The organism is Tepidibacter thalassicus DSM 15285, from assembly GCF_900129915.1.
In the GTDB taxonomy this organism is placed as follows: Bacteria; Bacillota; Clostridia; order Peptostreptococcales; family Peptostreptococcaceae; genus Tepidibacter; species Tepidibacter thalassicus.
The window spans coordinates 114,304-171,974 of sequence record NZ_FQXH01000007.1 but is presented as its reverse complement, the minus strand read 5'-3'; the positions used below and the strand labels follow the sequence as shown (position 1 = coordinate 171,974).

Annotated in this window: 62 protein-coding genes and 1 other annotated feature (2 of these 63 only partly in view); of the genes, 61 read left to right on the top strand and 1 reads right to left on the bottom strand. The window is 27.2% G+C overall.

The window, feature by feature from the left end:
• The 47 genes from BUA19_RS03865 to BUA19_RS03635 form a co-directional block, all read left to right on the top strand.
• Positions 1-638, top strand: partial view of a beta-ketoacyl-ACP synthase III gene (locus tag BUA19_RS03865; protein WP_072723863.1) — the 3' portion only. The gene continues 358 nt to the left of window position 1, outside the view; 638 of the gene's 996 nt are visible here — the last part of the coding sequence; its start codon lies off the left edge, out of view; its stop codon occupies positions 636-638.
• Positions 639-649: 11 nt separating this feature from the next.
• Positions 650-1,579: an enoyl-[acyl-carrier-protein] reductase FabK gene (fabK, locus tag BUA19_RS03860; RefSeq protein ID WP_072723861.1), complete on the top strand. Its 930-nt coding sequence runs from the start codon at positions 650-652 to the stop codon at positions 1,577-1,579.
• 10 nt (positions 1,580-1,589) lie between these two features.
• Positions 1,590-2,537, top strand: coding sequence for an ACP S-malonyltransferase (gene fabD, locus BUA19_RS03855; protein ID WP_072723859.1), 948 nt, complete (start codon positions 1,590-1,592; stop codon positions 2,535-2,537).
• Between the two features lie 4 nt (positions 2,538-2,541).
• Entirely contained in the window at positions 2,542-3,288 is a 747-nt protein-coding gene (fabG, locus tag BUA19_RS03850; RefSeq protein ID WP_072723857.1) for a 3-oxoacyl-[acyl-carrier-protein] reductase, read from the top strand.
• A gap of 44 nt (positions 3,289-3,332) precedes the next feature.
• Positions 3,333-4,571, top strand: coding sequence for a beta-ketoacyl-ACP synthase II (gene fabF / locus BUA19_RS03845; RefSeq protein ID WP_072723856.1), 1,239 nt, complete (start codon positions 3,333-3,335; stop codon positions 4,569-4,571).
• 117 nt (positions 4,572-4,688) lie between these two features.
• Entirely contained in the window at positions 4,689-5,660 is a 972-nt protein-coding gene (spoIIIAA, locus tag BUA19_RS03840) for a stage III sporulation protein AA (RefSeq protein WP_072723854.1), read from the top strand.
• Positions 5,650-6,171 (top strand): stage III sporulation protein AB, encoded by a 522-nt coding sequence (locus tag BUA19_RS03835; protein WP_072723852.1) that lies wholly within the window; start codon positions 5,650-5,652, stop codon positions 6,169-6,171. Before spoIIIAA ends, BUA19_RS03835 begins: the two co-directional genes overlap by 11 nt.
• Positions 6,172-6,183: 12 nt before the next feature.
• Positions 6,184-6,387 carry a stage III sporulation protein AC gene (gene spoIIIAC / locus BUA19_RS03830; RefSeq protein ID WP_072723850.1) on the top strand — a complete coding sequence of 68 codons (204 nt, stop codon included), beginning with the start codon at positions 6,184-6,186 and terminating at the stop codon, positions 6,385-6,387.
• Between the two features lie 16 nt (positions 6,388-6,403).
• Positions 6,404-6,790, top strand: coding sequence for a stage III sporulation protein AD (gene spoIIIAD / locus BUA19_RS03825; protein ID WP_072723848.1), 387 nt, complete (start codon positions 6,404-6,406; stop codon positions 6,788-6,790).
• 10 nt (positions 6,791-6,800) lie between these two features.
• Entirely contained in the window at positions 6,801-7,958 is a 1,158-nt protein-coding gene (spoIIIAE, locus tag BUA19_RS03820) for a stage III sporulation protein AE (RefSeq protein ID WP_072723846.1), read from the top strand.
• A 10-nt stretch (positions 7,959-7,968) separates the two neighbouring features.
• Complete coding sequence (locus BUA19_RS03815; protein WP_072723845.1) at positions 7,969-8,529, top strand: stage III sporulation protein AF; 561 nt, start codon at positions 7,969-7,971, stop codon at positions 8,527-8,529.
• Between the two features lie 14 nt (positions 8,530-8,543).
• Positions 8,544-9,107 carry a stage III sporulation protein AG gene (gene spoIIIAG, locus BUA19_RS03810; RefSeq protein ID WP_072723843.1) on the top strand — a complete coding sequence of 188 codons (564 nt, stop codon included), beginning with the start codon at positions 8,544-8,546 and terminating at the stop codon, positions 9,105-9,107.
• 15 nt (positions 9,108-9,122) lie between these two features.
• Positions 9,123-9,812: a SpoIIIAH-like family protein gene (locus tag BUA19_RS03805; protein WP_072723842.1), complete on the top strand. Its 690-nt coding sequence runs from the start codon at positions 9,123-9,125 to the stop codon at positions 9,810-9,812.
• Between the two features lie 67 nt (positions 9,813-9,879).
• Positions 9,880-10,245 carry an Asp23/Gls24 family envelope stress response protein gene (locus BUA19_RS03800; protein WP_072723840.1) on the top strand — a complete coding sequence of 122 codons (366 nt, stop codon included), beginning with the start codon at positions 9,880-9,882 and terminating at the stop codon, positions 10,243-10,245.
• A 75-nt stretch (positions 10,246-10,320) separates the two neighbouring features.
• Positions 10,321-10,725 (top strand): transcription antitermination factor NusB, encoded by a 405-nt coding sequence (gene nusB / locus BUA19_RS03795; RefSeq protein WP_072723838.1) that lies wholly within the window; start codon positions 10,321-10,323, stop codon positions 10,723-10,725.
• Positions 10,709-11,698 carry an O-sialoglycoprotein endopeptidase gene (locus tag BUA19_RS03790; protein WP_072723836.1) on the top strand — a complete coding sequence of 330 codons (990 nt, stop codon included), beginning with the start codon at positions 10,709-10,711 and terminating at the stop codon, positions 11,696-11,698. Before nusB ends, BUA19_RS03790 begins: the two co-directional genes overlap by 17 nt.
• Entirely contained in the window at positions 11,670-12,878 is a 1,209-nt protein-coding gene (gene xseA / locus BUA19_RS03785; RefSeq protein WP_072723834.1) for an exodeoxyribonuclease VII large subunit, read from the top strand. Before BUA19_RS03790 ends, xseA begins: the two co-directional genes overlap by 29 nt.
• Before the next feature lie 2 nt (positions 12,879-12,880).
• A complete protein-coding gene (xseB, locus tag BUA19_RS03780) occupies positions 12,881-13,093 on the top strand; it encodes an exodeoxyribonuclease VII small subunit (protein ID WP_242939231.1) in 213 nt (70 codons plus the stop codon).
• A 1-nt stretch (position 13,094) separates the two neighbouring features.
• Positions 13,095-13,985, top strand: coding sequence for a polyprenyl synthetase family protein (locus tag BUA19_RS03775; RefSeq protein ID WP_072723829.1), 891 nt, complete (start codon positions 13,095-13,097; stop codon positions 13,983-13,985).
• Positions 13,986-13,999: 14 nt separating this feature from the next.
• Positions 14,000-14,449: a divergent PAP2 family protein gene (locus BUA19_RS03770; RefSeq protein ID WP_072723827.1), complete on the top strand. Its 450-nt coding sequence runs from the start codon at positions 14,000-14,002 to the stop codon at positions 14,447-14,449.
• Between the two features lie 123 nt (positions 14,450-14,572).
• Positions 14,573-16,438, top strand: a complete 1,866-nt coding sequence (gene dxs, locus BUA19_RS03765; protein WP_072723825.1) for a 1-deoxy-D-xylulose-5-phosphate synthase — start codon at positions 14,573-14,575, stop codon at positions 16,436-16,438.
• Between the two features lie 8 nt (positions 16,439-16,446).
• Positions 16,447-17,247, top strand: coding sequence for a TlyA family RNA methyltransferase (locus tag BUA19_RS03760; protein WP_072723823.1), 801 nt, complete (start codon positions 16,447-16,449; stop codon positions 17,245-17,247).
• A gap of 15 nt (positions 17,248-17,262) precedes the next feature.
• A complete protein-coding gene (locus tag BUA19_RS03755) occupies positions 17,263-17,709 on the top strand; it encodes an arginine repressor (RefSeq protein ID WP_207645967.1) in 447 nt (148 codons plus the stop codon).
• A 14-nt stretch (positions 17,710-17,723) separates the two neighbouring features.
• Complete coding sequence (recN, locus tag BUA19_RS03750; protein ID WP_072723815.1) at positions 17,724-19,412, top strand: DNA repair protein RecN; 1,689 nt, start codon at positions 17,724-17,726, stop codon at positions 19,410-19,412.
• Positions 19,413-19,528: 116 nt separating this feature from the next.
• Positions 19,529-20,542, top strand: a complete 1,014-nt coding sequence (spoIVB, locus tag BUA19_RS03745; protein ID WP_072723813.1) for a SpoIVB peptidase — start codon at positions 19,529-19,531, stop codon at positions 20,540-20,542.
• Positions 20,543-20,655: 113 nt separating this feature from the next.
• Positions 20,656-21,468: a sporulation transcription factor Spo0A gene (spo0A, locus tag BUA19_RS03740; RefSeq protein WP_072723811.1), complete on the top strand. Its 813-nt coding sequence runs from the start codon at positions 20,656-20,658 to the stop codon at positions 21,466-21,468.
• A 171-nt stretch (positions 21,469-21,639) separates the two neighbouring features.
• Complete coding sequence (steA, locus tag BUA19_RS03735) at positions 21,640-22,761, top strand: putative cytokinetic ring protein SteA (RefSeq protein WP_072723809.1); 1,122 nt, start codon at positions 21,640-21,642, stop codon at positions 22,759-22,761.
• Between the two features lie 12 nt (positions 22,762-22,773).
• Positions 22,774-23,640, top strand: a complete 867-nt coding sequence (locus BUA19_RS03730; RefSeq protein ID WP_072723808.1) for a copper transporter — start codon at positions 22,774-22,776, stop codon at positions 23,638-23,640.
• A 14-nt stretch (positions 23,641-23,654) separates the two neighbouring features.
• Positions 23,655-24,329, top strand: a complete 675-nt coding sequence (locus tag BUA19_RS03725) for a glycosyltransferase family 2 protein (protein ID WP_072723806.1) — start codon at positions 23,655-23,657, stop codon at positions 24,327-24,329.
• Position 24,330: 1 nt separating this feature from the next.
• The gene (locus BUA19_RS03720; RefSeq protein ID WP_072723804.1) at positions 24,331-25,134 is read left to right on the top strand and encodes a glycosyl transferase; all 804 of its coding nucleotides are present in this window, start codon (positions 24,331-24,333) and stop codon (positions 25,132-25,134) included.
• Between the two features lie 14 nt (positions 25,135-25,148).
• Entirely contained in the window at positions 25,149-26,216 is a 1,068-nt protein-coding gene (locus BUA19_RS03715; protein WP_072723803.1) for a DUF3866 family protein, read from the top strand.
• A gap of 2 nt (positions 26,217-26,218) precedes the next feature.
• Complete coding sequence (locus BUA19_RS03710; protein ID WP_072723801.1) at positions 26,219-26,749, top strand: NUDIX hydrolase; 531 nt, start codon at positions 26,219-26,221, stop codon at positions 26,747-26,749.
• A 66-nt stretch (positions 26,750-26,815) separates the two neighbouring features.
• The gene (locus BUA19_RS03705; RefSeq protein ID WP_072723799.1) at positions 26,816-27,433 is read left to right on the top strand and encodes a hypothetical protein; all 618 of its coding nucleotides are present in this window, start codon (positions 26,816-26,818) and stop codon (positions 27,431-27,433) included.
• 15 nt (positions 27,434-27,448) lie between these two features.
• Positions 27,449-28,330: a tyrosine-type recombinase/integrase gene (locus tag BUA19_RS03700; RefSeq protein WP_072723798.1), complete on the top strand. Its 882-nt coding sequence runs from the start codon at positions 27,449-27,451 to the stop codon at positions 28,328-28,330.
• Positions 28,331-28,441: 111 nt separating this feature from the next.
• A complete protein-coding gene (locus tag BUA19_RS03695; protein ID WP_072723796.1) occupies positions 28,442-29,614 on the top strand; it encodes a phosphopentomutase in 1,173 nt (390 codons plus the stop codon).
• A gap of 43 nt (positions 29,615-29,657) precedes the next feature.
• A complete protein-coding gene (locus tag BUA19_RS03690) occupies positions 29,658-30,479 on the top strand; it encodes a purine-nucleoside phosphorylase (RefSeq protein WP_072723794.1) in 822 nt (273 codons plus the stop codon).
• An 11-nt stretch (positions 30,480-30,490) separates the two neighbouring features.
• Entirely contained in the window at positions 30,491-31,318 is an 828-nt protein-coding gene (locus BUA19_RS03685) for a purine-nucleoside phosphorylase (protein ID WP_072723792.1), read from the top strand.
• A 344-nt stretch (positions 31,319-31,662) separates the two neighbouring features.
• Positions 31,663-32,988 carry a pyrimidine-nucleoside phosphorylase gene (locus BUA19_RS03680; protein WP_072723790.1) on the top strand — a complete coding sequence of 442 codons (1,326 nt, stop codon included), beginning with the start codon at positions 31,663-31,665 and terminating at the stop codon, positions 32,986-32,988.
• 255 nt (positions 32,989-33,243) lie between these two features.
• Positions 33,244-34,275, top strand: a complete 1,032-nt coding sequence (locus tag BUA19_RS03675) for an energy-coupling factor ABC transporter permease (RefSeq protein ID WP_072723789.1) — start codon at positions 33,244-33,246, stop codon at positions 34,273-34,275.
• 21 nt (positions 34,276-34,296) lie between these two features.
• Positions 34,297-35,109 carry a cobalt ECF transporter T component CbiQ gene (gene cbiQ, locus BUA19_RS03670; RefSeq protein ID WP_072723787.1) on the top strand — a complete coding sequence of 271 codons (813 nt, stop codon included), beginning with the start codon at positions 34,297-34,299 and terminating at the stop codon, positions 35,107-35,109.
• Positions 35,106-35,885 carry an energy-coupling factor ABC transporter ATP-binding protein gene (locus BUA19_RS03665; RefSeq protein WP_072723786.1) on the top strand — a complete coding sequence of 260 codons (780 nt, stop codon included), beginning with the start codon at positions 35,106-35,108 and terminating at the stop codon, positions 35,883-35,885. Before cbiQ ends, BUA19_RS03665 begins: the two co-directional genes overlap by 4 nt.
• A 123-nt stretch (positions 35,886-36,008) precedes the next feature.
• On the top strand, positions 36,009-37,013 hold the full coding sequence (gene mltG, locus BUA19_RS03660) for an endolytic transglycosylase MltG (RefSeq protein WP_072723784.1): 1,005 nt from the start codon (positions 36,009-36,011) through the stop codon (positions 37,011-37,013).
• Positions 37,014-37,058: 45 nt separating this feature from the next.
• A complete protein-coding gene (locus BUA19_RS03655; RefSeq protein ID WP_084601936.1) occupies positions 37,059-37,703 on the top strand; it encodes an O-methyltransferase in 645 nt (214 codons plus the stop codon).
• Between the two features lie 13 nt (positions 37,704-37,716).
• Complete coding sequence (locus BUA19_RS03650; RefSeq protein ID WP_072723780.1) at positions 37,717-38,952, top strand: peptidase U32 family protein; 1,236 nt, start codon at positions 37,717-37,719, stop codon at positions 38,950-38,952.
• On the top strand, positions 38,942-39,586 hold the full coding sequence (udk, locus tag BUA19_RS03645; protein WP_072723778.1) for a uridine kinase: 645 nt from the start codon (positions 38,942-38,944) through the stop codon (positions 39,584-39,586). The genes BUA19_RS03650 and udk overlap by 11 nt, the downstream gene beginning before the upstream one ends.
• A 57-nt stretch (positions 39,587-39,643) precedes the next feature.
• On the top strand, positions 39,644-41,299 hold the full coding sequence (locus tag BUA19_RS03640) for a peptidoglycan D,D-transpeptidase FtsI family protein (protein WP_072723776.1): 1,656 nt from the start codon (positions 39,644-39,646) through the stop codon (positions 41,297-41,299).
• Positions 41,300-41,357: 58 nt separating this feature from the next.
• Positions 41,358-41,741, top strand: a complete 384-nt coding sequence (locus tag BUA19_RS03635) for a sigma-70 family RNA polymerase sigma factor (protein WP_242939233.1) — start codon at positions 41,358-41,360, stop codon at positions 41,739-41,741.
• Positions 41,742-41,764: 23 nt separating this feature from the next.
• Here the strand turns inward: BUA19_RS03635 and BUA19_RS03630 are convergent, their stop codons facing one another.
• Positions 41,765-43,303, bottom strand: coding sequence for a recombinase family protein (locus BUA19_RS03630; RefSeq protein WP_072723773.1), 1,539 nt, complete (start codon positions 43,301-43,303; stop codon positions 41,765-41,767).
• Positions 43,304-43,480: 177 nt separating this feature from the next.
• On the opposite strand from BUA19_RS03630, the gene BUA19_RS03625 reads away from it, so the two are divergent.
• The 14 genes from BUA19_RS03625 to BUA19_RS03565 form a co-directional block, all read left to right on the top strand.
• Positions 43,481-44,986 carry a YjjI family glycine radical enzyme gene (locus BUA19_RS03625; RefSeq protein WP_072723771.1) on the top strand — a complete coding sequence of 502 codons (1,506 nt, stop codon included), beginning with the start codon at positions 43,481-43,483 and terminating at the stop codon, positions 44,984-44,986.
• Positions 44,967-45,800, top strand: a complete 834-nt coding sequence (locus tag BUA19_RS03620; protein ID WP_330388991.1) for a YjjW family glycine radical enzyme activase — start codon at positions 44,967-44,969, stop codon at positions 45,798-45,800. The genes BUA19_RS03625 and BUA19_RS03620 overlap by 20 nt, the downstream gene beginning before the upstream one ends.
• Before the next feature lie 102 nt (positions 45,801-45,902).
• Entirely contained in the window at positions 45,903-46,073 is a 171-nt protein-coding gene (locus BUA19_RS11690; protein WP_178137447.1) for a hypothetical protein, read from the top strand.
• A 28-nt stretch (positions 46,074-46,101) separates the two neighbouring features.
• Complete coding sequence (locus BUA19_RS03615) at positions 46,102-50,334, top strand: acyl-CoA dehydratase activase-related protein (RefSeq protein WP_084601935.1); 4,233 nt, start codon at positions 46,102-46,104, stop codon at positions 50,332-50,334.
• 45 nt (positions 50,335-50,379) lie between these two features.
• Complete coding sequence (locus BUA19_RS03610; RefSeq protein ID WP_330388990.1) at positions 50,380-50,655, top strand: sigma-70 family RNA polymerase sigma factor; 276 nt, start codon at positions 50,380-50,382, stop codon at positions 50,653-50,655.
• Between the two features lie 127 nt (positions 50,656-50,782).
• Positions 50,783-51,418, top strand: coding sequence for a nitroreductase family protein (locus BUA19_RS03605; protein WP_072723764.1), 636 nt, complete (start codon positions 50,783-50,785; stop codon positions 51,416-51,418).
• Between the two features lie 123 nt (positions 51,419-51,541).
• On the top strand, positions 51,542-53,074 hold the full coding sequence (locus tag BUA19_RS03600) for a spore germination protein (protein WP_330388989.1): 1,533 nt from the start codon (positions 51,542-51,544) through the stop codon (positions 53,072-53,074).
• Between the two features lie 6 nt (positions 53,075-53,080).
• On the top strand, positions 53,081-54,235 hold the full coding sequence (locus tag BUA19_RS03595; RefSeq protein ID WP_072723760.1) for a Ger(x)C family spore germination protein: 1,155 nt from the start codon (positions 53,081-53,083) through the stop codon (positions 54,233-54,235).
• A 2-nt stretch (positions 54,236-54,237) separates the two neighbouring features.
• Positions 54,238-54,447, top strand: coding sequence for a hypothetical protein (locus BUA19_RS03590; RefSeq protein ID WP_072723758.1), 210 nt, complete (start codon positions 54,238-54,240; stop codon positions 54,445-54,447).
• 102 nt (positions 54,448-54,549) lie between these two features.
• Positions 54,550-54,818, top strand: a binding site (T-box leader).
• A gap of 53 nt (positions 54,819-54,871) precedes the next feature.
• Complete coding sequence (locus BUA19_RS03585) at positions 54,872-55,393, top strand: tryptophan transporter (RefSeq protein WP_072723756.1); 522 nt, start codon at positions 54,872-54,874, stop codon at positions 55,391-55,393.
• A gap of 151 nt (positions 55,394-55,544) precedes the next feature.
• A complete protein-coding gene (locus BUA19_RS03580) occupies positions 55,545-56,105 on the top strand; it encodes a VanZ family protein (RefSeq protein ID WP_072723754.1) in 561 nt (186 codons plus the stop codon).
• A 34-nt stretch (positions 56,106-56,139) separates the two neighbouring features.
• Positions 56,140-56,973: a shikimate dehydrogenase gene (gene aroE / locus BUA19_RS03575; protein WP_242939230.1), complete on the top strand. Its 834-nt coding sequence runs from the start codon at positions 56,140-56,142 to the stop codon at positions 56,971-56,973.
• 125 nt (positions 56,974-57,098) lie between these two features.
• Positions 57,099-57,473 carry a type IV pilus modification PilV family protein gene (locus tag BUA19_RS03570; protein ID WP_072723750.1) on the top strand — a complete coding sequence of 125 codons (375 nt, stop codon included), beginning with the start codon at positions 57,099-57,101 and terminating at the stop codon, positions 57,471-57,473.
• 28 nt (positions 57,474-57,501) lie between these two features.
• Positions 57,502-57,671 carry the beginning of a hypothetical protein gene (locus tag BUA19_RS03565; protein ID WP_178137446.1) on the top strand. It continues 478 nt past the right edge of the window, so only the first 170 of its 648 coding nucleotides appear in the window; its start codon is at positions 57,502-57,504; its stop codon lies beyond the right edge, outside the window.

The window sequence follows — 57,671 nt, the reverse complement described above, 5'->3', positions numbered from 1 at the left end:
TATATGCGATGAGTGTTGGAAAAAATTTTATAGAAACAGGAATGTATAAAAAAGTATTAATAATAGGAGCAGAAACTCTTTCTAAGATATTAGATTGGAAAGACAGAAATACATGTGTATTGTTTGGTGATGGAGCAGGAGCAGCAGTATTAGGAGAAGTTAAAGAAAATGAAGGAATATTATCGACAACTTTAGGTGCAGATGGAGCAGGCGGAGAATGTTTAAACATGCCAGCAGGAGGGTCGAGAATGCCTGCTAGTATTGATACTGTAGAAAATAGACTTCACTATATAAAAATGGCTGGAAGTGATGTGTTTAAATTTGCGGTTAGAATTATGCCTAAAGCTTCTAAGGAAGCATTAGAACTTGCTGGTTTAGGTTTAGAAGATATAGATTATTTAGTACCTCATCAAGCTAATATAAGGATAATAGAAGCTGCAGCTAAAAGATTAAAAGTTGATATGGATAAGGTATATGTTAATTTAGATGAGTATGGAAATATGTCAGCGGCTTCTATTCCAGTTGCACTTGATGAAGCTTATAGAAAGGAAAAAATAAAAAAAGGAGATAATGTTGTTTTAGTGGGATTTGGAGCAGGACTTACTTGGGGTTCAGCAGTTATAAAATGGAGTATTTAGGAGGGATTTGTATGAATAGAGTGTGTAATCTTTTAGGTATAAAATATCCAATAATTCAAGGTGGAATGGCATGGGTTGCTACGGCTGAACTTGCATCGGCAGTATCAAATGCAGGGGGGCTTGGACTTATTGCAGCAGGAAATGCCCCAGCAGATATTGTAAGAAATGAAATTAAAAAGGCAAAAGAACTTACCAATAAGCCGTTTGGTGTGAATGTAATGTTGTTATCACCATATGTTGATGAAGTTATGGATGTTATATATGAAGAAAGAGTTTCGGTAATTACAACTGGAGCAGGAAACCCTGCTAAGTATATGAAAAAATTAAAAGAAATTGGAACTAAAATAATTCCAGTAGTTCCATCGGTGGCTTTAGCAAAGAGAATGGAAAAATATGGAGCAGATGCTGTTATAGTAGAAGGAACAGAAGCAGGAGGACACATAGGAGAACTTACAACTATGGTTTTAGTTCCTCAAGTTGTAGATGAAGTTAGTATTCCTGTAATAGCTGCAGGAGGAATTGCTGATGGAAGAGGAATGGCAGCAGTATTTGCACTAGGAGCTGAAGGAGTTCAGATAGGAACTAAATTTATTTGTAGTACAGAATGTACTGTTCATGAAAATTATAAAAAAGCAATAATTAATGCAAAAGATAGAGATGCTGTAGTTAGTGGTAGAAGCACTGGACATCCTGTTAGAGCATTAAAAAATAAATTAATGAAAGAATTAATAAAACTTGAAAAAGAAGGAGCAGATCCGAGTATTATAGATGAAAAAGGGGTAGGCTCTTTAAGAGCAGCAGTAATAGACGGAGATATGGAAAATGGATCTATAATGGCTGGACAAAGTGCTGCTATGGTAAAAGAAATAAAAACTTGTAAAGAAATTGTGGAAGAAATTATAGATGATGCTAAAAAAGTAATATCTAATTTAGATGTTTAGGAGGGGTTTTATGGGTAAAGTGGCTTTTGTATTTCCGGGACAAGGATCTCAATATGTAGGTATGGGTAAAGATGTATACGAAAATTATGAAAGTGCAAGAAAAATATTTGATAAAGCTAATGAAGTTTTACATATGGATTTAAAATCTATAATGTTTGAAGGACCAGATGAAATTCTTACTAAAACTGAAAATACTCAGCCGGCTATTCTTACTTTAAGTATTGCTTTATTTGAAGTTTTAAAAGAAAAATTAGATATAAAATTTGATGCTTGTGCAGGATTGTCTTTAGGTGAATATTCAGCTTTAGTAGCATCTGGTGCAATAACTTTTGAAGAAGCTGTAGTGCTTGTTAAAAAAAGAGGAAAATATATGCAAGAAGCAGTTCCTGAAGGTGTTGGAACAATGGCAGCAATTCTTGGTCTTGAAAGAGATATATTAATAGATGTATTAGATGAGGTTTCAAAAGAAGGGATTGTAGAAGCTGCTAATTTTAATAGTCCAGGGCAAATAGTTATATCAGGAGAAATAAAAGCAGTAGAAAAAGCAGTGCAGTTGTGTAAGGAAAAAGGGGCTAAAAAGGCTGTTATATTAAAAGTGAGTGCTCCTTTTCATTCTTCTATGTTAATTAAAGCTGGAGAAAATCTTAAGAAAGAACTTGATAAAGTAGAATTTAATCATTTGCAAGTTCCGGTAGTTACTAATGTTACAGCTGATTATGTAAAAAAAGAAGATATAAAGGAGTTTTTAGTTAAGCAAGTTAGTTCGTCTGTACTTTGGGAAGATTCAATAGAAAGACTTATAAAAGATGGATTTGATACTTTTGTTGAAATAGGTCCTTCAAAAACATTAAAAGGATTTGTAAATAAAATATCTAAAAAATTGAATACAAAGGTGAATATTTACAATGTAGAAAATACAGCTACTTTAGAAAAATTTATAAATGATATAAGGGGGTAAATTTATGCATTTAAAAGATAAAGTTGCTCTTGTAACAGGAGGTTCAAGAGGAATAGGAAAAGCTATTGCTATAAAACTTGCATCTTTAGGAGCTAATGTTGCTATAAACTATACTTCAAGAGAAGAAGATGCACTTAAAACTAAGGAAGAAATAGAAAAATATGGAGTAAAGTCTTTTGTTATAAAATGCGATGTATCTAATTTTGAAGATGCACAGAATATGGTAGATGAAGTTATAAAGGAATTTGGAAAAATAGATATATTGGTAAATAATGCAGGGATAACTAAAGATACTCTTTTAATGAAAATGAAAGAAGAAGATTTTGATAAAGTAATTTCTGTAAATTTAAAAGGAGTATTTAATTGTACAAAAGCAGTAACTAGACCTATGATGAAGCAAAGATATGGTAAAATAATAAATATGGCTTCTGTAGTTGGTGTTATAGGAAATGCAGGACAAGCAAATTATTGTGCATCTAAAGCTGGAGTTATAGGTTTTACAAAGGCAACAGCAAGAGAACTTGCTGCGAGAAATATAAACATAAATGCTATAGCTCCAGGGTTTATAGAAACTGAAATGACTGAAGTTTTAAAAGAAGATGTGAAAAAATATTATGAGGAAAGTATACCTATGAGAAAATTTGGAAAGCCAGAGGATGTAGCTAATTTAGTAGCATTTTTAGTTAGTGATATGTCTTCTTATATAACAGGTCAAGTTATAAATGTAGACGGTGGTATGGTAATGCAGTAAAATAAATAGTGTTGAAGAAAATAAGTGTTTTTGGAGGGGAATTTATGAAGAGAAGAGTTGTAGTCACAGGAATAGGATGTGTAACGCCCATAGGAGTAGGGAAGGAAAATTTTTGGAATAATTTGAAAAGAGGAGTTTGTGGAATTGATAAAATAACTAGATTTGATGCTACTGATTTTGCAACTCAAATAGCTGCTGAAGTTAAAGATTTTCAAGCTTCGGATTTTATAGATAAAAGAGAAGCTAGAAGAATGGATAGATTTACTCAATTTGCAGTAGCATCGGCTAAAATGGCAATTGAAGATTCAGAACTTGATTTAAAAAATGTTGATGAAAATAAATTTGGTGTAATTATAGGATCGGGAATAGGTGGAATAGAAACTCTAGAAGAACAACATACAAAGCTTTTGGAAAAAGGTCCAAAGAGAGTTAGTCCATTTTTTGTTCCAATGATGATTACAAATATAGCTGCTGGTCAAATTTCTATAATGCTTGGAGCAAAAGGGCCTAATACTAGTGTTGTAACTGCTTGTGCTTCTGGTACTCATGCTATTGGAGATGCTTTTAAGGCAATTCAAAGAGGAGATGCTGATATAATGGTTGCTGGAGGAGCAGAGAGTCCTGTAACTCCGCTTGCTGTGGCAGGATTTTGTACAATGAAAGCAATGTCAACTAGAAATGATGATCCTAAAACAGCTTCAAGACCATTTGATAAAGATAGAGATGGTTTTGTAATGGGAGAAGGAGCCGGAATATTAGTTTTAGAAGAACTTGAACATGCACTTAGTAGAAATGCCACTATTTATGCAGAATTAGTAGGATACGGCTTAACAGCAGATGCATATCATATTACAGCTCCAGCTGAAGGTGGAGAAGGTGCTGCAAGAGCCATGGAGATGGCTCTACTTGATGGAAATATAAAGAAAGAAGAAGTAGACTATATAAATGCTCATGGAACTAGTACTCCTCTTAATGATAAAAATGAAACAATGGCAATTAAATCGGTATTTGGAGGTCATGCATATAATTTAGCTGTATCTTCAACTAAATCTATGACAGGACATCTTTTAGGAGCTGCAGGAGGAGTTGAAGCTATAGTTTGTGCCCTTGCAATAAAAGAAGGATTTATACCACCTACAATTAATATACAAAATCAAGATCCAGAACTTGATTTAGATTATGTTGCAAATGAAGGAAGAGAAAAAGAAATTAAATATGCTCTTTCAAATTCTTTAGGATTTGGTGGACATAATGGAACATTAGCGTTTAAAAAGTATTTATAAAAAAGAAAGAAGCTGTCTTACAATAGAAATTAATTTCTATTGTAGGGCAGCTCTTTTTTATGCATATTTTTAAATTTAAAATAATATTATTTACAAATAGGAAGGAGGACGAGTTTTATGAATAAACTTCCAGAAGAAATTATTAATTCACTTAGTACAAATATAAAAGAGAGTTTATTAAATGTAAGAAGTAATTTTACAGGAGACATAGAAGAAATAAGGCTTAGAATAAATCGGCCTCTTATGGTTTGTGTAAATAATAAAGATTATTTTTTAAATTTAAGAAAAAAATGTTTTGATCTCGATTATAAAGACACTTATATAGTAAAAAAAGAAGACATAGAACATACATTTCAGCTTATATGTAAATATTCTATACATTCGTTTTTAGATGATATAAAAAAGGGATTTATAACTATAAGAGGTGGTCATAGAGTAGGGATTGGGGGCAAAGTTATAATAGAAGAAAATAATATAAAAAATATAAAACATATATCGTCTTTAAATATAAGAATATCTAAGGAAGTATTAAATTGTTCAAAAAAAGTAATAAAGTACATAATAAAACCACCAAGAGAAATATATAACACATTGATTATTTCACCTCCTCAATGCGGAAAAACAACACTTATTAGAGATATAGTAAAAAAAATAAGTAATGGAATTAAAGAATATAATTTTGAAGGTGTAAAGGTTGCTGTAATAGATGAAAGAAATGAAATATCTGGCTCTTATTTAGGGGTGCCTCAAAGAGATATAGGATTTAGAACGGATATTATAGAGTCTTGTCCAAAAGATATAGGGGTGATGATGGTGTTAAGGTCTATGTCTCCAAATGTAATAGTTACAGATGAAATAGGGAATAGCAAAGAAATAAAATCGCTTTATAACGCTTTAAATGGAGGAGTAGGTCTTATAACATCTGTTCATGGATATGGAATAGAAGATATTCAAAATAGAAAAGAGTTAAATAATTTACTTGATAAGGAGCTGTTTAAAAGAGTAATTATTTTATCTTCAAGAAAAGGTCCAGGTACAATAGAAAAAATATATGATTTGGAAGAAAAGAGGTGTATTTTTGTTAATTAAAACAGTACTGACTTTAATAATAATAGTATGCTTTTTTCTGTTAGGAGAAGAAATATGTAAAATATATAAAAAGAAATATAAGGATATATCTGATTTGATTAAAATTTTAGAAACTCTTTATATGCAGCTTGAATTTGGGCTTTATACATTAGGAGAAGTTTTTTCAAAATTAGGTGAGAGAAAGGAATTTGCTGTATCTAAATTTTTTGAAAAGTTGAGCGCCAATTTAGAACAGAATGAGAGTAAAGATTTAGAAAAAATATTAGATGAAACAATTTTTTTAGTTAAAGAAAATACTCTTTTAGAAGAAAAAGAAATTAATGAATTGAGAAATTTGATAATTAATTTGGGAAAAAGTGATTTTTACTCTCAAGAAAGAATTATAAATTTGACAATAGAAAATTTGAAAAAGATGCAACAACAGGCTTTTATAGAAATAACTAGCAAAGGTATTTTGTACAAAAAATTAACTTTAGTAATGGGTTTTTTGTTGGTAATAATATTTTTTTAAGGAGGAGGTTTTATGGGAGTAAATGTAGATCTTATTTTTAAGATTGGCGGTATAGGAATATTATTATCCGTATTGCATTCAGTTTTACAAAAAGCAGGTAAAGAGGAATGGGCATATGCAGCTAATCTTGTGGGAATAGTTCTTGTGCTTACTATGGTAATAAAAGAAGTGAGTAATTTATTTGATGCAGTAAAAACAATGTTTAATCTCTATTAAAAAAGGAAGTGATAGGTTGGAGTTTGTTAAATTAATTTCTGTGGCTTTTGTAGGAACTATTTTATCTTTATTATTTAAAAAAGAAAGACCAGAAATAAGTATGGCAATAGCTTTATTGACTGGTATAGGTATATTTTTAACGTCTATTTACAAGATAAATTACATAATTAGTTGTATAAATGATTTGTCAAATAAAATACATATTAATCATATGTATTTCTCTACAATAATTAAAATTGTAGGAATAGCGTATTTAATGGAATTTGCTATTCATATTTGTAAAGATTGTGGAGAAAGTGCAATAGCTTCTAAACTTGAATTTGGAGGAAAGGTTATAATACTTGCACTTTCTTTTCCTATACTGTTGTCTATATTAAATACAATAATAAATATTATTCCTTAGGAGTTTACTTATGAGAAAAAGAGTATTTATTAGCCTTATATTTATGATGATTTTAATGAGTAGTTTATCTTTTGCAGAAAATGATGAAACTAAAAAAGATATAAATGAATATATAGAAAATCAACTAAAATCTATTCAAATATATAAGTTGGAAGAGTTTTTTGAAAATGAACAAGTGTTAAAAAGTGTAAATTTTAAAAATTTTGTTATGGATGTAATAAAAGGGAAAAAAAATATATTGGAATTGATAGATGGAGAAATGCTTAAACAATATTTTTTTAGAGAATTGAGGGTGAATTTTAAAATATTTATTAGTATTTTAGTGCTTGCTGTATTATCTTCAATACTTAAAAGTTTAGATAATTCTTTTTCATCAGGATCTATAAATAAAATATCTAATTACGCAGTGTTTATTGTAATAATATCTATAAGTTTTTTAGGATTTAAACAGGCTTTAGATATATGTAAAGTTACTATAGATAATATGGTGAGCTTTATGGAAATAGCAATTCCGATTGAGATAGCTCTTTTGGTAACTCTGGGCTTTCCTGTTACATCTGCAGCTTTAAATCCTGTGTTTTTAGGAGGGATTGTATTTATAAATATTATTTTTAAGACATTTTTGATAATTACGATGACTTTATCTTTTTCAATATTGATTGTAAATAGTATATCTAAAAATATAAAACTTAAAAAATTTTTTTCTTTTATAAAGCAGATAAATATATTTACTATTGGATTTTTATTAACTGTATATCTTGGGATAATTTCTATACAAGGTATATATGTTACATCTTTTGATAAGTTTTCAGTTAAGACAATAAAATTTGCAGTAGATTTTATTCCAGTTGTAGGAAATTTTGTGTCTGATTCAATAGAAATTTTATTATCTTCATCTCATTTATTAAAAAGTGTATTAGGAGCAGCATCACTTGTTATATTAATAGGAATATGTTTATTGCCTATTTTAAAAATAGTATCTATTATGTTAGTGTATAAAATTTCAGCGATAATTATAGAGCCTATATCAGAAGATAATATATCTAGCTATTTAAATGAAATAGGAAATTTAATGACAATAATATTATCTGCTGTAGTTGCTGTAGGTATAATGTTTTTTATAACTATATCTATACTTGCATCAATTGGAAATGTAACAAAAATTTGAGGTGGATAAAATGGATTTTGTGAAGGAGTGGATAAGTAGTATATTAATAGCAGCGTTTATAATAAATTTAATAGATATATTGCTTCCTTCGGGAAGTTTGAGATCTTATGTTAATTTAGTGTTAAATTTTATATTTATTTTTATAGTAATATCACCGGTTATAAATAATTTTGCAAAGGATATGTCTATAGAAGATAAACTTTTAAAGGAGTTTAATGAATTTCAGTATAAATATAGTCAAAAATTAATGAATTTTGACAACCATATAGATAAAGAGAAAATAAAAGAAAACTATAATAATTATTTGAAGGAAAGCATAAATTTAAAATTGGAGCAATACGGATATAAATTACAGGATATAGAAATAGAAGGTAATGAAGTGAAAAATTTAGTAATAAAAGAGTTAAAAACTAATAAAAATAGTAATAACCAGAGTAAAGGAAAAATAGAATTTAAGGAGAGTCAAAATTGTAGAGAAGTTTTTAATGAAAAAGTACATCAAGAAAAATTTGTAAAAAACAAATTAAATGAAATGTTTAAAATATCTATTGAAAAAATAAAAATTAACTAGTGTGAGGGATTGCTATGTTGAATATGAATTTCGATAAAAAGAGAATATATAGCATTGTCGCTATAATAATAATTTCAATGATACTTCTTATAAGTATTTCTGGTATATTTGAGGAAAAAGCACAAAAAAATTATCCAAATGCAACTTTGGTAAAAAAAGAAGGAAATATAAAATCAAGTATGACAAAGGAAGAAATTTTAGAAAATAGATTGGAAAAAATATTGTCAAAAATAGAAGGAGTTAAGTCAGTAGAAGTAATGATAACTTTAGAAACTAATGGAGAAATTGAACCTGCATTTAATAAAGTTACATCAACTGAAACTACACAAGAAAATGATTCAGCTGGTGGAAGGAGGGTTGTAACGACAGAAAATAAAACAGAAACAATAGTTACAAAAAATAATAAACAGGGTAATGAACCTATATTATTAAAATCTATTGAACCTAAGATAAGAGGAGTTATTGTTGTAGCTGATGGAGCAGAAAATATAATGGTAAAAGAAAGACTTTTTAATGCAGTTAAAACAGTGCTTCAAGTATCTGGCCATAAAATAGAGGTTTATCCAAAAAATAAATAGGGGGGAATTAAAATTATGAAATTTAATGGAAGATTTTTTAAAAGTAGAAATTTTGTTGTATTTATATTGGTATTAATGTTAGTATTAGTGGGAACAATAAATTATAATTTAAGTAAAAAATCATTACTTGAAACTTCAAGAGAACTTGAAGAATACGAACAAAGTTTATTAGAAGATATGGATGATGAAAATGTAGCCATGGATAAAGAGGGAGCAGAAGAAGTTTCTAAAGAAAATATTGAAAATGATGGAATAAAAGTTGTAGATAGCAATAAAAGTGAAATAGAGGAAAAGGTAAAGGAAACTAGTGCAAATATAACAAAAGAGATTACTTCAAAGGAAAATATGCAAAAGGATACATATTTTATTGATATGAAATTAAATAGAGAACAAAAAAGAGGGCAATTAATAGAAGAATTAGATGCAATTATAAAAAATCCTTCTTCTAGTCAAAAATCAATAGATGAAGCTTCTGCTATGAAATTAGATTTAATTAAATTTAGAGAAGCGGAGTCAACTATTGAAAATTTATTAATTGCTAAAGGATTTACTGATCCTATTGTGTATATAAGTAAAGATAATGCAAGTGTTGTAGTCAATAAAGAAAAGCTTAATAAACAAGATGTAGCTAAAATATTTGATATAGTATATACACAAACAAAAATACCTTATGAAAATATAAAAATAATGGAGTATAAAAGATAATTTGTAAAAGTTAAGTTAATTTGATATAATTATGATATAATTTAATAAACACTTTGGGGGTGTACCAGTGGAAAACAAAGATTATGGCCAGATAAAAATATCTGAGGATGTAATAGCTGTTATATCAGGAATTGCTGCTTCTGAAATAGAAGGTGTAGCGGCTATGAGTGGAAGTATTACAGGCAACATAACAGAAATTCTTGGTAAGAAGAATTTATCTAAAGGAGTTAAAGTAGTAGTAAATGAAGAAGATGTATTTATAGATTTATTTTTACTTATTGAATATGGTGTTGTTATACCGGATGTATCATGGAAAATACAAGAAAATGTAAAAAATACTGTTGAGACAATGACTGGACTAAAAGTTGCAGAGGTAAACGTTCACATTCAAGGGATTAGTTTTAAAAAAGAAAAAATTGAAGAAAATAATTAACAATATGAAATATTTAACCCTCTGAATAATCAGAGGGTTAGTTTTGTGTGTATATAAATGATTAGGAGGTATGTGATGAGTAGAAAAATTAGTAGAGAATTGGCAATGAAACTTTTTTATCAATTAGAAATAACTAAGGATTATAGTCGTGAAAAATTAGAAAATTTTATTGAAGAAAATGTTCATGAAAATTTCGATAAAGACTATATGTTGAGTGTAGGAATTAAATTTATAGAAAATAAAGACAAAATAGATAGTTTGATAAATAAATATTCTAAAGGATGGAATTTAGATAGAATAGCTAAAGTTGATTTAAGTATAATTAGATTGGCAATAGTAGAACTTCTTTATAGAGAAGATATTCCTTTTAAAGTTTCTATAAATGAAGCTGTAGAACTTGCTAAAAGATATGCAGATGAAGATTCTCCAAGTTTTATAAATGGAGTATTAGGAAGTGTTTTAAATGAAATTCAAAAATAAAATAATTATAGGAATTGATACAAGCTGCTATACTACTTCTATAGCAGCTATAAATTTAGAAAAGGAATTAATTTTAAGTGATAAAAAAATGTTAAGTGTTAAAAAGGGAAATAAAGGCCTTAGACAGTCAGATGCATTTTTTCAGCATGTAAATAATTTGGGAGATATGTTTGAAAATATAAAAACTAAAATAAAAGATTTTGAAATAGTTGGAATATGTGTTTCGTCAAGACCAAGACCTGTAGATGGTTCTTATATGCCGGTATTTAATTGTGGATATAAATTTGCAAAAGCTTTATCTGGAGTTTTAAATGTTTCATTATATGAAACAACTCATCAAGAAGGGCATATAGAAGCAGCTTTTTTTGATACAAGAATGAATAAAAGTAAATTTTTATGTGTTCATATGTCTGGAGGAACAACTGAAATACTTTTAGTAAATAGAGAATTAAATGGATATAGTTTAGAAATAATAGGTGGAACTAAAGATATAAGCGTAGGACAACTTATAGATAGAGTTGGTGTAAGACTTGAATATTCATTTCCATGTGGAATTTATTTAGATGAAAATGCTGTTAATTTTAATGAAGAAGTAGAAAAATTAAAAATTTCTTCAGAAAAAGGATTTATGAATTTTTCAGGAGTAGAGACAAAAATATATAGTTTGATAAAAGATTATTCAAAGGAATATATATCTAAACTCACATTAAATGTAGTTTCAGATTCATTATTAAAAGCGTTAGTGTATTTAAGTAAAAAATATAATTTAAAAGACATATTATTTGTTGGAGGAGTATCTTCTAGTAAGTATGTGAGTTTGAATTTGAGTGAGAATTTAAAACAATATAATATAAATACTTATTTTACTAGACCAGATTGTGCAAAAGACAATGCTATAGGAGTTTCGATAATCGGGTTGAATAATTTTTTAGGTGGGATAAAAAATGAAATTAAAAGCTCTTTCGGTAAGTGAAATAAATTCATATATAAAGAGAATACTTGTAAATGATCCTATACTTTATAATTTGAGAATAAAAGGGGAAATATCTAATTTAAAAGTACATAGTAATGGAAATATATATTTGTCTTTAAAGGATAAAAATTCTAAAATAAATTGTGTTGTATTTAAAAATAATAAACTTATAAATATAGATTTAAGGGAAGGACTTAATGTAGTTGCAGCTGGGTATATATCTTTATATGAAAGAGATGGAAGTTATCAATTTCACATTAATTCTATAGATATTGAAGGTATAGGAGATTTATATATAGAATTTGTAAAACTTAAAGATAAATTAGAAAAAGAAGGTTTGTTTGATAAAAGATATAAAAAAGAAATTCCCATCATGCCTAAGAATATAGGGGTTATTACATCTCCTACTGGAGCAGCTATTAAAGATATAATAAATGTTATAAGTAGGAGATACCCAAAAGTAAATATAAAGATATATCCAGTACTTGTTCAAGGAAATAAATCGGCAGATAATATAGTAAAGGCAATTGATTTTTTCAATAAATTTAATAATGTAGATGTTATAATATTAAGTAGAGGTGGAGGATCAATAGAAGAATTGTACTCTTTTAATGAAGAGATAGTGGCAAGAAGTATATTTAAATCTAAAATTCCTATAATTTCTGCTGTGGGGCATGAAACAGATTTTACAATTTCGGATTTTGTAGCAGATTTTAGAGCACCAACTCCTTCTGCTGCTGCAGAAATTGTTGTACCTTCATATGTAGATGTTAAGTATAAGCTTGAAAGTGTAAAAAATAGAATGGATAAATCTTTTAAAAATATAATAGATACAAACAGATTTAAAATTGAAAATATAAAAAATGGTATAGAATTTACATTTTCTAATTTTATAAAGAAAGACAAAAGAGAAAAATTGAATTTAATATTTGAAGATATTAACAAGTCATTAGTGAATAAATTGAAATTTAAAAGAGAGCAATTGAATAATTTGGGGAAAAATTTGCATAATTTAAGTCCTTTATCAGTTATGTCAAGAGGATATGCTTTAGTTGAGAAGGATAATAAAATAGTAAAAACTCCTGAAAAGTTAAATGTAGGGGATAGTATTAAAATATTATTAAAAAAAGCTGATATAAATTGTAAAATAGAGAATATAAAGTTAAGAGAGGTAGATTGATTGTGAAATATGAAGAAGCTTATAAGCGATTAGAGGAAATACTTGAAAAATTAGAAGGGGAAGCAGTTTCCTTAGATGAATCGTTAAAACTTTATGAAGAAGGTATTAAGTTATATAGGTATTGTAATAATTTATTGGAAACTGCTGAATTTAAGATAACAAAATTTTCAGATGAAGATTTTGAAGAATTAGAGTTTGAATATGGGGAGGATTAATATGGAGTTTAAGAAGGAATTTAATAGTAAAAAGGAATATTTTGAAAAAGAACTTAAAAATTATATACCTAAGATAGAGGGATATCAAAAGGTATTATTTGAGTCTATGAAGTACAGTTTAGATGCTGGGGGAAAAAGACTTAGACCAATACTTTTAATGGAGAGTACTTCTTTGGTTGGAGGAGATGTTGAAGAATGTATTCCTTTTGCGTGTGCAATTGAAATGATACATACATATTCTCTGATACATGATGACTTACCGGCGATGGATGATGATGATTTAAGAAGAGGAAAACCTACAAATCATAAAGTTTTTGGAGAAGGTATAGCAGTTCTTGCTGGTGATGGGCTTTTAAATTATGCTTTTGAGATTATGATTAATCATTCATTAAAATATGAAAAAGAAAGTTATAAGTATTTAAAGGCTATGAATGAAATAGCTAAAGCTGCAGGAGTATATGGAATGATTGCAGGGCAAGTTGTGGACTTGGAGAGTGAAAATAAAAAAATTGATAAGGATACTTTGGATTTTATCCATATGAATAAAACATCTGCAATGATTATTGGTGCTTTAAGAGCTGGAGCTATAATAGGAGGAGCAGATGAAGAACAATTAGAGAATATAACTGCTTATGCAAAAAATATTGGACTTGGATTTCAAATAGTTGATGATATATTAGATATTATTGGAGATGAATCAAAACTTGGAAAAAATGTTGGAAGTGATTTGGAAAATAATAAATCTACATATCCATCATTGTTTGGAATTGAAGAATCAAAAAAGATTGCTAAAAATCTTATAACTGAAGCTAAATATTATATATCGAATTTTGGAAATAAAGGTGATTTCTTGAAATGTTTAGCCGATTATATTGTTGATAGAGATTATTAATAAGGAGGATTTTAATGTCTTTTTTTGAAGGGTTATTAAATAATGATGTTTTTATGGTTTGTTTTACAGCTTGGTTTATAGCTCAGCTTCTAAAGGTCGTAATTACATTTGTATTTGAAAAGAAAATTGATATTTCAAGATTTGTAGGTTCAGGAGGAATGCCTAGTTCTCACTCTTCTTTTGTAACGAGTTTGGCAACTGGTGTAGGAATAAAAAAAGGATATGACTCTGTTGAATTTGCATTATCTTTAGTTTTAGCTTTAATAGTAATGTATGACGCAGCTGGAGTTAGGAGAGCTGTTGGTAAACAAGCTAAAATTTTAAATAAAATGATAGAAGATATTCATGCTCATAAAAAGGATATTTTTACTGAGAAAAGGTTAAAGGAATTAATTGGACATACTCCAGTAGAAGTTATTTCAGGAGCTATACTTGGTATTGTAATTGCAAATATAATGATTTGAAAATGAATTTTTTATATGCTATAATATCTATGTTTTAAGCATATATAATGTGTATGGATATATCCTAGTATAAATACTAGGGTATATTTATATTAAAAAATATTGAGAAAGTAGGATGAAAAAATGTATAAATATTTATACAATGTAAATAGTCCTGAGGATTTGAAAAAGTTAAATATAAATGAATTAGATGTTTTAATTAATGAAATTAGAAAATTTTTGGTTAGGTCGATATCTAAAACTGGTGGGCATTTAGCTTCAAATTTAGGAATAGTTGAACTTACTGTTACTCTTCATTATATATTTAAAAGTCCAAAGGATAAAATAATATGGGATGTTGGACATCAGGCTTATGTTCATAAGATTTTAACTGGAAGAAGAGATAAATTTGATACATTAAGAAAGTTTAAAGGACTTAGTGGTTTTCCTAAAAAATGTGAAAGTGATCATGATATATTTGATACAGGACATAGTTCTACTTCGATTTCAGTTGGACTTGGACTTGCCATGGCTAGAGATATAAAAAAAGAAAATAATTTTGTAATTTCTGTGATAGGAGATGGAGCATTAACTGGTGGCATGGCATTTGAAGCACTAAATCATTTGGGACATATAAAAACAAATATGATAGTTGTTTTAAATGACAATGAAATGTCTATAGATAAAAATGTAGGAAGTGTGTCTAATTATTTATTAAAACTTAGAACTAATAAAGCTTATAAAAAAATTAAAAATGAATTTGAAAATATAACAAATATTATACCTAAAATTGGAAATGCAGTTTATAAGACGGCTGATAAACTTAAAGATAGTGTGAAATACCTTGTGAGTGAAGGTGTTTTATTTGAAGAAATGGGGATAAAATATTTTGGACCTATAGATGGACATAATATTAAAGAATTAATAGAAACTTTTAATAAAATAAAAAGTGTAAATGGACCAGTACTTATACATGTAGTTACTAAAAAAGGAAAAGGATATAGATTTGCAGAAAATGAACCAGATAAGTATCATGGAGTTGGACCTTTTGATGTAGAAAAAGGTATCGAAAAAAGCAATAAAGAAAGTTATTCGGAAGTTGTAGGAAATAAACTTGTATCTCTTGCAAAAGAAAATAAGAAAATAGCTGCAATAACTGCTGCTATGCCATCTGGAACAGGACTTAGTAAATTTAAAGAAATTTATCCAGATAGATTTTTTGATGTAGGGATAGCTGAGGGACATGCAGTTGCATTTGCTGCAGGACTTGCTGCAAATGAAATTAGACCTTATTTTGCTGTATATTCTACATTTCTTCAAAGAGGATATGATCAAATAATACATGATGTTGCTCTTCAAAATTTACCTGTTACATTTTTACTTGATAGAGCAGGGCTTGTTGGTGCAGATGGGGAAACTCATCACGGTGTATTTGATTTGAGTTATTTAAATTCAATACCTAATTTAACAATCATGGCTCCTAAAGATAAATTAGAACTTGAAAAAATGATAGAATTATCTATTGGAATAAAAGGACCTGTTGCGATAAGGTATCCTAGAGGGGAAGCTGTAGAACTTCAAAGTGAAAATATTGATTTAAAATTAGGAAAATGGGAAATGTTGAAAAATGGGAAAGATATAGCGATTATTGCAATAGGAAATGTAGTTAAAAATTCCGTAAAAGCAGCAGATATATTAAAACAAAAAGGATTTTGCATTACTGTTGTCAATGGTAGATTTTTGAAACCTTTAGATGAAAATATGTTGAAACATTTAAGTGAAAAGTACAAATATATATTTACTGTTGAAGATAATGTTTTAACTGGAGGTTTTGGAGAAAAAGTAACTTTTATTTTGTCTAATTTAGAATTTAAGGGTAAAATAGTGAATATAGCACTTCCAGATATTTTTATAGAACATGGAAGTGTAGATATACTTTACAATAAATATGGATTATCTAGTGAAAAAATAGTTGATAGAGTATTAAAAGAAATAAATATAGGAAGGTAATAATTATTATGAAAAAGAGAATAGATATATTGCTAGTAGAACAAGGATATTTTGAGAGCAGAGAACGAGCTAAAAAGGCAATAATGGCAGGGCTTGTGTTTATAGATGGTCAAAGATGTGATAAAGCAGGGACAAGTGTTAAAGAAGACTGTAAAATACAAGTAAAAGGAAATCCTATTCCGTATGTAAGTAGAGGAGGATTAAAGCTGGAAAAATCTATAAAAAATTTTGGTATAGATTTAGAAAACAAAGTATGTTTGGATATAGGGGCATCAACTGGTGGGTTTACAGATTGTATGCTTCAAAATAAAGCTAAAAAGGTTTATTCAATAGACGTAGGATATGGACAGCTTGCTTGGAAATTAAGGCAAGATGATAGAGTTGTATGTATGGAGAGAACTAATATAAGGCATGTGAAATTTGAAGATATAGGAGAATATGCCGATTTTGCATCAATAGATGTTTCTTTTATATCTTTAAAATTGGTACTTCCAAAAGCTAAGGAACTTTTAAAAGATAATGGAGAAGTAGTAGCTTTAATAAAACCTCAATTTGAAGCAGGTAGAGAAAAGGTGGGAAAAAAAGGAGTAGTAAGAGAAAAAGAAACTCACATAGAAGTTATAGAAAAGATAGTAGATTTTGCTGTGGAAATTGGGTTTGAAATTTTGAATTTAGATTATTCGCCAATAAAAGGACCTGAAGGGAATATAGAATATTTATTATACATAAGAAAAAATGAGAACACTGATAAAAAAGAATATAAAGATGTTATTTTAGAAGTAGTAAGTAATTCCCATGTAAATCTTTGATTAGGAGGAATTATTTTGAAAATATCAAGACATAGTAAAATACTTGAAATAATTGAAAATGAAGAGATAGAAACTCAAGAAGATCTTGCGCAAAGGCTTAGAGATAATGGTATAAATGTAACTCAAGCTACAGTTTCGAGGGATATTAAGGAGCTAAAGCTCGTAAAAGTATTGACTGGAGATGGAAAATATAAATATGCAGCATTAAAAAAAGAAAAAAAAGGCTCTTCTGATAGGTTAATTAGATTAATAAAGGAAGTTCTTATAGATTTAGATTCTTCAGAAAATATTGTTTGTTTAAAAACTGTTCCTGGTTCTGCTCAATTAGTAGCCAAAGCTATAGATGAATTGGAGCTTAAGGAAATAGTTGGAACAATAGCAGGTATAGATACAGTATTTATTTTAATAAAGAGTTTAGAGTTTGTAGAAAAAATAAAAGATAGATTTAGGATGTTAATATAGATAGGAGGATTGTGATGATCCTTGAATTATATATAAAAAATTTTGCATTAGTAGATGAGGTAAGATTAAATTTTGAAAATGGGTTAAATATATTAACTGGAGAAACAGGATCGGGAAAATCTATAATAATAGATGCGCTTAATCTATGTTTAGGAGGAAGAAATGATAAATCATTTATAAGAAAAGGGGTTAAAAAGGGTTTAATAGAAGCTACATTTAGCATTTCAAATAAGAAGTTAGTAGATGAACTTTTAGAATATGGAATAGATGTATCGGTAGATGAAAATATAATAATATCAAGGGAAATTTATGCAGATGGAAAAAGTATAAGTAGAATAAATGGAAGAAATGTAAGGCTTTCTTTTTTAAAAAAAATAGGATCCTTTTTAATTGATGTTCATTCTCAACATGAAAATCAGGTGTTATTTAATAAAGAAAAGCATATAGAATTTTTAGATTTATATGGAGAAGAAAAATTAAAAGTTTTAAAAAAAGAATATTCAATTGTTTATAAAAAATATATAGAAATAAAGAATAAATTAAATCTACTTACAGAAAATAAAGATGATATACAAATTGCAAGAGAGATAGATCTTTTAAAGTTTCAAATAAACGAAATAGAGGATGCTAATTTAAGATTAGGCGAATATGAAGAACTTTTAAAACAAAGAGAAGTATATAGAAATAGTGAAAAGATATATACTAATTTGAATAAATCGTATTTTAATTTATACGAATCTAATGTAAATGCATTTGATTTAATTTCAAAAGCGTTAAAATATTTAGGAGATTTATCAGATTTTGATGAAAAGTTAGAAAATTATTATTTAAATTTAGAAGATATAATGTATAGAATTCAAGATTTATCAAAAGATATAAGAGATTATAAAGAAAATATTGATTTTGATATTAAAAGTCTTGATGATATTGAAATTAGAATTGATACAATAAATAATTTGAGAAGAAAATATGGAAATACTATAGAAGAAATTTTAGAATATAAAGAGAAAATTGTTTCGAGATTGAATGAAATATTGAGTAGAGATGAAAAAATAGTGCAATTGAAAGAAAGTTTAAAAAAAATAAAAGAGGATTTAAATGAAAAAAGTAAAGAAATAACTTTAAAACGAAAAAAAATAGCTAAAGAGCTAGAAGATAAAATTTGTAATGAACTTGATTCTTTAAATATGAAAAACGTAAGTTTTAAAGTTTATTTTGGAGAAAGAGAAGATTTTACTCAAAATGGTAAAGATGTTATAGAATTTATGATTTCATTCAATATTGGAGAAGATTTAAAACCTATTTATAAAATAGCATCTGGTGGAGAAATGTCCAGATTTATGTTAGCTCTTAAAACTATTTTATCGGGTATAGATAAAGTAGAAACATTGGTTTTTGATGAAATTGATACAGGAATAAGTGGGATTGCTGCACAAGTTGTAGGAGATAAATTGAAAGTTATATCAAATAAAAAACAAATTATATGTATAACTCATTTGCCTCAAATTGCTGTTAATTCAGATGTTCATTTTAATATTGAAAAAATTGTTCAAAAAGATAGAACTTACACAAGAATAGAAAAATTAAGTGAAGAAGACAAAGTTAAAGAAATTGCTAGATTAATAGCAGGACTTAATATAACACAGAAAACTATGGAACATGCAAGAGAAATACTTCAAATTGCAAAAAATAAAGGCATTTAAATGCCTTTATTTTTTTGTTTTTTTTAACAGTATTATAATTATTTGTTTCGGATATAAATATTAAATTTAAGACAAATTAATAGTGAAAGTAAAATGAATCTAAGGATGTGGTAATAATGACAAAATTTTCTAAAAAGAAAATATTGTTTTTAATTATAACTTTATCTATTATTATGACAACTTTTATATCACTTAATTTATTTACTCAAGCCTATAATAAAGAGAAATTATATTTAGTTCCTCTTGGAAATATAGTAGGGATAAAATTAGATACAAATGGAGTATTAGTAATAGGGATTGATGAAAATTATTTAAAACAAAAAAATAGAGGAATAAAAATAGGCGATATAATTGTAAAAGTAGAAAATATAGAAGTGAACAAAGCTAGGGATATAGAAAAAATATTAAATAGTATAAACAAAGATACTGTAAATATAACTTTAAAAAGGAATGGTTTATATTTGAATAAAAATGTAAAATTATATAAAGATGAAAAAAATGAAAAATATAAAATAGGAGTATGGGTAAGAGATAAAGTGGCAGGAATTGGAACTCTCACTTATTACAATCAAAAGACTAGAGAATTTTCTGCTTTGGGCCATGGAATTACAGATATAGATACTGGGGAATTGATTGAAGTTAAAAATGGTAATTTATACAAACCTAAAACAATAAGGATAAAAAAAGGAATGTCTGGAATGCCTGGAGAAGTAATAGGTGAATTCGAAGAAGATAATATAATAGGAATGTTTGATAGAAATACTTCTTTTGGAATAAAGGGAAAAATTAATAATATTTTTGATTTGAGTTTAGGAAAGCCAATGGAAGTAGCTCATTATTATGAAGTAAAAAAAGGAAATGCATATTTATTATTTCCAGATGAAAATAATAATATAAAAAAATATAAGGTAAAAATACGAAAAATATTTCATCAGAAATCTCCTGAATCGAAAAGTATGATAGTAGAAATAACAGATAGAGAATTACTTGAGTATACAGGAGGTATAATACAAGGAATGAGTGGGGCACCTATAATACAAAATGGAAAATTAGTTGGGGCAATAACACATGTATTTGTAAATGATCCTAAAAAAGGGTATGCAATATTTATAGATTGGATGTTGAATTAAAACTACTTATTATATTTTTTTAAAATTTAAAAATAATTAAGAAGGAAATATAATATAAATGTCGAATTAATTATTTGTGAAAAGTATAAATATTTTTATTGGGGGGTAATTTCGTGAAAGAGAAAATAAAAATTGTTATAGCAGATGATAACAAAGATTTTTGCCAAATTCTTAAAGAATATTTACAAAATGAAAATGATGTAGAAATACTAGGAATAGCAAAAGATGGAGTTGAAGCTTTGGATTTAGTTTCAGAAAAAGAACCGGATTTATTGGTGTTAGATATAATAATGCCACATCTTGATGGATTAGGTGTAATAGAAAAATTAAATTCTATGGATATAAAAAAAATGCCCAAAATTATAATATTATCAGCAGTTGGTCAAGATAAAATTACACAAAGAGCTATAAATTTAGGTGCAGATTATTATATAGTAAAACCATTTGATTTTAGTGTATTTATAAATAGGATAAAAGAACTTGTAGGATATAAGAGTATGTCTGTAATTGAAAAAAATAAGCCATTAATAGATTTTAAAACTGTAAAAAGTGATTTTGTTAGAAATAGCGGAAATATAGAAGCTGAAATAACGAATATAATACATGAAATAGGAGTTCCGGCTCATATTAAAGGATATTTATATTTAAGAGAAGCTATAAAAATGGTAATAGAAAATGTAGAACTTTTAAGTGCTGTAACTAAAGAATTATATCCAAATATAGCAAAGCAATTTAATACTACTCCATCGAGAGTAGAAAGAGCAATTAGACATGCAATTGAAGTAGCATGGAGTAGAGGAAAAGTAGATACTATAAATCAATTATTTGGATATACAGTTCATAACACAAAAGGAAAGCCAACAAATTCAGAATTTATCGCCATGGTTGCTGATAAATTAAGACTTGAGCACAAAGTAGCAAGATAAAGTAAAAAATACCCTTTATTTGTTGATTTTGAAACAACTAAAGGGTATTTTTTACTTTGTTTTTTGTGTTTAATTTATTTACAATTATATGATATAATTAGATTTGTTTAAAATAAAACCATACAAAAAAATGTATTATTTTACATTTTTAATTTAATAAGGAGGAAAATTATGAGGGTAAAAGCTCCGATAAAAATAGATAAAAAAACTAAAAATTTAGCTAAAAGATTAAATGGAGGAGAAATTGCTGTTATAAATCACAAGGATATAGATGAAGTAGCAGCAAATTCTTTAGTAGAGGGTAAAGTAAGAGCTGTAATAAATGCAGATATGTCTATAAGTGGGAGATATCCTAACAAAGGGCCAAATATATTATCTAAAAAAAATATACCCATAGTAGATAATGTTGGAAAAGAAATATTTGAAAAATTAAAAGAAGGAGATATTGTAGAAATAGTAGATAATAAAATTTATTATCAAAGTGAATTAATTGCAGAAGGAGAATTTTTAGATGAAAGTAAAATTAAACAAAAATTAAAGTTGTGTTATGATAATTTATCTAATGAACTTGATAATTTTATAGAAAACACTATTGAATATGCTAAAAAGGAAAAAGGGTTTATATTAGGGGAATTAGAAATACCTAAAATAAAAACGGATTTTAAAGATAAACATGCATTAGTTGTTGTTAGAGGTCAGAATTATAAAGAAGATTTAAGCACTTTAATTTCATATATAGAAGAAGTAAAACCAGTGTTAATAGGAGTAGATGGTGGAGGAGATGCGCTTCTTGAATTTGGATATACTCCTGATATGATAGTAGGGGATATGGATAGTATAAGTGATGAATGTTTAAGAAAATGTAAAGAGATAGTAGTACATGCTTATCCTGATGGAAGAGCTCCAGGACTTAAAAGAATAGAAGAATTGGGATTAGAAGCTGTGGTTTTTCCAGCACCAGGAACAAGTGAAGATATAGCAATGCTTACTGCTTATGAATATGGGGCAAAGCTTATAGTTGCACTTGGAACTCATTCTAACATGATAGATTTTTTAGAAAAAGGAAGAAAGGGTATGGCAAGTACTTTTTTAGTAAGACTTAAAATAGGATCTAAGCTTATAGATGCAAAGGGAGTAAATCTTCTTTATAGGAGTAAGCTTAAAATAAAGTATATATGGGGGCTGATATTGGCAGCACTTTTTCCGGTATGTATAGTTGCTTATTTATCACCGTCTATTCAGCAAATGATAAGGCTTATGCAGTTAAAACTTAAATTATTAATAGAATTTTAAGGAGGGTTTTTTGTGAATATAAATATAAAGTATTTTGTAGTTGCCATGTGTAGTATTTTTATAAGTTTGGGAATTGGGATATTAATAGGATTTAATTTAAATAGCAATGGTATTTTTAATGAACAGCAAACTCAAATAATACAAGATTTAGAAAATAGGTTTGAAATTATTAAAACTGAAAATGAAAAATTAGAGGATAGTATATTAAATCTTACAAAGAAAAATGAAAATCTTAATAAATATATAGAAAATACATTTGATTATGTTATAGATGCAAAATTAGAAGGAAAAAACATAGGTATAGTGAAAACTACTGAAGATTATTTTTATCCTAATGTAAAAGAATTTATAGATAAAGCAAAAGGGAATGTTGTTTTTGATATAGTTATAAAGGATAAATTGTTGGAAGATACAGATTTAAGTGTTTTAAATAAAGAATTTAATATTTCTTTAAATAACAAATATGAATTGGTTAATTATATAATGAAGCTTATATATGAAGATAAAAATGTAGAGTTGTTAAATAAACTTAATGAAAAGGGAATAATAGAGGTAAAAACTTTGAATTTAGATTATGTTAATTTAGATACTGTTATTTTAGAGGGAGGAAGTATACAAAAAAATGAAAGTAAGTTAGAAGTTATAGATAATAATATAATACAATATTTTAAAAATAACAATGTAAAATTATTAGGAGCTGAAAGAAGTGATGTAGAAAATTCGTATATTTCTTTTTATAAGAAATCCAAAATATCTACTATAGATAATTTAGATGAAGTTATGGGTAAAATATCGTTAATTATGGTTTTAGAGGGAAAAACAGGACATTTTGGAATTAAAGATACAGCAGATGAATTTACCCCTTTTGAAATAAAGTAATAAGGAGAGTGTTTATGGTAAGTATAATAATTCCTGCGTATAATGAAGAAGCTAAAATAAAAGATACAATAGAAGGTATTAAGGATTTAAGTTGTATAAATGAAATAATAGTAGTTGATGATGGTTCAAGTGATAATACATTTGAAATAGCATCTTCTTATGAAGCTGTAAAAACATATAAACTTGATAAAAATATGGGAAAGGGATATGCTCTTAATTATGGACTTAAAATAGCGATGAAAAATTCAGATGTAATTGGATTTTTAGATGCAGATCTTGGAAAAACTTCAAGGGAAGTAGAAAAGTTGATATATCCAATATTAAACAATGAATGTGATGTAACTATTGCTAAATTTCCTCCTGCTAAGAAAAAAGGAGGATTTGGATTTGTAAAAAAATTAGCTAAAAGTGGAGTGAAATTTTTAACTGGAGAAGAATTAGATAGTACTTTATCTGGACAAAGAGTATTTAAAAAGGAAGTTTTAAAAGAGTTTAATGAAATACCTTTTGGTTACGGTGTTGAAGTTGGCATGACTATTGATATTATTAATAAAGGGTATAAGATAAAGGAAGTTTTGGTCAATATGACACATAATGAAACAGGAAGAAATTTGAAAGGATTTATTCATAGGGGAAAGCAATTTTATCATATAAACATTATTTTAATAAAAAAAATATTAAGGAGCTGATATGTTGATTTATTTAGTGACTTTGATTGGTTTTTTAGGAACATTATTAATAATTCCTTATTTTAAATCTCTTTTAGTAGAAAGTAATATTGTAAGAAAAAATTATAAAGGAGATTTAATACCTGTATCAATTGGAATAGTATTTTTGCCAATGCTTATTGTAAATTCTTCTATTGTAAGATATTTTTACAAAGATAATCAAATATATATATATTTATTTGGAATAATAGCCATGGCATTTATAGGAATTATAGACGATCTTATTGGAAATAGAGATGTATCAGGACTTAAAGGACATTTTAAAAGTTTATTTAAAGGAAGACTTACAACGGGTGGATTTAAAGCTTTATTTGGAGGGTTTGTAGCGTTATTTATATCAGTAAGTATATCTAATAGTATTATAGACATAATAATAAATACTCTGTTAATTGCATTATTTACGAATTTAATAAATTTATTAGATTTAAGACCAGGAAGAGCTATAAAGGGATATATATTGATTTCTCTAATAATTTTATTTAGTGTATCTTTGTATTATCAAAAGATATTAATAATGTTACTTTTTTCAAATGTATTGGCTTATTTTAAAGAAGATTTAAAAGCAAAAGCTATGATGGGAGATGCAGGTTCTAATGTTCTTGGGATTTCTTTAGGTATAATTGTAGCTGGTAATTTTTTGTTTATTACGAGAGTTATAATTTTAATTTTGTTGATAATTGTTCATATAATTACTGAAAAGTATTCTCTTACTAAAATAATTGAAAATAATAAAATATTAAACTATATAGATATGTTAGGAAGGTAAAGAGGGTTTATATTATGATAAGTAAAAAAATAGGAATAGTGGATTGTATAATTAGTAAAAGTGAAGAAATAGAAGAATTAAAAGTTAAAATAGGAGATAAAATAGAAAAGGCAATAAATTATCCAAAAATAAATGGAAGTGTAAACATTAATGATGAAGTGCTTCTCAATACAAGTGCAGTAGAGTTAAGTCTTGGAACAGGAGGGTTTCACTTTGTAATCGCTAATTTGAATAATTTAGAAAGTAAAATGAGTGATGGTGGACATATAATGAAGTTGAGATATACACCTCTTCAAGTAAAAACATTTGCTGTAGAAGAACAAGAGAGTGTGTATCATGAAAAAATTAAAAATTTTAAATCGTTGGATAATCTTCCAGTAGTTGTAGGAACATTACATAGTATGTTAGTTCCGTTTATAGCTTCATATAAAAGAAAGCATAAAAATAAAAAGATAGCTTATATAATGACAGATGGTGCAGCTCTTGCAATTTATTTAAGCAAAAATGTAAAAATTTTAAAAGATAAAGAGCTTTTAGATGCGACTATAACTATTGGAAATGCTTTTGGAGGAGATTATGAATGCATAAATATATATACAGCTTTGATAACGGCAAAAGAAGTTATTGGTGCTGATGTAGTATTTGTATGCATGGGACCTGGAATTGTAGGAAGTGGAACAAAATATGGATTTTCTGGAATAGAGCAAGGACATATACTTGATGCAGTTAAAAAGCTTAAGGGAAAAGCTATAGCTGTACCTAGAATAAGTTTTGCTGATAAAAGAGATAGACATTTTGGACTTAGTCATCATTCTATAACTATTTTAAAAGAAATAGTTAATAATAAAGTTATAGTTCCAATAAATATACAAGATATTGATAAAAAAAAATATGTAATTTCTCAAATAAAAGAACATAATATAGATAAATTGCATGATGTAGTATTTATAGAAAAAGATACAACAAAAGAAGATTTAAGTTTTTTTGGTTTAAAAGTAAAAAGTATGGGAAGAAGCTATGAAGAAGATGAGGAATTTTTTAAATCTGCTAGTGGAGCTGCTTATTACATATTGGAGGGATAAGTATGATTTTAGAAGAAAAGACCATGAGTTCAGAGAAAATATATAATGGAAAAATCATAAATTTAAGGGTAGATACTGTGGAGCTTCCTGAACATAAATATCAAAAAAGAGAAATTGTTGAGCATCCTGGAGCAGTTGCTATTTTAGCGGTAAATGAAAATAAAGAAATAATATTTGTAAAACAGTTTAGAAAAGCTGTTGAGGAAATATTGATAGAGATTCCAGCTGGCAAGTTAGAAAAAGGAGAAGATCCAAAGGAATGTGCTATTAGAGAGTTAAAAGAAGAAACTGGATATGAAGCTGAAAATATTGAATTTTTAAGTTTGTTTTATACATCTGCTGGATTTTCAAATGAGAAAATGTACCTATATTTGGCTACGGGATTAAAAAAAGGTGAATGTTGTCCAGATGAGGATGAATATATTGAAATTTGTGAAGTGAAAATAAGTAAAGCATTAGATATGATAAAAAAAGGTGAAATAAAAGATGCTAAGACAATGGTAGGAATTTTATTATCAAAAGATTTAATATAAATTTTTGTAATATACCCCTTATTTTTAACATAAAATTATGTAAAGTTAAAAAAAGGGGGTTTTACTTTGGATAAAATATCAAAATTCTTTAGAATGAGATCTAATTATAAAATAACTTTAATATTTTTTATATTTTTATTTAGTTTAGGAATTACTAGTGGAGTTTATTTAAACAAAACATATCCTATTTTAAATAGTTCTATTAAAGATTATATATCTAGGACAAACAGTTATTATACAACTGATTTTAATATATTAAAACTTACTTTTTTGAATTTTAAGAATGATCTTATTTATTTATTTTCTATGTATTTATGCTCACTCATGATATTTACTTGTCCTTTAGTTTTGGTTATAGTTTTTTTAAAAGGATTATCTATAGGGTATACTATAAATACGTTGATATTAATTTTGAAAATGAGTTCTTTGAAAATTATATTTTTAACACTTATAAAAAATATTTTAATTGTACCATTTTCGTTTTTTGTAATTATATTATCATTTAATTATTTTTTAGAAGCTGTTTGTGCAATAAAAATTTGCACTAAGTTTAAAAGTTTAAATTATATGAAGAAATTAATAATAAAGTATAGTATAAATACAGTTGTATTGTTTTTATTAGTATCAATTTTACAAAGCTTAGTTGATGCAGCATCTATATTTATAATACAGAGAATATTTTAATTAGGGGAGTTTAGAATGAATGATATTATAAATAAATATTTAAATTATATAAAGACAAATAGGAATCTTTCGAGAAATACTATAGAGGCGTATAAATTAGATTTAAAAAAATATATGAAGTATTTAAATGATAAAAATATAGATTTTTTACATGTTAATGAAAATGATATATTTAGTTTTTTGATTTATTTAGAAAAAAACAACACATCGGTATCGAGTATTTCAAGGATTATATCTTCTATAAAATCTTTTCATGAATTTTTATTTTTAAATAAATTATGTGAAAGTAATCCAGCGAGAAAATTAAAAAAACCTAAAATTCAAAGAAGTAAAATAGATATATTAACAGAACAAGAAGTCGATTTACTCTTAAATTCCCCAGATACTAATACTATTAAAGGGATAAGAGATAAAGCAATTCTTGAAATGTTTTATGGAACAGGAATGAAGGTTTCTGAATTAGTAGAGCTTAATTTGGATGATTTAAATTTAGATATGGAATATATAATTTGCAAGTCAAATAAAGGCAATAGAGTTATTCCGCTTTCTAGTATTGCCAAAAAATATATTATAAAATATTTATATGAGTCAAGATTAAAAATAGTAAAAAATGAAAATCAAAAATCTTTATTTTTGAATTCAAAAGGAGAAAAATTTACAAGGCAAGGATTGTGGAAAATAATAAAAAGGTATACAGAAAAATTAAATTTAAATAAAAATGTTACACCAACAATACTTAGACATTCTTTTGCAATTCACTTATTAAATAAAGGGGCAAATATAAGTGTAGTAGGCAAAATTTTAGGGAATACTAATTTAAATACTCTTCAAGGATATCTAAATTATTTAAATAAAAATATAAGACAGGAATTAAAAGAAAAACATCCAAGAGGATAAAAATATTTAAAAGTTATAATTGAAATACAATCAAAACAATGATAAAATTTAATTATGCTTGTGAGAAAATGTTAACATAGAATTTTCTCTTTAAAGAAGGAGTTGATACAAATGGATAAAAGAGTAATTTTAATGGTATTAGATAGCGTAGGAATTGGACAACTTCCTGACTCTGAAAAATTTGGAGATGTAGGAGTAAATACATTAGGTAATATAATTAAAACTTATGGAAAGATAAATATACCTAATTTAACTAAAATGGGTATAGGAAATATAGATGGTTTTAATGAAGTTGATCCAGTAGAAAATCCTATAGCTTCTTTTGGAAAATGTAGTGAAGTATCTCAAGGAAAAGATACTACAACAGGACATTGGGAAATGGTTGGACTTAGAGTTGATAAGCCTTTTAAGACATTTCCAAATGGATTTCCAAAGGAAATAATTGAAGAATTTGAAAGTAAAACAGGTAGAAAAGTTGTTGGGAATAAGCCTGCTTCAGGTACAGCAATACTTGAAGAACTAGGAGAACATCATATGAAAACAAAAGATGTAATTGTTTATACATCTGCAGATAGTGTTTTTCAAATTGCTGCACATGAAGAAGTAATTCCTTTAGAGGAATTATATGAAATGTGTAAAATTGCGAGAGAAATAATGAGAGGAGATAATGCAGTTGCTAGAATAATTGCAAGACCATTCGTGGGGACACCTGGAAACTTTACTAGAACTGCAAATAGAAGAGATTTTTCATTAGATCCTTATGAAGATACTATACTTGATAATATAAAAAATAAAGGATTAGATGTAATTGCTGTAGGAAAAATAGAAGATATATTTAATGGAAAAGGTATAACAGAAGCAGTTCATACAAAAAGCAATATGGATGGTGTAGATAAAACAATAGAATATATTAAAAAAGAAAATAAAGGTCTTATATTTACTAATTTGGTAGATTTTGATTCAAAATATGGACATAGAAGAAATGTAGAAGGATATAAAAATGCTATAGAAGAGTTAGATGCTAGAATTCCAGAAATAATTGAAAATATGAGAGATGAAGATATATTAATATTAACTGCAGATCATGGGAATGATCCAACTTATAAGGGAACCGATCACACAAGAGAATATGTTCCTGTTTTAATATATGGAAAAAATGTAAAAAGTGGAGTTAATCTAGGAATTAGAAAAACCTTTGCTGATATAGGAGCAACTGTTGCAGATATATTAGGAGCTACTCTTCCTAAAAATGGAGAAAGTTTTAAAAGTTTAATACTAAAATAATTAGATTTTTATAAAAATAAAATATTACATAGGAGGAATGAAAATGAAAAATTTAAGAGAAAAAATAAATGAAAGTGCAGAATTTATAAAATCAAAAATAGGTACTGAACCAAAGATAGGATTGATATTAGGATCAGGGCTTGGAGTATTAGCAGATGAAATAGAAGATGCTGTAGCAATAAAATATGAAGAAATACCAAATTTTCCAGTTTCAACAGTAGAAGGACATGCAGGACAGCTTGTAGTAGGAAAACTTCAAGGAAAAAATGTGGTAGCAATGCAAGGAAGATTTCACTTTTATGAAGGATATACTATGCAGGAAGCAACATTCCCTGTAAGAGTAATGAAAGCTTTAGGTGTAGAAACTATTATTGTAACTAATGCTGCAGGTGGAGCAAATAAAAGTTATGTTCCTGGAGACTTAATGATAATAAAAGACCATATAAATCTTGGAGGAAATAATCCTCTTATTGGACCAAATGATAAAGAATTAGGAGTAAGATTCCCTGATATGTCAACAGCTTATACTCCGGAATATATAGAACTTGCAAAAGAAGTGGCAAAAGAATTAGGAATAGATGTAAAAGAAGGAGTTTATACGTATTTTACAGGACCAACTTATGAAACTCCTGCAGAAATAAGAATGGTTCAAACTATAGGAGGAGATGCTGTTGGAATGTCAACAGTTCCAGAAGTAATAGTAGCAAGACATTCAGATTTAAAGGTGCTTGGAATATCTTGTATAACTAATATGGCGGCTGGAATATTAGATCAACCTTTAGATCACGAAGAAGTTATAGAAACTACACAAAGAGTTAAAAAACAATTTATATCTTTAGTTAAAACTATATTAGAGAGAATGTAGGGGATTTATATATGAATAAAATCAATGAATCCGTACAGTTTATAAAATCAAAAATAAGTATTGAGCCAAAGATAGGATTGATATTAGGATCAGGGCTTGGAGTATTAGCAGATGAAATAGAAGATGCTGTAGTGATAAAATATGAAGAAATACCAAATTTTCCAGTTTCAACAGTACAAGGACATGCAGGACAACTTGTAGTAGGAAAACTTCAAGGAAAAGATGTAATAGTTATGCAAGGAAGATTTCACTATTACGAAGGATATTCAATGGAGGAAGTGACTTTTCCAGTAAGAGTAATGAAGGTTTTAGGAGTTGAAACTTTAATATTGACAAATGCTTGTGGAGGATTAAATGAGAAATTTTATCCTGGGGCATTAATGTTTATAACTGATCATATTAATTTTACAGGGAATAATCCTCTTATTGGACCAAATAAAAAAGAATTTGGTCCAAGATTTCCGGATATGTCAAAAGCTTATAACAAAGATTTAATAGAACTTGGTAAAAAAATTGCTAAGAATTTGAATATAGAGGTATTTGAAGGAGTATATACTTCTATAAGTGGACCAAGTTTCTTTTCAAAGGCAGAGCTTAAAATGCTTCAAGTATTTGGTTCTGATACTATAGGGATGTCGACAGTACCGGAAGCAATTATAGCAAATCATTGTGGTATGAAAGTACTTGGAATATCTTGCATAACGGATATGGCTATACCGAATAATGAACTTAAGCCTTTAACTCATGAAGAGGTAATGCGTGTTGCAAATGAAACTAGACCTAAGTTTATATCATTAGTTAAAGGTATAGTGAAAGAGATGTTTTTGACAGTTAATTAAAATATTTAAAAATCCACAAAACCATATTGGTTATTTTATGTATTTCTGATTTGATAATATTAGAGTTTGGAGATATTATTTTTAACATACAAGGCAAAATTTCATGGTGTTAAAAAACTTGAAATTATAAATCAAGTAACTACTCTACATTTTCATTATGGAAAATTAGTTACTTGATTTAAAAAAGAGAGGTGAATAAAAGTACCGTTGGCTTGCGGTATAGCATTGTAGAGAGATGCTATTATGTACACTAATATTTGTAAAAATATTGAGTGTATGAATAAAATCTATAATCTTTATATATTTGTTTAGATGTTTATAGATTTTATAAAGCTGTAAATGGTATGAGAATGTACGATATTATAAAGAAAAAAAGAGATGGATATGAATTAACTAAAGAAGAAATAAATTTTTTTGTAGAAGGATACTCTAAGGGAGAAATTCCAGATTATCAAGCTTCTGCACTTGTTATGGCTATATTTTTAAAGAAAATGACTAAAAAAGAAACTGTATATTTAACAGAAGCTATGATGCATTCTGGAGATGTGATAGATTTATCTAAAATAGAAGGAATAAAAGTAGATAAACACAGTACAGGTGGAGTAGGTGATAAAACTACAATTACTTTAGCACCACTTGTAGCATCTTGTGGTGCTCCTGTTGCAAAAATGTCAGGAAGAGGACTTGGTCATACAGGAGGAACACTTGACAAACTGGAATCGATACCAGGTTTATCTATAGAAATGGATCAAGACAAGTTTATAGATAATGTAAATAATCATAAAATAGCTGTTTGTGGACAAACTGCATCTATAGTTCCTGCTGATAAAAAATTATATGCTTTAAGAGATGTTACTGCTACAGTTGATAATATATCATTAATTGCGAGCAGCATAATGAGTAAAAAATTAGCTTCTGGAGCAGATGCTATAGTTTTAGATGTTAAAACTGGAAGTGGAGCGTTTATGAAAGAATTAGAAGATTCATTTGCTTTAGCTAAAGAAATGGTTGATATAGGAAATGGCATGAATAGGGAAACTATAGGGGTTGTTACTGATATGGATCAGCCTTTAGGTTTTGCAGTAGGTAATGCTTTAGAAGTAAAAGAAGCTATAGAAACTTTAAAAGGAAATGGACCAAAAGATTTTACTGAACTTTGTTTGAATTTAGGAGCTTATATGTTAATGCTTGCTAAAATTGCAAGTAGTTATGAAGAAGGAAGGAAAATGCTTGAAGAATCAATATCTTCTGGAAAAGCACTTGATAAGTTGAGAGAGTTTATAGAAATTCAGGGCGGAAATAAAGATGTAGTAGATAATTATGATTTGTTACCTAAAGCTACTAATGTAATAGAAGTAAAATCTCCTAGAAAAGGATATGTAAGCAAAATTGAAGCAGAAACTGTTGGTTTAAGTGCAATGATGTTAGGAGCAGGAAGAGAAACTAAAGAAGATAAATTGGATTTAGGAGCAGGTATAGTACTTAATAAGAAAGTAGGAGATTTTGTTGAAGAAGGGGAAATTTTAGCACATATGTATGTGAATGATACTACAAAACTTGAAAGCGCTAAAGAAAGACTTTTATCAGCATATACTATATCTGATGAGAAACCTGTAGAAAGAAAGTTAATATATGGAATAGTTACAAAAGATGGAATAAAAAGATTTTAAGTAATTTGTTAATATTTAGAATATTATATTGAATTTAGAGTTAGTTTGTGGTAAAATTATGACAAGTTAAGGAAATAGTCATGAAGACTTCAAAAAATATAGCATAAAATTTATGTCATGAAGGCAGCCTAAAAAGGCTGCCTTTATTTATTTAATACAAATTAGCCATGAAGGCTAAAGTAACCTGTGAATAGGTTTGATAATTATTGTGATTTTTTTATCAAAACAAGAATAAGGTTGAAGGGGGATATAATTATGCATATGGCTGATGCTTTGATTTCACCTGCTGTAGGTGGAACTATGTGGGCAGTAACAGTAGGAACTGCTGCTTATTCAATTAAAAAAATTCAAGACGATATTGATGAGAAAAAAATACCTTTAATGGGTGTAATGGGTGCATTTGTGTTTGCAGCTCAAATGATAAATTTTACAATTCCTGCAACTGGTTCTAGTGGACATTTGGGAGGAGGATTACTTCTTGCTATATTACTTGGACCTTATGCGGGATTTTTGACCATGGCTTCTATATTGATAATACAGGCATTGTTTTTTGCAGATGGGGGATTATTAGCATTGGGATGTAATATTTTTAATATGGGATTTTACACATGTTTTATTGTGTATCCTTTGATATATAAACGCATTATGAGAAAAGGTTATTCAGCTACTCATATATTTATAGGAGCAATGGTATCTGCTATTATAGGACTTCAGCTTGGTGCGTTTAGTGTTGTTATAGAAACTTTATTATCAGGTAAAACAGAATTGCCATTTACTACATTTGTTATGTTAATGCAGCCTATTCATTTAGCTATTGGAATAGTGGAAGGGCTTGTAACTGCTGCAGTAGTAGGATTTGTTTATAATAATTTTCCTGAAGTTATAGAGAAGGCAGCTTTGAATCAAGCTTTAGGGGATATTTTTATAAAAAAATTACTTCTTGCAATTGTTGTTGTTACAGTTTTAACTGGAGGGGTTCTTTCTTGGTTTGCTTCTGCATATCCTGATGGACTTGAATGGTCTATGTTAAAAACCTCAGGTAAAGAAGAACTTGAAATACCAAATGGAATTCATCAAGTACTTGAAAAAATTCAAGAAAAAAGTGCATTTTTACCAGATTATAGTTTTAAAACAGATAAAGAAGAATCAGAAGAAACTTGGCCAGCTGTAAGTAGTGGAACTACTGTTTCGGGACTAATTGGAGGTTTAATGACGTTGATTTTAGCTGCTACAACAGGTTTTGTTGTATATAAATTAAAAAAGAGAAAAAAAGCAAATGCTGCTTAATAAAGAGAGTTGTTTTAATTTATGGAAAAAATGCTCAACTCATTATATGACATTAGATTCTTAGATGAAATTTCAAGTAAAGAAACGATTATACATAATATACATCCATTTGCTAAACTGATAACAACTATTGCATTTTTGATAATTACAGTATCTTTTGATAAATACGATATAAGTAGATTAATACCACTTGTTTTTTATCCTATTGTTTTAATTATTATTGCAGAGATTCCATTAGTTCCTGTTTTAAAAAGATTATTTGTTGCAGCACCTTTTGTTATTGGATTAGGAATTTTTAATCCACTTTTTGATTCTAATCCTGTAATAGTACTTTCATGGATTAAGATTTCAGGGGGATGGATTTCTTTTATTTCCATTCTTATTAAATGTATTTTAACTGTTTTGGCAGCATTTATTCTAATAGCGACAACGGGAATTAATGGGATTGCATTAGCGCTTAGAACAATAGGAATACCTAAAGTGTTTGTGATACAGTTTATTTTAACATATAGATATATATCATTGTTGATTGAAGAAACTCATAGTATGATTCGTGCATATTTACTTAGATCTCCTCGAGAAAAAGGCATTAGGTTTAGTGTATGGGGTTCACTTACAGGGCAGTTACTTATTAGGACTGTAGAAAGAGCACAGCGCATTTATTTATCGATGTGTTGTCGTGGGTTTATAGGAGATTATAATATTGGCAGTGTAGATAATATAGCATTTAGAGATATTGTTTATTTGGGAATATGGATATTGTATTTTATATTTGTGCGTTGTGTAGATATTACGACTATACTTGGTTTGTTGATAACAGGAGGGGTAAAATGAGTCGTAGCATTATTGAAGTAAATAATTTAAGTTACACATATCCTGATGGGAAGATGGCTTTAAATAAAATTAATTTTAAGATAAAAGATGGAGAGTCTGTAGGTATTATAGGTTCGAATGGTGCAGGAAAGTCGACTTTATTAATGAACCTTGTTGGAGCTTTATCTCCAGATGAGGGTGAAGTTTATGTTGATAATATTCTTGTGGAGAAAAAAACATTACCTTTGATAAGAAAAAAAGTTGGAATTGTTTTTCAAAATTCTGATGATCAGTTATTTATGGCTAATATTTACGATGATGTAGCTTTTGGACCTCGTAATTATAAATTATCTGAGGAAGAGGTTAGAAAAAGGGTTATAAATTCTCTCAAGACAGTTGGCATATTACATTTAAAGGATAGAGTTGCATATAAGCTTTCAGGTGGAGAAAAACGAGCAGCTGCGATTGCAACAGTTTTAGCGATGAATCCAGATGTTTTAGTTATGGATGAACCGACAACTGCATTAGATCCAAGAGCTAGAAGAAGATTAATTAATCTTCTTCGCAGTTTTTCACAGACAAAAATAATTACTACTCATGATTTAGATATGGTACTTGAATTGTGTGATAGAATTATTGTATTAAATGAAGGACATGTTGTAGAGGATGGTTTTACTTTGAGTATTTTTGAAAATGATAAACTTATGCAAGAGTGCGGGCTTGAAAGACCTTTAAGTATGCAAAATTGTCCTTTATGTGGATCGAAAAAGAAAATAGGATATAGATATAATATATGAGCAAGCTATAGCTTGTTCTATTTTTTTTGAGAAGTTACATATTGTAAAAAATAGTCTAAAATTATATAATAGTATAGATACAGAAAAATTTTATTTAATAAAAAATAAAAAAGAGGTAATATTATGAAAAAATTTTTTATAAAAGCTATTTTAATAGTAATATTTATCGCTTTAGGACTAGTTTATTTTAATATACAAGTAGGTCCTTATGACTCAAAAAGTAATGAAAAAGTAATTGTTAGTATTCCTAGAGGTTCATCACTTAATGAAACTGCTGGTATTTTAGTAGATAAAGAAGTTGTGAAAAATAAATGGTTTTTTATAATAGTGGCAAAAATAAATCATATGGATAAAGGAATAAAAGCAGGAACTTATAGTATTTCTAAATCATTTTCGAATAAAAAAATACTTGCTTTATTAAATTCAGGAAAAGTATATAAGAATATAGTTAAGGTAACTATTCCAGAAGGATTTGAAGCAAATCAGATTGCAAATAGATTTTCAAATCTTGGACTTGTTGATAGAGAGAAGTTCTTAGAACTAGTGAATAATCCTTCGGTATTTAAAAGTAAATATCCTTTTTTAAACGATAAAAATATAGTTTCTTTAGAGGGATTTTTATTTCCTGATACGTATTTTATAGATAAAAATTATTCAGAAAAAGTTATTATAGATATAATGTTAAAAAGATTTAATGAAATATACGATGAGGATTATAAAAAAAGACAAAAAGAAATGGGACTTAATTTGAATGAAGTTATAACAATGGCTTCTATTATAGAAAAAGAAGCGAAACTCGATGAAGAAAGACCGATAATTTCAGCTGTTTTTTATAATAGAATGAATATAAATATGCCTCTTCAATCTTGTGCTACTGTACAGTATGTTTTAGGGGAGCGAAAATCTGTTTTATCTTATAATGACATAAAAATAGATTCACCTTATAATACTTATAAAAATAATGGACTTCCACCAGGTCCTATAGCATCACCTGGAGAAAAATCTATCAAGGCGGCACTTTATCCAGCTGATGTAGATTATCTTTATTTTGTAGCTAAGAAAGATGGAAGTCATAGTTTTTCAAAAACTTATAGCGAACATCTTAAAAGAAAATTTGAAAACAAATAGGTGGATTTCCACCTATTTATTTGTGTCATAGAAAGGATGATACTTTTGAGTAATATAGTTGATGAATTAGTACAAGATTATATAAGAAAAACTTTAAAGGAAAGTAAGAGTTTTTTAAGAGAATTAGAAGTGTATGCAGATGAAAATTTAGTACCGATAGTTCAGAAAGAAGTTGCTGAGTTTTTGAAAGTACTTTTAAAAATTCATAAACCTAAAAGAATTTTAGAAGTTGGATGTGCTATAGGATATTCTTCTATGTTGTTTGCTGATACTTTAAATAAAAATTGTGAAATAATAACTGTAGAAAGAAATGAAAAGATGATAGAAAAAGCTAGAGAAAATTTTAAAAAATACGGTTTTGAAGATAATATAAAAATACTAGAAGGAGATGCTAAAGAAAAGCTTAAAGAAGTTGAAGGAAATTTTGATATGATTTTTTTAGATGCAGCAAAAGGACAGTATAAGCTTTTTTACGATTTAGTTATAGAAAAATTAAAAATTGGAGGGTTGTTAATTTCGGATAATATACTTTATAAAGGTATGGTAGCAAGTGATAAATATGTTATAAGAAGAAAAAAGACTATAGTAAAAAGAATGAGAAATTATTTAGATTATATAAGTAATTGTAATTATTTAGATACTAGCTTAATACCAATTGGCGATGGTGTAGCGATAAGTTATAAAAAGTAAAGAGGTGATTTAATTGGAAAAAGTAGAATTACTTGCTCCGGCAGGAGATTTGGAGAAATTAAAAATGGCTATTATTTATGGTGCTGATGCAGTGTATATTGGAGGAGAATTTTTTGGATTAAGAGCAGGCGCTAAAAATTTTACATATGAGCAGATGGAAGAAGGAGTAAAATTTGCTCATGAAAGAGGAAAAAAAGTATATGTAACTGTAAATGTAATACCTCATAATGAAGATTTTGAAGGGCTTGATGAATACTTGAAAAGCTTGAAAAAAATAGGTGTAGATGCAGTTATAGTTTCTGATCCAGGTGTTTTATCTGTAGTTAAGGAAGTTATACCTGATATGGAAGTTCATTTAAGTACACAAGCAAATAATACAAATTATATGAGTGCTAGATTTTGGTATAATCAAGGAGTAAATAGAATAGTAGTTGCAAGAGAACTTTCATTTAAAGAAATTAAGCAAATAAAAGATAATATTCCAGAAGATATGGAAATAGAAGCATTTATACATGGTGCAATGTGTATATCGTATTCTGGAAGATGTCTTATAAGTAATTATATGACAGGAAGAGATGCGAATAGAGGCGCATGTGCTCATCCTTGTAGATGGCAATATTACCTAGTAGAAGAAAAAAGACCAGGACAATATTACCCAATATATGAAGATGAAAGAGGAACTTTCTTTTTTAATTCTAAAGATTTGTGTATGATAGAATACATACCACAAATTATAAATTCAGGTATTAAAAGTTTAAAAATAGAAGGGAGAATGAAAACAGCTTATTATGTTGCAACTGTTGTAAGAGCATATAGAATGGCTATTGATGAGTATTATAAAAATCCTGAAAATTGGAAATTTAATCCTTTATGGCTTGAAGAAATAAAAAAAGCAAGTCATAGAGATTTTACAACAGGATTTTATTTTGAAAAGCCAGGTTCAGATGAACAACATTATGGTTCTAGTTCGTATATAAGAAATTACGATTTTATAGGGCTTGTTAAAGAATATGATGAAAAAGAAGATATCGCTGTTGTTGAACAGAGAAATAGAATGTTTACTGGAGATGAAATAGAAATTATAGGTCCAAATAAGGATACAGTTTATACAAAAATAGAAAAAATGTGGACGATAGAAGGAGAAGAAATAGATGTAGCTCCGCATCCAAGACAAATAATAAAGATGAAATTAAATGTTCCTGTAAAGGAAAATTATATATTAAGGAAGGAGATAAAAGATGAAAAATAGACCATTAATAATAGGAATAACTGGAGGAACAGGTTCAGGAAAAAGTACAGTGACAAAAGCGATAATAGAAAGTGTTCCTGAAGAAAATATATCAGTAATAGAACAAGATGCTTATTATAAAGATCAAAGTCATATTCCTTTTGAGGAAAGATTAAAAACGAATTATGATCATCCACTAGCTTTTGATAATGATTTGCTTATAAGTCATTTGAATGACTTAGTGAACGGAAAGAGTATAGAAAAACCTGTATATGATTTTGAAAAACACACTAGAAATTTAGAAAAAACTGTAACAGTATATCCAAGAGATATAATAGTTGTTGAAGGGATAATGATTTTAGAAGATAAAAGATTGAGAAATATGCTTGATATAAAGATATTTGTAGATACTGATAATGATATCAGAATACTTAGAAGAATACAAAGGGATATAGAAGAAAGAGGTAGAACTGTAGATTCAGTAATAGATCAATATCTTACTACAGTAAGACCTGCTCATATGCAGTTTATAGAGCCTTATAAAAGGTACGCTGATATTATAATACCTGAAGGTGGATATAATACTGTTGCAATAGATATTGTTGTTGCTAAAGTTAAATCTATAATACAGTCAAAAGTAAATAAAGATTATTAAATTAAGTATTAACCCCCTGATAATTGGAAAAAATAATTTTTATCAGGGGGTGTTTTTTTGAGAAAAAATAATGTTAAAAAGAAAAATAAAAGAATTGAATTGGTTTTATATTTTTTTATTTTTGTATTTATTTTAATTTTAGGAAGACTTTCTTATATTCAAGTTTATAAAGGAAAAGAATATTATGATAGAGCAATAAGACAAAGTGAAATAAAAGTGGATTTAACTAGTAATAGAGGTTCTATATATGATAGAAATAATATTCTTTTAACAGATAAAGAGAAAGAAGATGTACTTGTTATATTGAAAAGAAATTTTAAGTTAAATAAAAAAACAATAGAGCTTTTAAAAAATATAACTAATATGTCTGAAAAAAATATATATAAGAATTTTGAGTGTAAAAGTGATTTAATAGAGTTAAAAATAAGATATTTAAATGAAAATTTAAAAAGAAAAATAGAAAGTCAAAGTGGAGTTTTAATAGTAAATAAAACACATAGGTATTTAAAAGAGAATATACTTACTCATACTATTGGATATATAAATAAATATGAAAATAAAGGAGTAAGTGGTATAGAAAGAGCTAAAGATGGCTTGTTAAAAAATCAAAGAAGAGAATATGTAGAAGCTTTTATAGATGCTAGACAAAATGTAGTACCTGGTAGTTTTAAAAAATATAGAGATGAGAATCTTAAATCTAAAAATATAAAGTTAACTATAGATTATAATATACAAAAAGCAGTTGAAAAGGCTTTAGATAAAGAAAGCAAAAAAGGTGCTGTTGTAGTTTCAAATGTAAATACAGGAGAAATTTTGGCCATGGCATCTAGACCGAATTTTAATCCTAATAAAGTTGAAGATTATATAAATAGTAAAAATCAAGAGTTACTCAATAAAGCTATTCAATGTAGTTATCCTCCTGGTTCTATATTTAAAATAATAGTATCTCTTGCTGCGTTTGAAGAAGGAGTAGTAGACGAAGATGAAAAATTTAATTGTACTGGAGAAATAGATTTAAATGGGCTTAAAATAAATTGTTGGAAGCGAAAAGGCCATGGAGAAGAAACTTTTAAGGAAGCTTTTTATAATTCGTGTAATCCTGTATTTGTTGAAGTAGGAAAAAGAGTTGGTAGTAAAAAAATATTAGATATGGCTAAAAAAATGGGATTAAAGGATAAAGTTAATATTGGACTTAAAGAAGAAAAATGTGGGATTCTTCCTGCTGGGGATAAAATAAAGGGAAATGCAATAGGAAATATATCCATAGGGCAAGGGGATATAGAAGTAACGCCACTTCAAGTAAATCAAATGACACAAATAATAGCTAATAATGGAGTATATAAAAAATTGTATTTATTTGACTCTGTGCTTAATGAAAATATGAAAGAAATAGAGAAATATAGACCTGAAAAGGACAAAGTAGTTGTATCTCCATTTGTGATAAATAGAGTTAGGAAATTGATGGAGGGTGTAGTAAGAGAAGGAACTGCAAAAAATATAAAAGGACTTAAAGGAGGAAGTGCAGGAAAAACTGGTTCTGCAGAAAGCTATGTTAACGGTAAAAAATTAGTACATGGTTGGTTTACGGGGTATTATCCTGCAAAAAGTCCTAAATATGCAATAACAGTATTTGTATATAATGGAAAATCAGGTGGAGGTTCTGCGGCACCTGTTTTTAGAGATATTGTTAAAAATATAAATAATATTAAATAAGTACAGGCACGTTGAAAACTTTATATTCATATAATATAGAATGACGCAATATATGGGGGTGAATCTATTGGCTTGCACAAAATCTTTCCCTAATCCATTAACCCCTAAAGAAGAACTTGAGTATCTAAAGAGGTTTAAAAATGGAGATTTAAATGCAAAAAATATTCTTATAGAGAGAAATTTAAGATTAGTTGCACATATTGTAAAAAAATATACAAATTATCAGGAAGAGCTTGAAGACTTAATATCCATAGGAACAATAGGACTTATAAAAGCAATAGATACCTACAATATAGAGAAGGGAACAAGACTTGCTACTTATGCTGCTAGATGTATAGAAAATGAAATATTAATGAGTATTAGAGCGGGAAAAAAAAACAAAGGAGAAGTTTCTTTGCAAGACCCAATAGGGGTAGATAAAGAAGGAAATGAGATATCCTAAATACTTTATCTACCTATTATAATTTACTTTTTTGGTAATTTAGGATAAATAATTAAAGTAAATTCATCGTTTTTTTGATGTTTTTCTTTTTTGTATTCCACATAGTAGATTACAGATTTCAGTAATTTATTTTTTTTAGATGGATCATTTGTTTTTTCATAGAGATCTAATATTTTTTTTATTTTAGTAATAATATTTTTTTTATTATTTTGATTTTTTATTTTCAAATTTAGGTTGGATTTTATTTTTTCAATAGATTTTTTTATATTTTCAATTTTTGTATTTATTTTTTTAGACCTTTCTATATATGTATCTTCATCGTATATTTTGCGTTCTAGTAAGTCGTAAATATTATTTTTTTGGTTTTCAAGTTTGGATAGTTGTTTTTGTAAATTATATAAATTTTTTTTATACAAATTTATGGTGTAATCTATATCGTTGTTTATTGTTTTCATTATATTCCAGTCTAGTTGATATTTTTCTAGCCATTTATTTAATCCTAAAATTAAATTTTTTTCTATATATATTAATTTACTACTTTTATTTTTACAATTTTTATAGCACATAATTTGGTCATCTTTATTTTTGTAAGGTCTAAGAATCATAGAAGAATTGCAATTAAAGCATTTGATTAAACCTGCTAGTGGATTTTTAATTTTGTTGTTAAAATGGTAAGGAATATGGTATTTTTTTGATAGTATTTTTTGGGCTTTTTCGTAAATTTCCATTGATATTATTGGTTCGTGTTTACCTTCAACATCTATCCATTCTTCTTTAGGTCTAATTTTGGTTTCTTTTATTTGGCCTATTTTTTTAGATTTTTTGTTTTCTGTTTTTTTCCATTGTATTCTTCCGGTGTATACTTTGTTTTTTATAATATTGAGTACAGAAGAACTTGACCATTCTTTTCCTGTATAACTTTTATATCCCATATTATTTAGAGTATTAGCTATTTTTTTTCCACCCATTCCGTGATTTATGTATAAATCAAATATCATTTTAACAACATGAGATTGCTCTTTATTAATTTTAAGAGTTCTATACTTGTCTGTATAATAAATTTCATATCCATATGGAGGAAGTGTACCTAGATAGTTCCCTTCTTCTATGCTTCGGATTCTACCATTTTGAAGTCTTCTATTTATTATTTTTAATTCTTTACGTGCCATAAAAGCTTCAAATTCTGAATACTCTTCATCAAATTCATCTTTTAAATTATAAATTTTTCTAGGAGTGATTATTTTTGTATTTGATTTTTTAAATGTCTCTAAAATTAGACCTTGTTCCTGCATATTTCCACGGCCAAGTCTATCAATATCCATACATAGAACTCCATCGTACATTTTTTTCTCTACATCTTTAAGAAGTTTTAACATTTGAGGCCTATGAACAAGACTTTCTCCAGAAACTATTTCTTCGTATATTTTTATTATATTAAGATTGTTTTCTTTTGCAAATTTATTTAAAATTTTTTTGTGTTTTAATAAAGTTTCTCCTTCTCCTTTTCTTTCAGCTTCTACATCAGCTCTTGATTTTCTAAGATACATGCAGACTTTTAGCATATAATATCTTCTCCTTTTATATAATTAAATGTTTTTGTATTAATAAATATGATTTATTTGTATTAATATGTTAAAAGTAAAATTATAATGTTTATTTTTAAGATAACGTTTGCCAAAATGTGATGATGGATATAAAATATATATGTCAAGTAAAATTAAAATGGAGAGTGGATATAAATGAATAATGTTTTGAATATTATAAAAGATAATTCTTTAACTTATGAGCAGAAGGTATTGAGTCTTGCAAGAGAAGCAGAAAATAGTTTAAGTGTTCTTAATGTAAGCAAAGAGGTCTATGAATACATAAACGAAGGCATAATTTGTGACCTTAATGAAGGACATGCACCATATAGACCTAGATACGTAGTACCTGATTATGAAAAGTTTATAAAAAATGGAAGTGAGTTTTTAGGACTTAAACCTCCTAAGAATATTTTAGAAGCGGTAAATAATTTATTGATTTTATATAAACATGTTCCTTCTATAACTTCTTTTCCTGTGTATATAGGAAATATTGATATTTTACTTGATCCGTTTGTAGAAGATGAAAAGAAAGCTTATGATGTTATAAAATTATTTTTAACTCATATAGATAGAACTATTACAGATTCATTTTGTCATGCTAATATTGGTCCAAAAGACACTAAAGCTGGAAGGTTGATATTAAAAGCGGAAAGAGAACTTCAAAATGCTATTCCCAATATTACAATTAAATATAGTAAAAATACGCCGAATGATTTTGCTATTGATGCGATAAATACAGCACTTATTACAGCGAAGCCGAGTTTTGCAAATCATGAAATGTTTTTAAATGATTTGGGAGAAAATTATGGAATAGTTAGCTGTTATAATGGGTTAAATATAGGTGGTGGAAGTTATACATTAGTAAGATTAAATTTAGCAAATTTAGCTAAAAAGTCAAAAGATGTAGATGATTTTATCGATGTAATTCTTCCAGATGCAGTAAAAAGAATGGCCTCTTATATAGATGAAAGAGTTAAATTTTTAGTTGAAGAAAGCGGTTTTTTTGAATCAAGTTTTTTAGTTAAAGAAGGATTGATTAGTAAAAATAATTTTACAGCTATGTTTGGTATTTTTGGTTTAGCAGAGTGTGTAAATCACTTTATAAATTCAGATAAACAAGAAGATAGATTTGGACATAGTGAATATGCTAATAAATTGGGACTTAAAATTATTTCTAGATTAGAAAAGGAAGTGTGTAAACATAATAATTCTCACTGTAAAGTTTCAAATGGAAAATATTTGTTACATGCTCAGGTCGGAATAGATACAGATAATGGTATAAGCCCTGGGTGTAGAATACCTATTGGAGAAGAACCTGAAATTCATGAACATTTAATGCAAGCAGCTAAATTTCATAAATTTTTTCCATCAGGTATAGGTGATATTTTCAGTTTTGACAGTATGGCTAAAAATAACCCAGAGTTTATATTAGATATTATTAAAGGTGCATTTAAAGAAAATATGAGATATTTTTCATTATATTCTACGGATAGTGATATTATTAGAATTACAGGATATCTTGTAAAAAAATCAGAAATGGAGAAATTAGAAAGAGGGGAACAGGTTCTTCAAGATACTGTTGCATTAGGACTTGGAGCAGTAAAAAACAATAAAGTATTAAAGAGAAAGGTTAGAAATAATGCGAGGATTAGTAAATAAAATAATTCCTTTTAGTTCTGTAGATGGACCTGGAAATAGAACTGTGATTTTTATGCAGGGATGCAATTTTAATTGTCTTTATTGTCATAATCCAGAAACTATAAATGTTTGTAATAGTTGTGGTATATGTGTGAGTAAATGTCCTTATAATGCTCTTATGTTAAAATTCGGAAATGTAATATGGGATAAAAATATTTGTAAAATGTGTGATTTGTGTTTGCAAATTTGTAAAAACAATAGTTCACCGAAGGCGACTTATATGAGTGTTGATGAAGTTTTAAAAGAAATAAATAAAGTAAAGTCATTTATTTCTGGAATAACAGTTTCTGGTGGTGAATGTACACTTCAATCTGAATTTTTAGTAGATTTATTTAAAAAAGTAAAAAGTATGGGATTAACTGTTTTTATTGATACAAATGCTTCAATTCCTTTATATGAAAAAAAAGAGTTAGTTGATTTGATAGATATGGCTATGGTAGATATAAAAGCGTATGATTTTAAAGAACATAAAATGCTTACGGGTAAGGGTAATGATGTTGTGATTGAAAATGTAAAATATCTTGCAAAAATTAATAAATTATATGAAATAAGAACTGTTATTGTTCCAGGTGTTTTAAACAATTATTATAATGTCGATATGATTAGTAAATTACTTGTATCTTTAAATTCTAATATAAGATATAAAATTATAAAATATAGACCAATTGGAGTTCGTAAAGATATTATTGATAGTTGTGTACCTAGTGAGGATATGATGGAAGAACTTTTAAATTTAGCAGTTAAAAATGGATGTGAAAATGTAATTTTAGTTTAAAAAATAGTGCTTATATTTTTTTAAGCACTATTTTTTTGTTTAACTAAAAATGAATAGGACAAATTTATAGATTCATATATTTGGAATAAGGGGGGGAATGTTATGAATTGTGAAAAAGATAATATAGAATATGATGAATTTTATAAATTTGGTAATACAAAAGTATATATTATAGGGCCTAAATTGAATTTAGAAGAAGTAAATGAAGTATTATATGATTTTCATCGGGTTGGATGGGAGATTATAGAAGAATTATTATCTGAAGGAGATTAATAGATTGGGAGGTGAATTTTTAATTTGTATGAATAATTTATTACATTTAGGATTAGATGTAGGTTCGACTACTGTTAAAATTGTGATATTGGATAGTAGTAATAGGATAGTTTTTAGTAGATATAAAAGACATTATTCTGATATAAAAAAAGCAGTTATAGAATTGATAGTTGAAATTTACAATAAATTTAAAGATAATCATATAACTATTATGGTAGCAGGTTCAGGAGGTATTTTTGTATCAAAATGGTTGAATATAGAATTTATACAAGAGGTTATAGCTTCTAAAAAAGCTATTGAAAATTTTATTCCACATACTGATGTAGCTATTGAACTTGGAGGGGAGGATGCAAAAATAACATTTTTTAATGATGGAGTAGAACAAAGAATGAATGGTATTTGTGCGGGAGGTACTGGAGCTTTTATAGATCAAATGGCATCACTTTTAAAAACTGATGCTGCTGGTCTTAATGAACTTGCAAAAAATTATAAAACAATATATCCTATAGCTGCTAGGTGTGGTGTATTTGCTAAAACAGATATTCAACCTCTTTTAAATCAAGGAGCATTAAAAGAAGATATAGCAGTTTCTATATTTCAAGCTGTAGTAAATCAAACGATATCAGGTCTTGCATGTGGTAAGTCTATAAAAGGAAATGTAGCGTTTTTAGGAGGACCACTTTATTTTTTATCTGAACTTAGAAATAGATTTAAAGAAACTTTAAAATTGGATGATTGTGAAGTTGTATTTCCTGAGAATTCTCAATTTTATGTTGCTATGGGAGCAGCCATGGAATCAAAAAATAAAGAGAAAATTTCTCTTTATGAATTAAAAAGTAGATTATTTAATTTAAATAGTTTTGAAAATAACGAAATTGTAAAGTTACAACCTTTATTTAAAAACAAGCATGAACTTGATGAATTTAGATTAAGACATAGTAAAGACAAAGTAAAGAGAAAGGAACTGAAAAATTTTAATGGAAATTGTTATTTAGGAATAGATGCAGGATCTACTACAACTAAAGTTGTACTTATAGATGAAGAATGCTCGATTTTGTATTCTTTTTATGATACTAATAAAGGAAGTCCCCTTGATTCTGTAATAAAAGCACTAAAAGATTTGTATGATAAATTACCTGAGAATGCAAAAATAGTAAATTCTGTGGTAACTGGTTATGGTGAAGAATTTTTAAAATCAGCTCTACTTATTGACATAGGAGAGGTTGAAACAATAGCGCATTATATAGCAGCTCAGTTTTTTTTACCAGAAGTAGATTTTGTTTTAGATATTGGTGGACAAGATATGAAATGTTTGAAAATAAAGAATAAAATTATTGAAAACATAATGTTAAATGAAGCTTGTTCATCGGGGTGTGGTTCTTTTATAGAGACATTTGCAAATACTCTTGGTATGGATGTAAAAGAATTTGTAAATATTGCTTTATTTGCAAAAAATCCAATTGATTTAGGTTCAAGATGTACAGTATTTATGAATTCTAAAGTGAAACAAGCTCAAAAAGATGGGTTTACTGTTGGGGATATTTCAGCAGGGCTTTCGTATTCTGTTATAAAAAATGCTTTGTTTAAGGTTATAAAAATGAAAAAACCAGAGGATTTAGGAGAGAAAATAATAGTTCAGGGTGGAATGTTTTGCAATGATGCTGTACTTAGAAGTTTTGAAGTTATTACAAAAAGAGAGGTTATAAGACCTGATATATCGGGTCTTATGGGAGCATTTGGGGCTGCAATTATTGCTAAAAATAGATATTTTTATGGATATAAAAGCACTCTTTTAAATAAAGATGAGCTTGATAGATTTTCTATACAAACTTTTATGATAAGATGTAAAAAATGTACAAATAATTGTTTGCTTACAGTTAATAGGTTTAATGATGGAAGAGAATTTGTTTCTGGAAATAGGTGTGAAAAAGGAGTGAAACACGAAAAAGGTAACAAAGAAATAATAAACTTATATGATTATAAGTATAAGAAAATATTTGATTATAAACCTCTTAAAAAAGAAGATGCGATAAGGGGAATTATAGGAATTCCAAGAGTGCTCAATATATATGAAAATTATCCTTTTTGGTTTACTTTTTTTACAAAACTTGGATTTAGAGTAGAACTTTCTCCGAGTTCTTCAAAAGATATTTATGAATTGGGAATAGATACTATTACTTCAGAATCAGTATGTTATCCAGCAAAATTAGTTCATGGACATATAGCATATCTTATAAATAAAGGAATAAAAATTATTTTTTATCCGTGTATTTCTTATGAAAAGAAGGAGCAAATAGATGCTGATAATCATTTTAATTGTCCGATAGTTACATCTTATTCAGAAGTTATAAAAAATAATATGGATATTATTTTGAAAAATAATGTAAAATTTATAAATCCATTTATTCCCTATGACAATAAAAAAAGGCTTAAAAAAAGACTTTATGAAGTTTTTAAGGAATTTAATATAGATAAAAATGAAATTGAAAGAGCTGTAGACTTAGCATGGAGAGAGGATATAAATGTTAAAGATAATATAAGAAAAAAAGGAGAAGAAACAATAAAATATTTAAGTGAATGTGGAAAGAAAGGAATTGTATTATGCGGAAGACCGTATCATATAGACCCAGAAATTAATCATGGTATACAAAATATTATAACTTCTTATGATATAGCAGTGCTTACAGAAGATTCTATAGCACATTTAGGAAAAGTGGAAAGGCCTTTAAGAGTTGTTGATCAATGGATGTATCATTCAAGATTATATGCAGCTGCAAGTTTTGTAGCAACTCAGAAAAATTTAGAACTTATTCAATTGAATTCGTTTGGATGTGGTTTAGATGCAGTAACAACTGATCAGGTTGAAGAAATATTAAATAGTCATGGAAAAACATATACTGTTTTAAAAGTTGATGAAGTAAGTAATTTAGGAACTGTAAAAATAAGAATACGTTCATTAATATCTGCATTAAAAGAAAGAGAAAAAAAAGAAATTGTTTTAAAAAAGATAAGGCGAGATAATGAAAGAGTTATATTTACAAAAAAAATGAAAAAAAATCATACTATATTATGTCCTCAAATGTCACCTATTCATTTTCAATTTATGCAAGAAGCATTCAATAGTGAGGGATATAATTTAAAAGTTCTTTCATCAAGTGATAAAAAATGCATAGAAGAGGGATTAAAATATGTAAATAATGATGCATGTTATCCATCTATTATAGTAGTTGGTCAAATAATTAATGCATTAAAATCGGGTGAATATGATATTAATAATACTTCAGTTATTATATCTCAAACAGGTGGAGGGTGTAGAGCTAGTAACTATATAGGATTTTTGAGAAAAGCTTTAAAAGATGCAGGTTTAGAAAATATTCCTGTTATTTCTTTGAATTTGTTAGGAATGGAAAAAAATCCTGGATTTAGATTAACAATAGATATTATGAAAAAGTTGATTATGGCATGTATTTATGGAGATTTGCTTATGAGGGTTTTATATAGGGTAAGACCTTATGAGAAATTTACAGGATCAGCAAATTCACTGTATTTTAAATGGGTTAAAATTTGTAAAGAAAGTGTAAATATAGGGAATGTAAAAAAATTTAAAGAGAATATAAAAAATATAGTGAATGATTTTGATCTTTTAGAGGTTATTGATATAAAGAAACCGAGAATAGGGTTAGTAGGTGAAATATTAGTTAAGTTTCATCCCATGGCAAATAATAATATTATAAATATTATAGAGAATGAGGGTGCGGAGGTTGTAGTTCCGGATATTATTAATTTTTTTCTATATAGTGTTTATGGAAATATATTTAAATATAATTATTTAGCGGGTAAAAAAAGATATAAATTTTTGAGTGAATTTATAATAAAATTTATTGAATATTGCAGAAATTATATGAGAAATGCTTTAAAGCAAAGTGAAAGATTTAGTATTCCTAAAAATATTTATGAATTGGCTAAAAAAACAAGTACTATTGTATCTTTAGGTAATCAAACTGGTGAGGGTTGGCTTTTAACAGCAGAGATGATTGAGTTAATAGAAGATGGTGTTGAGAATATAATATGCGTGCAACCTTTTGCTTGTCTTCCTAATCATATAACAGGAAAAGGAGTAATTAAAGAATTAAAAAGAAGATATCCTAATTCCAACATTATAGCAGTGGACTATGATTCAGGAGCAAGCGAAGTAAATCAATTGAATAGAATTAAACTTATGCTTGAGGTTGCATTTAATAATGGGGAATTTATATGTTAAAGTTACTGTATAAATTGATAAAAGGTTTAAGATAATGAGATATCTTTGATAGATATATTGGGAACAAATGTAGATGATGTTATAGATGAAGTTGAATTAAAAATACAAATAAAAAAATTATATGATAAGATTAATAATTTACTTACATCAAGAGAAAAAGAAATTATAGAATTGAGATATGGACTTACACCAAGTGGATATAAAACTCAACGGGAAATTGCAAAAAAATTAAATATTTCTCGTTCTTATGTTTCGAGAATAGAAAAAAGAGCTTTAAAAAAACTTAAAAGAGAATTTTATCTAGAAAATGAAAATATGTAGAATATAATTAAATTATTAGGATTGTGTTTATAGAATATATGTAAGCACAATCCTATTATAATATTTGATGTAGAAATATTTTATGTGGTATTATATATTTGAATACAAAATACAAAGGAGGATACATATGAAAAATTTAGATTTTATTTATAAAAGACATAGTGTTAGAAAATTTAAAGATCAAGATGTACCTATGGAAGATATAAAGGAAATGATAAAAGCTGCTACACATGCTCCTTCGGGTAAGAATGTTCAAAATTGGCATTTTGTGGTTGTTAAGGATAAACAAAAAATACAAGAGATGGCTAAATTAATAGAAAAAAAACATATGGAAATTGCAAATTATACAAAAGATGAAAAAAAACGTGAGAAATTTATTAAGTTTTTAAAATATTTTATAATGTTTAAAAATGCTCCTGTACTTATAATGGTATATGCAGGTGATTATCCTGTTACAGCATTAGATTTGTTAAAAGAAGGTGGAGCATCTGATGAAGAAATACGTGAACTTTTAAAACCTGCTCCGGGAATACAAAATATAGGAGCTGCTATGGAAAATTTACTTTTAGCTGCTGCTAATATGGGATATGGAGGTTGTTGGATGACAGGACCAAATTATGCTAGAAGTGAACTTGCTGAGTTTATTGGATTTAAGAAAGATGGATATTCTCTTGTTGCAATGACTCCTATTGGAGTTCCTGATGGAGAGGTTAAAAGTCCTCCTAGAAAACCATTAGAAGAAGTTATGACGGTAATTGAATAGTTTTTGCTAAATCCTTATATCGAAAAATGATATAAGGATTTTTTTTTACTAATGGAATATATAAATTAAATCGTGGAAATAATTATATAACATAAGATATATTAAGAAATAGAGGGTGTTTTTATGTTAAAAATGTTTAAGCAATCACATAAAGAAGAAAATATCAATTTTGGTCAATATAGTAATTTGAAACTTTCAAAATCATTAGAAAAAAATATCAATATGTTTAAAGAAATTTTAAAAGATATTGAAACTATAAAATACAGAAGGTTTGAAAATAAAAAAAATAATAAATTTAAATATTGTATGGTTTATATTGATGAACTGGTAAAAAAAGAGATACTCAATGAGTACATTATGCATCCTCTTATGAATGAAATAATAAATAAAAACAATGTAGATGAAATATTAAATACAATAGTATATACGGCAGAAGCTGAAGAAAAAAGAGATATAAATGATTTGATAGAAGAAATATTATATGGACATGTAATTCTTTTGATTGATGGAGTTGATGAAGCTATTTCAGTTAGCGCTCATGGGTGGGAAAGAAGAGCCATAGAAGAACCTGAGTCAGAAGTTACAGTAAGAGGTCCTAAAGAAGGATTTACTGAATCTATTAATACTAATTTAGCTTTGATAAGAAGGAAAGTTATAAGCCCTGATTTAAAATTTAAATTTAAAAAAATAGGAGTTAGAACAAAAACTAAAGTATGTATATGTTATATAGAAGGTTTAGCGTCCGAAAAAATTTTAAAAGAATTAGAACATAGATTGGATAAAATAGATATAGATGGAATACTTGAATCAGGTTATATAGAAGAATTAATAAAAGATGAACCGCTATCTCCTTTTAAAACAATTGGACACACAGAAAGACCAGATATTGTTGCTGCTAAATTATTAGAGGGCAGAATAGCTGTGGTATGTAATGGAACTCCTGTTGTTTTGACATTACCTTTTTTATTTATGGAGTACTTTCAATCTAATGAAGATTATTATAATAATTTTATATATGCTTCCATTAATAGGATGATAAGATATATAGGTTTTTTCTTAACAACTAGTACACCAGCTATTTATTTAGCTTTAGTTACATATCATCAAGAAATGATTCCAACACCTTTGTTAATTAGTATTTTTGCAGCTCGTGAGGGAATACCATTTCCAACTATATTTGAAGCGATTGTTATGATATTTGTATTTGAATTATTAAGAGAAACGGGAATTATGCTTCCAAAACCTATAGGTTCAACTGTAAGTATGGTAGGTGCATTAGTGTTAGGTGAAGCTGCTGTTAATGCAAGATTTATAAGTGCTCCTATGGTAATAATAACAGCAATTACTGGTATTTCAGGTTTTTTAACTCCTAAAATGTTAGGACCTATACTTGTAATTAGAACTATATTTTTATTGTTAGCTTCTATGCTTGGACTTTATGGATATATATTTGGAGTAATAGGTTTGTTTATCCATTTAATGTCTATTAGATCTTTTGGAATACCATATATGTTAAATTTAGGCTCTGTCGATATTCAAGATTTAAAGGATACATCTATAAGAATGCCATGGTGGTATATGTATTATAGACCTAAGTTAATTGCTAATAAAAATATGGAAAGAAGAAAGAGCTCTAATAGATGGGAAAGAAGGTAAAATATAATGAAAAATATAAAAATAATCATTTTAATTTTTACCATTTTATTATATGTAATTGTACTTACTGGGTGTTGGAATTATAGAGAAATAAATGATATGAATATAATTCACGGTGCTGCTGTGGATAAGTATAGGGAAAAAGATAAGTATATTCTCACTACAGAAATTATAAAGCCAATGGCTGGACAAGAATTTAAAATGGAGGCTGATGTAATTTCAGAAGAAGGAGATAGTTTATTTGATGCTGTAAGAAATATGATTATACATTCAGGAAAGAGAGGATATTGGTCTCATGCTAAGGTGTTTATTATAAGTTCAGATATAGCAAAAGAAGGAGTTGTACCTGTGCTTGATTTTATAACTAGAGATGCAGAGGTTAGATCAGATATATGGCTTTTGGTTTCAAAAGAAAAGACAGCTAAAGAAATATTAGAAGGAAAAACAAAGCTTCACTCAACAATTTCAGCACATTTGGAAGATAAGATGAAAAATGAAAAGTCAATTTCTAAATTTAAAGAAATTGAACTATATCAATTTTTAGATGATTTATCTAATGAAGGAATTTCTCCTGTTATTCCTGCTGTTCATATGGTTAAAAAGAAAGGCGATGTAGTTCCTGAAATATGTGGAAGTGCTGTATTTAAAAAAGACAAAATGGTAGGGTGTATAGATGGAATGCAAACGAGAAGTATGCTTCTTATAAAGGATGAATTAAAAGGAGGAGTATTTGTAATAGAGGATGTAGGAGAAAAAAATACAGATGTTTCTTTGGAAGTGTTTAGCTCTAAAACAAAGGTAAAACCAGTATTAAAAGATGGAAATATAATTATTAAAATTGATTCTAAAATAGATGTGGGTATAGGAGAGATAATGGGAGAAGAAGATCTTATAAGTGAAAAAGGGCGTGAAAAATTAAAAAAACAGGCGCAAAGAGTAATAAAAAATCAAATGGAAGATGTAATAAAAAAAGCACAAAATGAATATGAAAGTGATATTTTTGGGTTTGGAGCTATTATTCATAGAAAAATGCCTGATACATGGAAGGAAGTAAAAAATAATTGGGATTATATTTTCAAAAATTTAGATATACAAATAAATGTGCAGGTAAATATTAAAGGAAGTGCTTTAACATCAAAACCTATCAAGGTAGGTGATTAATTGTGGTTTTTTTAGTAATTTTAGCTTATTTAATTATAGGTGTAATTGAGATAGTACCTTTATTAAAAAAGAATCAAAAAAAAGAGCTTGTATTGTATTCTATTACGTTTATATTGGCGTTTGTAATAAGCATATTGCTAAGTTTAGGCGTTAAAATTCCTAGTCCTGCGAAGGCTATCGAAAAAGTTGTGTTGACTGTTTTGGGTAAGTAGCTGAATAAAATATTTTTTATATAATTTAAATTATATAAAAAATATTTTGAAAATAATTGTAATAATTCTTAGAATTTAATATAATTAATAAAAATAAATATATTAAATTCTAAGATCAGGAGTAGTAGTTAGAATATTTAATATTTAGCGAGTAGGAGATTGGTGAGAGTCCTATTATTAAATTTCTAATGAATGGACCTGTGAGAAGTCTGGTGAAATTCAAATAAATTTATTTGAAAATTAGCCATGGTCGGGGGTTTCCCGTTACAGAAACAGGATATCGAGGATAATCTCTGTATCTGTTGAGATGAGATAGTATTTTTCTATCTAATTTGGGTGGTACCGCGGAAATTGAGCTTTTCGTCCCTTAATTAGGGATGGAGGGCTTTTTTATTTAAGTAGAAAAATAGAAGGAGAGATTTGTATGAATTTGAGAAAAAATATATTAACGGCATTATTACTTGCTATAGGATTTATATTACATCAGTTAATTCCAGGTATGATAGTTGGTATGAAATTTGATTTAATGCTTTCTATTATGTTTGTATCTATTCTCATAAATAGTGATTTTAAAAATTCTATATTAACAGCTATTATTGGAGGATTTATAACTGCTATGACAACAACATTCCCAGGAGGACAGATTCCAAATATTATAGATAAATTTGTTACTTGTATATTAGTGTTTTTAATGATAAAAATAGTAGGGAAGTATAAAGAAAATCAAGTATTTATATTGGCAATATCTTTTATAGGAACTATTATAAGTGGAGTTGTATTTTTAATATCTGCACTTTTTATAGTAGGATTACCTGCTCCGTTTAATGGGTTGTTTTTAGGTATAGTACTTCCAACTGCGATAACTAATGTTTTTATGACGATATTTATTTATAATGTTGTTAAAGTAGCAATTAAGCTATCGGGGTCTAAATTTATAGGAAATTAATTTTTAACATTTTTTTAAATTGGAATTTTGATATTGGAATTATTCTATAAAATGGAAAAATTGACTTTTTTTAAATAATTTGTTACACTTTATCAAGCGGTTGATTTTGTATTAATCACAATAAAATATATATTAGGAGGGGTTACGTATAATGCTTTATTTTAATTTTTTTATTGGAGTTTTTATTGTAATCTGTTATTTAGCAATTATTTATTTAGCAAATAAAAATACTTATTTTATATTTATAGATAAAATACTTCACTTTATATTTTCTATTTATATATCTTTATTAATAAAAATAATGATTTTCCCAATACCAATTAATAAAAAGATAATAGCGTCTGATATAAAAAATAATTTTGGATTAAAACATAATTATATTCCTTTAATAAATATATTTAAGAACATAAATGATTCAGTTTCAAACATTGTTGTTTACAATATGATAATAGGTAATTTTCTCCCATTTATACCTATAGGGTTTATTATTTGTATTTTTGTTAAAAATCGTTGGAATAAACCAAAAATATTTAAAATAGGATTTGTAATTTCAGCATCAAAAGAACTTTTACAATTAATTATTTCATTTTTGATAGGTTACAATTATAAAGGATTTGATATTGATAGTATAATTTTAAGTTTTATTGGATATTTAATTGGTTTTATGCTTTGTAGTTTATTTGCAACTGAAGTGCAAAATCAATGGAATTAAAGTTTTATAAGTTCATATTAAGGAGATGGTGTATTTGATAAATGGTAAGACTAAATTAATTTGTCTTTTAGGACACCCTGTAGAACATAGTTTTTCACCAAGTATACATAACTATTTATTTGAAAAATATAATCTGAATTATAAATATATGTGTTTTGATGTTAATTCGGAAGAATTAGAAGACGCTGTTAATGGAATAAGAGCTCTTAAAATATATGCTGCTAATGTAACTGTTCCTCATAAAGTTAATATATTAAAGTATTTAGATGAAATATCTTTTAGTGCAAGACTGATAGGAGCTGTTAATACTATTAAAAATGAAAATGGGAAATTAATAGGGTATAATACTGATGGAATAGGATTTGTAAGTTCTATATTGGAAAAAGGATATGAAATAAAAAATAAAAATATCATGATATTGGGAGCAGGAGGAGGAGCTAGAAGTATAGCTGTAGAACTTGCAAATTTTAGAGCTAACTCTATTGAAATTAGAAATAGAAGTTTAGATAGAGCTAACAATATATGTAAGTTGCTTCAATGCAATTTTGATATAGAAGTTAATGTAGGTGATTTAAATGTAACTCAAAAAGATTTAGAAAGTATAGATATACTTATAAACACTACATCTTTAGGTATGACTCCAAATATTAATAGTATTGCAATTGATGAAAATATAAAAGTAAATAATGATATGTTAGTGTGTGATATTGTATATAATCCAAGAGAGACAAAATTTTTAAAATGGGCAAAAGATAATAATTTAGAAACATTGGGTGGTATAAATATGCTTATAAATCAAGCAATTGAAGCTTTTTATATATGGACAGATATAAAACCAACTAGAGAAGAATTGAATAGTATATTGTAAAGTGTGAATTTTAAATCATATGTTTTTTTATAATTTAAATTATAAAAAAACATATGATTTTTTTGTTAAAATGTATTATTTTATAAAATTCAGATAATACTTAAAATATGAAGCAGATGTTAAATATGGTTAGATTAAATAAAAATAGAGGATTTACATTAATAGAAATAATATTGAGTTTAGTAATAATAGAAATAATAGTATTTTCTTTTGTAAGCATTTTTTTGAATTGTTTTATTTTATCTTTAAAATCAAATGAAAAATTAAAAGCATTGAATTTAGCTCAAAAATATATTGAAAAAATGAAAGTAGAAAATGCAGATGAGTTGATGAAAAATTATAATGATAAATCTTTTATTGAAGGAAAATATATTGTAGATACTATTTTAGAAGTGACAAATAGTGAATTTGATGTGAATAATTATTTAAAATTAATAGTAAAAGTTAAAAAAGATAGTAATGAAATTTTAAATTTGCAAAGTTATAAAAATATAAGGTGATTTTGTGATAGGTGAGAAAGGGTCTATATTGATTAATACTATTTTTGTATTTTTTATATTATTAATATTAAGCATAACATTATTAAGTATTTCTTTAACTAATTATAGTATTCAAAATGTATATGTCAATTCAAAAAAATGTTTTTATATAAGTGAAGGAGGTTTAGAACTTGTTTATGGAAAAGTTGTTGAGGAAAT

Coding starts and splice junctions, on each gene's coding strand:
- BUA19_RS03770 (WP_072723827.1), top strand. CDS start 14,000: ATGTCTTTTTTTGAAGGGTTATTAAATAATGATGTTTTTATGGTTTGT.
- cbiQ (WP_072723787.1), top strand. CDS start 34,297: ATGGAAAAAATGCTCAACTCATTATATGACATTAGATTCTTAGATGAA.
- BUA19_RS03680 (WP_072723790.1), top strand. CDS start 31,663: ATGAGAATGTACGATATTATAAAGAAAAAAAGAGATGGATATGAATTA.
- BUA19_RS11690 (WP_178137447.1), top strand. CDS start 45,903: ATGAATTGTGAAAAAGATAATATAGAATATGATGAATTTTATAAATTT.
- BUA19_RS03600 (WP_330388989.1), top strand. CDS start 51,542: ATGTTAAAAATGTTTAAGCAATCACATAAAGAAGAAAATATCAATTTT.
- BUA19_RS03760 (WP_072723823.1), top strand. CDS start 16,447: ATGAAAAAGAGAATAGATATATTGCTAGTAGAACAAGGATATTTTGAG.
- BUA19_RS03715 (WP_072723803.1), top strand. CDS start 25,149: ATGATAAGTAAAAAAATAGGAATAGTGGATTGTATAATTAGTAAAAGT.
- BUA19_RS03625 (WP_072723771.1), top strand. CDS start 43,481: ATGAATAATGTTTTGAATATTATAAAAGATAATTCTTTAACTTATGAG.
- BUA19_RS03710 (WP_072723801.1), top strand. CDS start 26,219: ATGATTTTAGAAGAAAAGACCATGAGTTCAGAGAAAATATATAATGGA.
- spoIIIAC (WP_072723850.1), top strand. CDS start 6,184: ATGGGAGTAAATGTAGATCTTATTTTTAAGATTGGCGGTATAGGAATA.
- BUA19_RS03585 (WP_072723756.1), top strand. CDS start 54,872: ATGAATTTGAGAAAAAATATATTAACGGCATTATTACTTGCTATAGGA.
- fabK (WP_072723861.1), top strand. CDS start 650: ATGAATAGAGTGTGTAATCTTTTAGGTATAAAATATCCAATAATTCAA.
- spoIVB (WP_072723813.1), top strand. CDS start 19,529: ATGACAAAATTTTCTAAAAAGAAAATATTGTTTTTAATTATAACTTTA.
- xseA (WP_072723834.1), top strand. CDS start 11,670: ATGAAATTAAAAGCTCTTTCGGTAAGTGAAATAAATTCATATATAAAG.
- spoIIIAE (WP_072723846.1), top strand. CDS start 6,801: ATGAGAAAAAGAGTATTTATTAGCCTTATATTTATGATGATTTTAATG.
- BUA19_RS03675 (WP_072723789.1), top strand. CDS start 33,244: ATGCATATGGCTGATGCTTTGATTTCACCTGCTGTAGGTGGAACTATG.
- fabD (WP_072723859.1), top strand. CDS start 1,590: ATGGGTAAAGTGGCTTTTGTATTTCCGGGACAAGGATCTCAATATGTA.
- fabF (WP_072723856.1), top strand. CDS start 3,333: ATGAAGAGAAGAGTTGTAGTCACAGGAATAGGATGTGTAACGCCCATA.
- dxs (WP_072723825.1), top strand. CDS start 14,573: ATGTATAAATATTTATACAATGTAAATAGTCCTGAGGATTTGAAAAAG.
- steA (WP_072723809.1), top strand. CDS start 21,640: ATGAGGGTAAAAGCTCCGATAAAAATAGATAAAAAAACTAAAAATTTA.
- BUA19_RS03805 (WP_072723842.1), top strand. CDS start 9,123: ATGAAATTTAATGGAAGATTTTTTAAAAGTAGAAATTTTGTTGTATTT.
- BUA19_RS03775 (WP_072723829.1), top strand. CDS start 13,095: ATGGAGTTTAAGAAGGAATTTAATAGTAAAAAGGAATATTTTGAAAAA.
- BUA19_RS03570 (WP_072723750.1), top strand. CDS start 57,099: ATGGTTAGATTAAATAAAAATAGAGGATTTACATTAATAGAAATAATA.
- BUA19_RS03620 (WP_330388991.1), top strand. CDS start 44,967: ATGCGAGGATTAGTAAATAAAATAATTCCTTTTAGTTCTGTAGATGGA.
- nusB (WP_072723838.1), top strand. CDS start 10,321: ATGAGTAGAAAAATTAGTAGAGAATTGGCAATGAAACTTTTTTATCAA.
- spoIIIAA (WP_072723854.1), top strand. CDS start 4,689: ATGAATAAACTTCCAGAAGAAATTATTAATTCACTTAGTACAAATATA.
- BUA19_RS03665 (WP_072723786.1), top strand. CDS start 35,106: ATGAGTCGTAGCATTATTGAAGTAAATAATTTAAGTTACACATATCCT.
- BUA19_RS03815 (WP_072723845.1), top strand. CDS start 7,969: ATGGATTTTGTGAAGGAGTGGATAAGTAGTATATTAATAGCAGCGTTT.
- BUA19_RS03690 (WP_072723794.1), top strand. CDS start 29,658: ATGAAAAATTTAAGAGAAAAAATAAATGAAAGTGCAGAATTTATAAAA.
- BUA19_RS03615 (WP_084601935.1), top strand. CDS start 46,102: ATGAATAATTTATTACATTTAGGATTAGATGTAGGTTCGACTACTGTT.
- spoIIIAG (WP_072723843.1), top strand. CDS start 8,544: ATGTTGAATATGAATTTCGATAAAAAGAGAATATATAGCATTGTCGCT.
- fabG (WP_072723857.1), top strand. CDS start 2,542: ATGCATTTAAAAGATAAAGTTGCTCTTGTAACAGGAGGTTCAAGAGGA.
- BUA19_RS03605 (WP_072723764.1), top strand. CDS start 50,783: ATGAAAAATTTAGATTTTATTTATAAAAGACATAGTGTTAGAAAATTT.
- BUA19_RS03790 (WP_072723836.1), top strand. CDS start 10,709: ATGAAATTCAAAAATAAAATAATTATAGGAATTGATACAAGCTGCTAT.
- BUA19_RS03630 (WP_072723773.1), bottom strand. CDS start 43,303: ATGCTAAAAGTCTGCATGTATCTTAGAAAATCAAGAGCTGATGTAGAA.
- BUA19_RS03685 (WP_072723792.1), top strand. CDS start 30,491: ATGAATAAAATCAATGAATCCGTACAGTTTATAAAATCAAAAATAAGT.
- BUA19_RS03700 (WP_072723798.1), top strand. CDS start 27,449: ATGAATGATATTATAAATAAATATTTAAATTATATAAAGACAAATAGG.
- recN (WP_072723815.1), top strand. CDS start 17,724: ATGATCCTTGAATTATATATAAAAAATTTTGCATTAGTAGATGAGGTA.
- BUA19_RS03595 (WP_072723760.1), top strand. CDS start 53,081: ATGAAAAATATAAAAATAATCATTTTAATTTTTACCATTTTATTATAT.
- BUA19_RS03695 (WP_072723796.1), top strand. CDS start 28,442: ATGGATAAAAGAGTAATTTTAATGGTATTAGATAGCGTAGGAATTGGA.
- BUA19_RS03580 (WP_072723754.1), top strand. CDS start 55,545: ATGCTTTATTTTAATTTTTTTATTGGAGTTTTTATTGTAATCTGTTAT.
- BUA19_RS03720 (WP_072723804.1), top strand. CDS start 24,331: ATGTTGATTTATTTAGTGACTTTGATTGGTTTTTTAGGAACATTATTA.
- mltG (WP_072723784.1), top strand. CDS start 36,009: ATGAAAAAATTTTTTATAAAAGCTATTTTAATAGTAATATTTATCGCT.
- BUA19_RS03725 (WP_072723806.1), top strand. CDS start 23,655: ATGGTAAGTATAATAATTCCTGCGTATAATGAAGAAGCTAAAATAAAA.
- udk (WP_072723778.1), top strand. CDS start 38,942: ATGAAAAATAGACCATTAATAATAGGAATAACTGGAGGAACAGGTTCA.